35 protein-coding genes, 1 tRNA gene and 5 pseudogenes are annotated in these 43,921 nt (G+C 68.7%); 19 read left to right on the forward strand and 22 right to left on the reverse strand.

The window, feature by feature from the left end; all coding sequences use genetic code 11:
• Positions 1 to 301: 301 nt before the first annotated feature.
• From uppS to ACWENR_RS11085, 3 genes are all read left to right on the forward strand, one after another.
• Complete coding sequence (gene uppS, locus ACWENR_RS11075; protein ID WP_231925902.1) at positions 302 to 1,084, forward strand: polyprenyl diphosphate synthase; 783 nt, start codon at positions 302 to 304, stop codon at positions 1,082 to 1,084.
• Between the two features lie 344 nt (positions 1,085 to 1,428).
• On the forward strand, positions 1,429 to 2,040 hold the full coding sequence (locus tag ACWENR_RS11080; protein ID WP_452276863.1) for a hypothetical protein: 612 nt from the start codon (positions 1,429 to 1,431) through the stop codon (positions 2,038 to 2,040).
• Positions 2,037 to 3,443 carry a hypothetical protein gene (locus tag ACWENR_RS11085; protein ID WP_157747030.1) on the forward strand — a complete coding sequence of 469 codons (1,407 nt, stop codon included), beginning with the start codon at positions 2,037 to 2,039 and terminating at the stop codon, positions 3,441 to 3,443. The genes ACWENR_RS11080 and ACWENR_RS11085 overlap by 4 nt, the downstream gene beginning before the upstream one ends.
• 466 nt (positions 3,444 to 3,909) lie before the next feature.
• Here the strand turns inward: ACWENR_RS11085 and ACWENR_RS11090 are convergent, their stop codons facing one another.
• Positions 3,910 to 4,377: an NUDIX domain-containing protein gene (locus tag ACWENR_RS11090; protein ID WP_231925903.1), complete on the reverse strand. Its 468-nt coding sequence runs from the start codon at positions 4,375 to 4,377 to the stop codon at positions 3,910 to 3,912.
• A gap of 24 nt (positions 4,378 to 4,401) precedes the next feature.
• Positions 4,402 to 5,625 (reverse strand): helix-turn-helix domain-containing protein, encoded by a 1,224-nt coding sequence (locus ACWENR_RS11095; RefSeq protein ID WP_452276864.1) that lies wholly within the window; start codon positions 5,623 to 5,625, stop codon positions 4,402 to 4,404.
• A gap of 308 nt (positions 5,626 to 5,933) precedes the next feature.
• On the opposite strand from ACWENR_RS11095, the gene ACWENR_RS11100 reads away from it, so the two are divergent.
• The 7 genes and pseudogenes from ACWENR_RS11100 (at position 5,934) to ACWENR_RS11130 (ending at position 10,742) form a co-directional block, all read left to right on the forward strand.
• Complete coding sequence (locus tag ACWENR_RS11100; RefSeq protein WP_452276865.1) at positions 5,934 to 6,266, forward strand: hypothetical protein; 333 nt, start codon at positions 5,934 to 5,936, stop codon at positions 6,264 to 6,266.
• Between the two features lie 583 nt (positions 6,267 to 6,849).
• Positions 6,850 to 7,575, forward strand: coding sequence for a GntR family transcriptional regulator (locus ACWENR_RS11105; protein WP_117668737.1), 726 nt, complete (start codon positions 6,850 to 6,852; stop codon positions 7,573 to 7,575).
• A 556-nt stretch (positions 7,576 to 8,131) separates the two neighbouring features.
• Complete coding sequence (locus ACWENR_RS11110; protein WP_452276866.1) at positions 8,132 to 8,338, forward strand: hypothetical protein; 207 nt, start codon at positions 8,132 to 8,134, stop codon at positions 8,336 to 8,338.
• A gap of 44 nt (positions 8,339 to 8,382) precedes the next feature.
• Positions 8,383 to 8,709: a hypothetical protein gene (locus tag ACWENR_RS11115; RefSeq protein ID WP_452276867.1), complete on the forward strand. Its 327-nt coding sequence runs from the start codon at positions 8,383 to 8,385 to the stop codon at positions 8,707 to 8,709.
• 502 nt (positions 8,710 to 9,211) lie between these two features.
• Positions 9,212 to 9,298 (forward strand): annotated as a pseudogene (locus ACWENR_RS11120) (DUF4259 domain-containing protein); the annotation flags it as partial.
• A gap of 263 nt (positions 9,299 to 9,561) precedes the next feature.
• Complete coding sequence (locus tag ACWENR_RS11125; RefSeq protein WP_452276868.1) at positions 9,562 to 10,071, forward strand: helix-turn-helix domain-containing protein; 510 nt, start codon at positions 9,562 to 9,564, stop codon at positions 10,069 to 10,071.
• A gap of 44 nt (positions 10,072 to 10,115) precedes the next feature.
• Positions 10,116 to 10,742: a PIN domain-containing protein gene (locus ACWENR_RS11130; RefSeq protein WP_452276869.1), complete on the forward strand. Its 627-nt coding sequence runs from the start codon at positions 10,116 to 10,118 to the stop codon at positions 10,740 to 10,742.
• A gap of 244 nt (positions 10,743 to 10,986) precedes the next feature.
• Here ACWENR_RS11130 and ACWENR_RS11135 read toward each other — a convergent pair.
• A tRNA-Arg gene (locus ACWENR_RS11135) sits at positions 10,987 to 11,059 on the reverse strand.
• Between the two features lie 716 nt (positions 11,060 to 11,775).
• On the opposite strand from ACWENR_RS11135, the gene ACWENR_RS11140 reads away from it, so the two are divergent.
• A complete protein-coding gene (locus tag ACWENR_RS11140; RefSeq protein WP_452276870.1) occupies positions 11,776 to 12,660 on the forward strand; it encodes a hypothetical protein in 885 nt (294 codons plus the stop codon).
• A gap of 421 nt (positions 12,661 to 13,081) precedes the next feature.
• Here ACWENR_RS11140 and ACWENR_RS11145 read toward each other — a convergent pair whose 3' ends face one another.
• Positions 13,082 to 16,573: a M28 family peptidase gene (locus ACWENR_RS11145; protein WP_452276871.1), complete on the reverse strand. Its 3,492-nt coding sequence runs from the start codon at positions 16,571 to 16,573 to the stop codon at positions 13,082 to 13,084.
• Positions 16,574 to 16,821: 248 nt separating this feature from the next.
• Between ACWENR_RS11145 and ACWENR_RS11150 the strand changes: the two are divergent.
• Positions 16,822 to 19,476, forward strand: a pseudogene (locus ACWENR_RS11150) (LuxR C-terminal-related transcriptional regulator); the annotation flags it as partial.
• Here the strand turns inward: ACWENR_RS11150 and ACWENR_RS11155 are convergent.
• Together ACWENR_RS11155 and ACWENR_RS11160 are read right to left on the reverse strand one after the other, a co-directional pair.
• Positions 19,462 to 19,614, reverse strand: coding sequence for a transposase (locus tag ACWENR_RS11155; protein WP_452276877.1), 153 nt, complete (start codon positions 19,612 to 19,614; stop codon positions 19,462 to 19,464). The pseudogene ACWENR_RS11150 and the gene ACWENR_RS11155 sit on opposite strands and share 15 nt — an antisense overlap.
• A gap of 319 nt (positions 19,615 to 19,933) precedes the next feature.
• The gene (locus tag ACWENR_RS11160) at positions 19,934 to 21,124 is read right to left on the reverse strand and encodes an IS110 family RNA-guided transposase (protein WP_091113578.1); all 1,191 of its coding nucleotides are present in this window, start codon (positions 21,122 to 21,124) and stop codon (positions 19,934 to 19,936) included.
• A 547-nt stretch (positions 21,125 to 21,671) separates the two neighbouring features.
• Here ACWENR_RS11160 and ACWENR_RS11165 point away from each other — a divergent pair.
• Positions 21,672 to 22,232 (forward strand): hypothetical protein, encoded by a 561-nt coding sequence (locus ACWENR_RS11165; RefSeq protein ID WP_181726474.1) that lies wholly within the window; start codon positions 21,672 to 21,674, stop codon positions 22,230 to 22,232.
• A gap of 81 nt (positions 22,233 to 22,313) precedes the next feature.
• Here ACWENR_RS11165 and ACWENR_RS11170 read toward each other — a convergent pair whose 3' ends face one another.
• From ACWENR_RS11170 to ACWENR_RS11185, 4 genes are all read right to left on the reverse strand, one after another.
• Positions 22,314 to 23,159 (reverse strand): hypothetical protein, encoded by an 846-nt coding sequence (locus ACWENR_RS11170; RefSeq protein ID WP_091113574.1) that lies wholly within the window; start codon positions 23,157 to 23,159, stop codon positions 22,314 to 22,316.
• Positions 23,156 to 23,737 (reverse strand): RNA polymerase sigma factor, encoded by a 582-nt coding sequence (locus ACWENR_RS11175; RefSeq protein ID WP_047891452.1) that lies wholly within the window; start codon positions 23,735 to 23,737, stop codon positions 23,156 to 23,158. Before ACWENR_RS11175 ends, ACWENR_RS11170 begins: the two co-directional genes overlap by 4 nt.
• Before the next feature lie 129 nt (positions 23,738 to 23,866).
• Positions 23,867 to 25,018 (reverse strand): hypothetical protein, encoded by a 1,152-nt coding sequence (locus ACWENR_RS11180; RefSeq protein WP_047891453.1) that lies wholly within the window; start codon positions 25,016 to 25,018, stop codon positions 23,867 to 23,869.
• A gap of 6 nt (positions 25,019 to 25,024) precedes the next feature.
• Positions 25,025 to 25,336 (reverse strand): hypothetical protein, encoded by a 312-nt coding sequence (locus tag ACWENR_RS11185; RefSeq protein ID WP_225319462.1) that lies wholly within the window; start codon positions 25,334 to 25,336, stop codon positions 25,025 to 25,027.
• A gap of 61 nt (positions 25,337 to 25,397) precedes the next feature.
• On the opposite strand from ACWENR_RS11185, the gene ACWENR_RS11190 reads away from it, so the two are divergent.
• The 3 genes from ACWENR_RS11190 (at position 25,398) to ACWENR_RS11200 (ending at position 29,057) form a co-directional block, all read left to right on the forward strand.
• On the forward strand, positions 25,398 to 27,746 hold the full coding sequence (locus tag ACWENR_RS11190; RefSeq protein ID WP_452276872.1) for a TOTE conflict system archaeo-eukaryotic primase domain-containing protein: 2,349 nt from the start codon (positions 25,398 to 25,400) through the stop codon (positions 27,744 to 27,746).
• A gap of 94 nt (positions 27,747 to 27,840) precedes the next feature.
• Positions 27,841 to 28,407 carry a hypothetical protein gene (locus tag ACWENR_RS11195; protein ID WP_425186812.1) on the forward strand — a complete coding sequence of 189 codons (567 nt, stop codon included), beginning with the start codon at positions 27,841 to 27,843 and terminating at the stop codon, positions 28,405 to 28,407.
• 2 nt (positions 28,408 to 28,409) lie between these two features.
• Positions 28,410 to 29,057 carry a nucleotidyl transferase AbiEii/AbiGii toxin family protein gene (locus ACWENR_RS11200; protein ID WP_091113568.1) on the forward strand — a complete coding sequence of 216 codons (648 nt, stop codon included), beginning with the start codon at positions 28,410 to 28,412 and terminating at the stop codon, positions 29,055 to 29,057.
• Positions 29,058 to 29,313: 256 nt separating this feature from the next.
• Here ACWENR_RS11200 and ACWENR_RS11205 read toward each other — a convergent pair whose 3' ends face one another.
• Complete coding sequence (locus ACWENR_RS11205; RefSeq protein ID WP_452276873.1) at positions 29,314 to 30,504, reverse strand: IS110 family transposase; 1,191 nt, start codon at positions 30,502 to 30,504, stop codon at positions 29,314 to 29,316.
• A gap of 546 nt (positions 30,505 to 31,050) precedes the next feature.
• Between ACWENR_RS11205 and ACWENR_RS11210 the strand changes: the two genes are divergently transcribed.
• Complete coding sequence (locus ACWENR_RS11210; protein WP_181726473.1) at positions 31,051 to 31,611, forward strand: hypothetical protein; 561 nt, start codon at positions 31,051 to 31,053, stop codon at positions 31,609 to 31,611.
• Positions 31,612 to 31,910: 299 nt separating this feature from the next.
• On the opposite strand, the gene ACWENR_RS11215 is transcribed toward ACWENR_RS11210, so the two are convergent.
• From ACWENR_RS11215 to ACWENR_RS11240, 6 genes are all read right to left on the reverse strand, one after another.
• Complete coding sequence (locus ACWENR_RS11215; RefSeq protein WP_141721218.1) at positions 31,911 to 32,435, reverse strand: DUF5956 family protein; 525 nt, start codon at positions 32,433 to 32,435, stop codon at positions 31,911 to 31,913.
• Positions 32,436 to 32,590: 155 nt separating this feature from the next.
• Positions 32,591 to 33,223 carry a hypothetical protein gene (locus ACWENR_RS11220; RefSeq protein WP_091113559.1) on the reverse strand — a complete coding sequence of 211 codons (633 nt, stop codon included), beginning with the start codon at positions 33,221 to 33,223 and terminating at the stop codon, positions 32,591 to 32,593.
• The gene (locus ACWENR_RS11225) at positions 33,220 to 34,494 is read right to left on the reverse strand and encodes a hypothetical protein (protein ID WP_128136114.1); all 1,275 of its coding nucleotides are present in this window, start codon (positions 34,492 to 34,494) and stop codon (positions 33,220 to 33,222) included. The genes ACWENR_RS11220 and ACWENR_RS11225 overlap by 4 nt, the downstream gene beginning before the upstream one ends.
• Positions 34,491 to 35,246, reverse strand: a complete 756-nt coding sequence (locus ACWENR_RS11230) for an ATP-binding cassette domain-containing protein (RefSeq protein ID WP_091113556.1) — start codon at positions 35,244 to 35,246, stop codon at positions 34,491 to 34,493. The genes ACWENR_RS11225 and ACWENR_RS11230 overlap by 4 nt, the downstream gene beginning before the upstream one ends.
• Entirely contained in the window at positions 35,243 to 36,028 is a 786-nt protein-coding gene (locus ACWENR_RS11235; protein ID WP_091113552.1) for a zf-HC2 domain-containing protein, read from the reverse strand. Before ACWENR_RS11235 ends, ACWENR_RS11230 begins: the two co-directional genes overlap by 4 nt.
• Positions 36,025 to 36,561, reverse strand: a complete 537-nt coding sequence (locus tag ACWENR_RS11240) for an RNA polymerase sigma factor (RefSeq protein WP_091113549.1) — start codon at positions 36,559 to 36,561, stop codon at positions 36,025 to 36,027. The genes ACWENR_RS11235 and ACWENR_RS11240 overlap by 4 nt, the downstream gene beginning before the upstream one ends.
• Positions 36,562 to 36,846: 285 nt before the next feature.
• On the opposite strand from ACWENR_RS11240, the gene ACWENR_RS11245 reads away from it, so the two are divergent.
• Positions 36,847 to 38,160 carry a reverse transcriptase family protein gene (locus ACWENR_RS11245; RefSeq protein ID WP_128136113.1) on the forward strand — a complete coding sequence of 438 codons (1,314 nt, stop codon included), beginning with the start codon at positions 36,847 to 36,849 and terminating at the stop codon, positions 38,158 to 38,160.
• Between the two features lie 655 nt (positions 38,161 to 38,815).
• Here the strand turns inward: ACWENR_RS11245 and ACWENR_RS11250 are convergent.
• The 5 genes and pseudogenes from ACWENR_RS11250 to ACWENR_RS11270 form a co-directional block, all read right to left on the reverse strand.
• Positions 38,816 to 39,271 (reverse strand): SitI3 family protein, encoded by a 456-nt coding sequence (locus ACWENR_RS11250; RefSeq protein ID WP_452276874.1) that lies wholly within the window; start codon positions 39,269 to 39,271, stop codon positions 38,816 to 38,818.
• 14 nt (positions 39,272 to 39,285) lie between these two features.
• Complete coding sequence (locus ACWENR_RS11255) at positions 39,286 to 39,696, reverse strand: CdiA C-terminal domain-containing protein (protein WP_452276875.1); 411 nt, start codon at positions 39,694 to 39,696, stop codon at positions 39,286 to 39,288.
• A gap of 185 nt (positions 39,697 to 39,881) precedes the next feature.
• Positions 39,882 to 40,410 (reverse strand): annotated as a pseudogene (locus tag ACWENR_RS11260) (DUF6244 family protein).
• A gap of 188 nt (positions 40,411 to 40,598) precedes the next feature.
• Positions 40,599 to 40,871 (reverse strand): annotated as a pseudogene (locus ACWENR_RS11265) (DUF296 domain-containing protein); the annotation flags it as partial.
• Between the two features lie 904 nt (positions 40,872 to 41,775).
• A pseudogene (locus tag ACWENR_RS11270) lies at positions 41,776 to 41,964 on the reverse strand (hypothetical protein); the annotation flags it as partial.
• A 119-nt stretch (positions 41,965 to 42,083) separates the two neighbouring features.
• On the opposite strand from ACWENR_RS11270, the gene ACWENR_RS11275 reads away from it, so the two are divergent.
• On the forward strand, positions 42,084 to 43,592 hold the full coding sequence (locus ACWENR_RS11275) for a carboxylesterase/lipase family protein (protein ID WP_452276876.1): 1,509 nt from the start codon (positions 42,084 to 42,086) through the stop codon (positions 43,590 to 43,592).
• The last annotated feature ends 329 nt before the right edge of the window (positions 43,593 to 43,921 follow it).

The raw sequence follows: 43,921 nt of genomic DNA on the forward strand, positions 1-43,921 counted from the left end.
CGGCCGATGCCGGCCGGAGGCCGCCAGCAGGCCGAGCGCGGGGGGCCCGCGCCGCGCTCGCGCGGCGCCTTGATCCTAATGAGAACGTTTCGGCAGTGGCGTCGCTGGCAGGGTCCATCCGACGTCTCGTCTACAAGAACCGTGCGCTTCGTCTGCCTGCGTCCGCATCCGTCGCCCGCCTCGGCCGACCGTCACGCGACGCCGGGCGTGGGCGTCTTTGTTCCGGCTCGTAGCTGTCACCGTTGCTGTCGACAGTCCGCGCGGGCCAACGCCAGCGCCGATGAGGTGATTTCATTCGATCATGATGCAGCCCATACGCCGTGGCGCCTACCGGTTCTACGCCCATCGCCTCCGCGCCCAGCTGGCTGGGAAGTCGCTGCCACGGCACGTAGCAATGGTGATGGACGGGAACCGCCGGTGGGCCAGGCAGGCGGGCTTCGATGACCCCGGGGTGGGCCACCGGTACGGCGCGGAACACGTCCACGAGGTACTGGGCTGGTGTGCCGACATGGGCATCCATCACGTCACTCTGTTCATCGCCTCCGTCGACAACATGCGTAAACGGGCATCCGAAGAGGTGGAGAACCTGATGCGGATGATCGAGGAGGTCGTCGCGGAGCCGCTCCTCCGCCCGGCCAATCCCTGGCAGCTTCACCTGGCCGGCCGCGCGGACGTCCTACCCGACTCGACACGCCACGCCCTGAAACTCGCGGAAGACGCCACCCGCGAACGCGGTGCCGAGTTCCATCTCACAGTCGCCATCGGCTACGACGGCCGCGAGGAAATCGTCAGTGCAGTTCGTTCCCTGCTGGAACAGGAGGCACGAGCGGGCGCCACACTCGACGACGTCGCACAACGACTAACCGCCGACGCTCTCGCGGCGCACCTGTACACCGGCGGCCAACCCGACCCTGATCTGGTCATCCGCACGAGCGGAGAACGCCGCATGTCCGGGTTTCTGCTCTGGCAGGCCGCCTACTCCGAACTGTACTTCTGCGACGTGTACTGGCCCGGCTTCCGGAAGATCGACTTCCTGCGCGCCCTGCGCTCCTACTCGGCCCGCAGCCGACGATTCGGAGCGTGACAACCACATCCCCCTGCTCCCGGTTCCGTGGCACAACCGCAAAGACCGGCGACCGTCAGACGTTGAAGCGGAACTAAGTCCCCCGGCACGTCTACCTGCGGCAACAGCGGCTGACGCCTGCTCACATGCAGTCTTACGCTGCCATGGTTGGCCACTGTTTGACGACGTTTGACGGTGTCTCGTGCCCCCTGTGTGCCCCACGCCGCCATCACCGGCCCGCGACGCGGTCGAGCCTCGCCAGCCTGCCGTCGAGAGCCAACCAGACCTTCTCGCCAGCCAACCGACGGGCTCCCGGTGGATCTTCGGCCCTATTGCTGTCCGTGTGGATGATATACCCTGCTGTGATGGTGGCGGGCGAGCTACGGCAGCAGACCGGCAGCATTGGCGTAGATAGAGCTAAGCGGTGGCTGAACTACTCGACCCGCGTCGCGTCGATCTACACAAACACTGACAAAGTGTTTAAAGACCTGCTGCATTTCCAGTGGCCCTATGGCGGTCAAGGCTTCAGCTTTGACATAGGGGGCAAGTTGCGCGGCGGCGATCTGCATGACAAGTCATTCATGGCGGAAGTCAAGGCATATCGCTACGAGATGGACTCAGCAACAGAGTATCGGAAATTCATCGCCGAATGCTACGTAGCATTTCAAGAAAAGCCCGACCGATGCGATAATCTGATATGGCTATCCTGGGCTCCCTTTCAAGCGCAGAGTTGGCACAAGCATCGGAGTGTAGAGTCCATCAAAAAACACCTTCTTCACGCCGACAACACCTTTCGGGTATTTGGAACAGAGTCAGCCGAGGAAGCGCATGGAAAATTAGACACGCAAGTAATATACGAATTAACCAATCGCTTGTGGCTGCTGACGCTCTGCGATGAGCAGGAGGGCCTAGTAATCACGAGCGACCACTACCAGCGGGTTATGGCGTTCATGGGCATCGGGGAGGAGTCCCAATGAGCGGCGAATTCAGCGCGGCTCTGCGTCATGCGCTAGATTTCGACACACCGGATCGGCGCATCGACTCCTTGAAAACCAGCGTCAGCAACTTCCTGCGATCCGGCGACCCGTCTGCCCGGGTCAGGAAGACTGAGTACTTCAACCACACTTTCGCGCCAGACCTAGTACTGACCTGGCCGGAGGAGAATCGGGAGAGGCTCGTCTTTCTGCGCACCGATCCAAACCCAGAATGGCTAGCAGCTGACCTTAAAATCATCGCACCCAGTCACCCAATCATGCTCACTCTGGACGACTCCGGATCCGGACAGGATTCAGCCGCTCACGAACGCTTGGTGATGGCTGCGAAAGAGGCTCGGGCCCTTATTACGAATCCGGATGCGATCGAGGAATTTGTGTCCCCTCGCGTCCCGATTACTTCGGTGCTTACGAACGCCGTCATCCGTGGTGGCCTGGGCCTAGTAGATGAGCAGGCCGCGAGGGGTGCGGCCGAATCAGCCATCGCGGGGTTCTCTGCTGCGGAGCATTTGGAGGCGGAGCCGATCAGGTCGGCGCTCGTAGCAGCCGAAGGCATGTTGGACGACGAGCAGGCCAACCGGTTCAGTCGTCTTTACCGGGCAGTCTGGGAGGGACAGGGCGGGACTCCTGAAAATTTCCCGTCCCATCGCAACCTGGCCGGCCCACTAACAGGCAGAGACCTTTCCCTTCTTCTTGCAACCCTCACAACTGATGATGTGCAATTCTGGCGCAGGATCGGGCGTAGCGTCCGACTCGAACAAGTAGTAGCCCTGGGGCCAGAATCAGGACCGAATCTAGGCCACCTAGTCGAAGCGAATTTGGATCGGTTGCTAGCACGTGGAGCGCGTGTCTTCGGCCAGAGCGGCGCGTCGAGCTCCGAGGGCCAGCGTGCGAACTGGGGAGTAGAAAAGGACTGTCTAGCACTGCGCGGTGACGGCTGGATTGCCTACTTCGCCGCCAGGTCTAACGACTTGCCTCCGCATGAGACACGACGCGGCGTGTCGGTTACTACCCTGATTGATGGCATCCGCCAGCTAGGAGTTCGCATGACGGATGTCAAAGTGCAGCAGGCCAACTTCGCCATCTCGATCCAAGCTGTAGGCAATGCCGACGTCGTCGACAGTCCAGACTTCGGCCAACTAGTGGCTCGTGGCGACTCCGTGGCGCAGACGGCCGCAATAGCGATGTCTAGCGGACGTAATCTAATAGCGGATTTCGTTACTGGAACGGCCATGGGCCACACCAACGCCTCTTTTCCACTTCACGAACTAGCGCAAGCCGCAGTTCGACTTCTACTTGAGTTGAGCCATCGGAATGTGCCCGATGCTGACGTGAGGCTAGTCTCTGGCCGTGATCCAGTAGTAATTCAGGACCCGCTCTGGGAATGACGTCCCCCTAAGCCACCCTGCCATCCCGTCTGCCCTCGACCCGCCCTCCTGGGGAGCAGGCCGCGGCCCTCCGGGTCGAGGGCAGGCGGGATGGACTACCGCAACCACCCACGGACCGTGACCCGCCGACGGAGCCCCGGCCATCCTGGAGCCCGAGCGCCCCCGCCGGAGGCGCTCTAACCGCAACCCTGCGACCACCGCCAGCTCGCCGACGCGGCCGGCGTGCGCTCCCCTACGCCGCGCGGGCTCGTGGCCGCGCGGCCCGGCCGGCTGCCGGCCCACCCCTCACCGGTCAACGCTGCTGTCGTCATGCGGCGGCCCCTCCGGGCTTCCCGCCCTCCGCGCCAGCCGCCGGGCGTGTTGCGGGGGCCGGAGTCGGAGCGCCAGCGGAGCGACGGACGCGCGCCTAGGCGGCGGCGCGTGCGGCCCGTCAAGGGCCGCCTTGATCGTGTATCGAAACTGTGCTCTAGATTGCGCTGCCGTATTCGGCGTACGCAGAGCTGCCAGTACTACGCGCTGCAATCGCCGAACGGATCCTGCGGGCGAGCCGGGCCGGGCCGTACTGGTCCAAGGACTCTGCGCCCACGTAGCGCCATTCGGTGAGTTCACCATCGGCGAAGCGGATGTCACGCTCTTGCTTGGCGCCGAGTGAACCGCCGTCGAAGATGAACAAGAGCTTGTCGCCCTCGTGTTCGGCGGGCGCCCAGTCAACGACCAGCATCGGTCCGAGCGCGGGCGTGAGGCCGAGTTCCTCTTGGACCTCGCGTACGCATGCGCCTCGTGGTGACTCGCCGGGTTCGACGTAGCCGCCGGGGATGTCCCAGTGCTCCTTGTAGCTCGGGCGTACGAGGAGCACGCGGCCTTCGTTATCGAAGAAGAGGGCGCCTGCGGCGACGCGTGGGGTTGCCATGGGTGGCATCTCGTTGGCCGTCACCAGGGCAGCCTAGATGGGCTGGGTTCAGTCGAGCACCTTGAGCCGCCGGGCCAGTCCGACTAGTTCGGCTGAGGGCTTGCCGCGCTGCCGGCGTACCCAGGTCAGGGCGAGTTGTCGGCTGAGGAAGTGGTGTCGGACCTGTTCGGGTGCCATCTGCTCGGCGTCGAGCAGGACGGCCTGGGCGTCGTTAACGCGGTTCCAGGAGCTGTAGGCGCGGGCGACTTCGAGGGCGTGCCGTACGCGGCGTTCCATCGGTAGGCCGGCGGTGTCGACGCGCGGGCCGAGGTCGATGGCGACTTGCAGGTTGCCCAGCTCGGCGGCGGTGGCGACGCGGTGGATGGCGACGTTGGTCGGGCCGAAGGCGGTCCAGAGGTGGTTGGCGTCGGCTCCGAGTTGGCCGGCGGCGTGGTCGGCGGCGGTGAGAAAGGTGCGGGTGGTGGCGGCGTCGTTGGATCGGGCGGCGGCCATAGAGCCGGACAGGAACAGGGTTCCGTAGACGGAGAGCAGCGCTGGTGTGGCGTGCTTGAGGTGGGGATCAAGGTAGCCGGCGGCGTCTTCGGTGAGGCGTACGGCTTCGGCGTAGCGGCCGGTGGCGTGTAGGGCGTGGCCGACGGAGCGGAACAGGGAGCCGGTGATGAGCGGGTCGCCGGTGGGGCGGACGGCGGTCAAGCCGCGGTCGGCGGCGATCCAGGCGAGGTCGCTCTCCCCGAGTTTGGTGAGCTGGGTCGCGGCGAGCTGGTACGCGAGGCCGAGTAGGCGGCGGGCCTGGTCCTGGTCGTCGCCGTCGTGGTGGTCGGCGGCGGCCTGGGCGCGGTGGAGCAGGTCGGGCAGGCGGCCGGTGACGTATCCGAATCGGGAGTCCTGGTAGGCGTCCCAGAGGGCGCCCACCTCCTTCTTGAGCACGGCGACGCTCGGCGGCTCCGCGTGCGTGCCGCCGCCGAACGGGGCGATAGCGCGGTAGTTCATCAGGGCGGCGCGGAGGGCGGGCACGGTTTCGGTGCCGCTGTCGCCGGTCCAGTCGAGCAGCGAGGGTTCGCCGAGCAGGTCGCCGAGGGAGATGTCCAGGACTTCGGCGAGGGATTTGATGACGGAGAGCCGGTCCAGCTCGATCCTGTTGTTCTCGATCTTGCCGAGCCAGTCGGCGGTACGGCCGATGAGCCCGGCTAGGACCTCTTGGGACAGGCCGCGTCGCCGGCGGTACCAGGCGACGCGCTCGCCGATGGTCAGGGTGTTGGTTGTCCCGCGCACCGGTTCACTGTCTCCCCTCGGTCGACTGCGACCCCGGAAGGATTTTCCGGGTCGCCGGGCGGTATATGCCACAACCTGTCTGCATGACGGGGCTGAACGTATCGAGCAACTGCCAATCCTGCTCGGGCGCGGGCTGGAAGTACACCCTCGCCCGCACCGCCATCCGGGGGATAGGGCGCGGGTCGGAGCGGACCCGTTCCCTGGCCCGGCGGTCCTGCCTGGACTGCGCGGGTTCCGGTCGCGCAGCGACCTGCTGAGGCTGGCCCGGGGTGGGTGCTGGCGTGGGACCGCGACCCGAACGACGGCCCGTGAATGGCCCGCCCGCCTCGGCGCTTCGCACACCAGCGCCGCGCCGGCCGGGTGTCCCGGCACCGGGCGACCTGGTGCTCATCGGCGGCCGGGCCTCGGTGCAGTTCGGCGGCGACCGCGCGCTGTGGCTGCGGGTTACCTCGGTCTGCGACAAGCCGACGTACCACGGCTGGGTGTGGCTCACCGGCTACTCCATCAACCCAGCCACCGGTAAGGCGCTGGCGCGGCGTGAGGTCTTCGCGCAGATCGCCGGCCTTCAGATCCAGCCACGCACTACCAACAACGCGCCGCCTCGCAACGTGGCGCCGGTGATGAGGAGACGCGGTGTTTGACGTTCGGGTACGACTCGGCGCGGTGCTGACGATCGATGCAACAGATCGTCTCCTGCCATCGGACGGGCCGGTGACGTTGTGGGTGACCGGGGTTCGGCTGGTGGCCAACCGTCCGCCGCAGGATGAGTGGATCTGGGTCGAGGGATTTAGGCTCGGTCCGTCCGGCCGGCATGGTCGGCAGGCGCAGATCCTGGTACGCGCGAGCAAGCTCCCGCCAGATGGGGCGGCCCGGTGAGTACCTACCTGTCCAGTGCGGTGCGCGACCAGCTCCGGGCGGCACAGGCGCAGCTTGACCAGCACACCCCGTCGAGCGCGGACGGGCGCTGCGCCACCTGTGGAGAGGAGGGGCCGTGCCCGCAGCGTCAGGCAGCGTTGCGGGTATTCGGCCGGTACAGGTGCCTGCCGCGTCGGTGGCCGGGTGCGACTCGTCCGGAGTCGGTGGGAGCGCCGTCGTCGTGGTCGGGGTGGCTTGCCGCAGCGGTCGGGCGTGTGATGCCGAACGGCTGAGTTGACTTGTTCTGTCATGCAAACAACTCATAAGCTGCTGAGATTCATGCAGCGTTCCTAGGTGGGGTGGCCCGCGATGGCGTACGAGATTCCGACGCCGAAGTACCTGCGCGTGTTGAACACGCTGCGGAAGCGCATCGAGGACGGCGACTACGCCCCCGGTGCGGCACTGCCATCGGAAAACCAGCTCTGTACGGAGTTCGGGGTGTCCCGCCCGACGGTCCTCAAGGCGCTTGGCATCCTCAAGCAGGACGGATGGATCGAGTCGCAGCAGGGCAAGGGCAGCTTCGTACGCGGCCGGCCCGCCTCAGGGCGTACCTCTCCCGACTACGCCCGCGACGCGGTCGAGCTGGACGAGACCGGGGAGACGGAGATCCTACATGTCGGCCCGGTGCTCGCGTCACCGCGGATCGCGGCGGAGTTGAAGATCCCGGAGGGTACGCCGGTCTACGAACGGCGCCGCCGGACCGTCTCGGAGGCAGGGCCGGTGGACCTGGTCGCCACGTTCGTGCCAGTGGACATCGCGGTGGGTACCGACATCACCAGGCCGGACCCGATCGCTGGCGGCCTGCTCGACCTCATCGCCCGCCATAAGGGCCTACGGCCCGACTACGCCACCGAGCGGATGACCGCCCGCCGGGTGAGCGACGTCGAGGCTGAGGCCTTGGAGGTGCCGGCCGACGAGTCGGTGATGAGCGTCGTCATCACCGTCCATCAGGCATCCGGCGACCCGATCATGACGTCGGTGCTGGTGATGCCTGGCAGCCGCCACGAAATCGAGGACACCTACGCCCTGTCCTGAGATCGCAGGGGGCGCACCAGGGGAGGTGCGTCCTTCGCTGCTTTCCGGTAAGCATCGTCGTGCCGCGAGTGCGCGGCCCACGCCTCGGCGCATCCGTCTCGACGCGCCAGGAAGGCGCTGCAAGCGAAGCACCTCATGAGGCGTCAGCTCGCGGCGGCTGGCTAGCGCAATCGCTGCGGCGTAGGGCCTCGAAGTCAGCCGGTCGAGATGGACGGCGATCTCCTCCAGGACCTTGAGCAGGACATCTCGATCTGCCTGCGGATGCTGAGCGACGAGCCGTAGCAGGCAGTTGCGGTCCCACTCGGAGAACTCGCCACCAAGCAACTCGCACAGGGCTGCTGCGTCCGTGCGGGCGTCTTGGGCGACGGCCAGCCGCACGAAAGAGTAGGGACTGCGGGCGAGCATGCGCATTCCGGCTGAGTCGACGCTCGGGTCTGCCACCAGGTCCAGATAGTCCCGTGGTGTTCGTGACCGTGGAAGCAACGCTTCGATCTCCAACCACCGCTCCTAACTGGGTCTCAAGGCAGCGCGGGAGCCGGCGCTGACTCCGATACATGTGGCGTCCCCGCTGACCGGACGGCCGTACGACCTGCGCCACGCGGCGGTGTCGCTGTGGCTGAACCCCGGTGTTCCGGCAACCGACGTCGCCGCCCGCGCCAGCCACTCCGTGGACGTGCTGCTGAAGGTGTACGCCAGGTGCATCGACGGCCAGGAGGCGACGGTAAACCAGCGCATTGAGGACGCGTTGAGCGGTCCCGGGTGAGTAGCGCCTGCGCTCCCGCATCGCGTTCTGGCTACTCCCGCTCGGTGGCCGAGGACTTCACGATCAGGCTGACCCACGACCAGGCCCTGGTGCTCTCCGATTGGCTTGACAAGGTGATCGGTACTGAGAGGTTCGATGTCATCGTTGACGAGGACATCGCCGTCTGGTCGGCGTTGCACCGCATCGGCGGCACTCTGGATAAGTCGCTCGTGGAGATCTTCATGCCGGACTACACGGCACGCCTTGACGCCGCCCGCATGCGTCTCCTCGCGGACCTCGGGGACTACTTCGTGCACGAACGGCAGGTACAACGGGACGCCGGGCATCACGACCGCGGCTACGAGAGTGACCCTGACGAATCCAGATCTTGACCGGAACAGCGGGCGCGACCCGGAACCCTCCCAAGATCAATCCGTGAATAGTCCGCGGACAGCGACAAACGGCGGCTCTGACCGACACACCGCTGCACGGGCCGGCCCGACGACACGGGAGCGTATCCACAGGTCAGATGACGTTTTGCTGATCTTCGAGGTGCCCCCGGCAGGATTCGAACCTGCGACACACGGTTCAGGAAGGCGGCTGAGGCAGGCTGGCGAGTGTGTCCTTGACTTGGACGGTCTTCAGCCGTCCTCGGGCGTCGGCAGCGCGCTTCGTGCAGAGTACGTGCAATGATCTTGACTCGTCCGGCCCGTGAGCGACGCGGACACCCGCAGGGCGGTCCACAAGCGTGGCGACCACTCTACCTTCGCAAAAGGCCGCCAATCATCATGCACACCTGTCGGCCGGCCTGGCTGCACAGCCAAGCACTCTCGCGCCCTTGCGTCCGTCCCCGTTGGGCTGCATGATCCGCCTACCGCGAATGCAGAGGAGCACATGGGCACCTGGGATGACGGTCCGTTTGACAACGACACTGCCGCAGACTGGTGCGATGACCTCCACGATGCCGATCCGTCTGCGCGGTCAGATCGTAAGTCAGGGCCCTGCTTGTGAGAGTACTGAGGGCCGCGCAACTCCAACGCCTACAGACGGCTGACTTACCGCCGAACGAGTCTAAGGCGTGAGCGCAGCTCAGAAGGTTGCTCAGATCTGCCGTCGATGCATGAAGAGCGAAGATCCCGAGTTGCAGCCTGTGAAGAATCGTCCGTTTTGTCAGTAATCCAACATGACGAGCAGCAACCCTAGATCACGTTGCGTTTCTTGCGAATTAGACGCATGCTAACGCCATGACAGCCGCAGCCCGCGTCATGGACGAGCAGACGATCCTGCCCGATGCCGCCAACAGCGCGGAAGTCGTAGACCTCCTTCAGGTCCTACGCGACCGTGGCCACGATGTGCCCGAGGCAAGAGCACGCCTGGTAAGCGCAGACGGCTCCAGCTCCAAACCCCTGCCCGACGGCCTGCACGACATCTTGGTCAAGACACTTGAAGCCCTGGCCAACGGCTACGCCGTCACGATCGCGCCGCAACACACAACACTTACCACGCAGCAAGCCGCAGACATGCTGGGGGTGTCGCGGCCGACCCTCACCAAGCTGCTCGACGAGGGGAAGATTCCGCATGAGCGACCCAACAGCCACCGCCGGATCAAGCTTGCCGATGTACTCAAGTACCAAGAGCAGCGACGGCAGGAACGGCGGCAGCTACTTCAACGCATGACGGTAGAGAGCCTTGACATGGGGCTCTATGACCTACCAGCTAACGACCTTGAGGAAGGCAACGACAACAGAACGTGAAGCCGAAGCTTCCAAGAGGCACCCCTAGCACTTAGGCTCACTTGGTGCCGTTCTCTGTCCTGCTCGATGCGAACGTCCTGGTTCCAAACGCGCTCCGCGACACTCTCCTACGGGTCGCAGAGGCGGACTTCTACCGTCCGCTTTGGAGCCAGGACATCCTCGCAGAGACGCGGCGAACGATCCTGCGGCTACGCCCGAGCATTGACTCCGAGCGACTTGACGCGATGTTCGCGTGCATGAACGAAGCGTTCAGTGACGCCCTTGTCACGGGCTACGAGTCCCTCATTGAGGGCATGACGAACGACATGGGTGACCGGCACGTTCTAGCTGCCGCCGTCGCAGGCCGAGCGGACGTCATCGTGACGAACAACCTGAGACACTTCCCGCAGGCCGCCGTAGGTCCCCTGCATATCGAAGTACTGGCACCCGACCGATTTCTATGCTTGCAGTACGACCTGGCTCCGTCGGCGGTTGTGGACATCATCAAACGGCAGAGCGCCGAGACCGGCCGCTCGACTGGGAAGCCCCAACTGAGCGTTGAGGAGTTACTCGGGTGTCTCAGCAACGGTGGCGCCCCTAGCTTCGTCGAACACATCCAAGGCCACCTAGCAGCAGCGAAGCTCCGTCCGCGCTCCCCGAAGGCACCCACGGCGCGTCTCGTCGAGTCGTAGCGCCGACTGGACAGGCCCCAATCCCCCGCCAGCACGTGACGCAACGCCCGCAGAACGGGTGTAGCGGTGCCGTATACAGACTGTGAGCTGCACGAACACCTCGCATCACGGGCCAAGATCAATCCGTGAATAGTCCGTGGACATCGACAAGCGGCGGCTTCGGGCGGCATACCACTGCGCAAGGCAGGCCATCGACGCGAGAGCGTACCCGCAGGTCAGATGGCGTTATCGCTGATCTTCGAGGTGCCCCCGGCAGGATTCGAACCTGCGACACACGGTTTAGGAAACCGTTGCTCTATCCCCTGAGCTACGAGGGCGCGAAGGCACAGTCTAACGACCTGCGCGTTGGCCCGCGTTGGCAGGGAGTGACCCGCGTTGACCTGGGTTAGTCCGGCGGGTCGGGCTGGGCAACGACCACACGTCGACCACACGGCCGGGCCGCCATCCATGATTCGTTGACTGAAATGACCCTGGTAGGCATGCGTTGACGCAGGATGGCACCGGCTGGAGAGCACACACCGCGCACATCATCGAAGATCACGACCGATCTCGGCTGTTGTCCTATCGCCGCCGAGCGTGAGCGGCTGGCGGCTGGCGGCTGGCACTCTCTCCGACGGGGCCCTTGCGCGGGCTCGGGTGCCCTCTCAGGGTCACGACGAGGACACCAGGCAGCGTTCGGCGGGGCAGCGTCGGGCGAGTCGTTGCCGGAAGATCTCCGGGCTGCCGCTGGACGGGTTGCACCGCACCTCGTCGTACAGGTCGTTGAGGCCGTGCGCGCTGGATCCTCGAAGCCCATGGAACTTGAGAGAGGGATGGGTTGAGGTGCGTGTAGCGGCCATTTCCGAGGCAAGCCTGAAGCACCTAGACGACCTGCCCATCGACTGGGTTAAGCAAGAGCGGCGGGGGGAGCGGGGTTGGCACCTCGAACGTCAGCCACGATCACGGCGGAACACACTTCAGCCATCCCCACTCCCGGCCCAACGGGCACGGCAACCTCAGCCTGCCGCCGTCACCGACAGACACCCCGGACACGATGTGCGAGTTCGGTGGGCATCGGCCCTCTTCGACGAGCGCGGAAGAGCGTGCGGTGATGCCCATAAAGGGCGCGCGGCGCCAGCCCTGCCGCAAGGGCTTTCGGCGGTTCAGTAGCCCCACCGGTGCCGGACGCGGGTTTCGCGTACCGGGATTTCGGGGTGGGGACTTCGGGTTCGTCGCCTACGCCGACACCGACACCGCCCAGGACGTCCTGGTCCGCGTTGTCGGTGGCGACACCGACCCGGGAGCCCAGACCGCCCCCCTCGCACGCGCCGGCGAGTTGTGGTGGCTTTCCCGCGCCGTACGGGCCAAGTACGCCGCCATCTCCCGCGCCGTGCCGCTGCTGCTCGCCGGGTATGCCGGTGCCGCCGCCACCGCAGCCTGGCATCTGGGCCCGGTGACCGCGATGACCGTGACCACCACCCTCGTCGTGCAGGACCCCGTCGACGCCTACGAACTGTTCGCCCACGCCCGCACCACGCTCGGGCTGCCCCTGGACGGCCGATGGCACCTGGTCGACCACGGCCATGTCCACATGCTGCAGACTCTGCCCGGACAGGGCGCACCGGCCCTGGCTAGCGTGCACTTCTCCGTCGACGGCAGCCGGCACCCCGGCGAGCCCGACGCCGGGATCCCCGGCGGCTACGCCCTGCTCGCCTTCACCACCGACAGCGCTGACACCAACAGGACCCAGCGCCGGCACCGCGACCTCGCCGGCCAGACCGGCGCGTGGCTGACCCACCGACGGCTTCGCTGGACCTGGTCACACGCCGACGGGCCCTTCACGACCAACCACGCCGGCCCCATCCGCAGGGGCTTTAGTAACGATCTTGCAACCAGGGGCCAAATAGTTGATCTTTTTGGGGGTCTGCGCGGTCCCTGATCGCTGCCACGATGGTTGACCGCTGTGAGTCGATCTCCTCTGAGCATCGGCGAGCTGGTCGAGCACTGGACCCTTGTCCCTGCTGAGCTGGACCTGGTTGCGTCCAAGCATGGCGAGATACGGCCGGGTTCGCGCTGTTGCGGAGGTTCTACGACCGGTACGGCCGCTTCCCGCGAGGTTGGGCAGATCTGCGCCCGGAGGCGATGGACTTCGCCTCTCGCCAGGTCAAGGCGGAGCCGGGTTACTTGGCGTTCTACGGAGACCAGGGCCAGCGGATCCATCACACCCCCAATCGGCTAGATCAACCCGACAACGCACCCAGAATCCAATCCACGGATTCAGGCTAAGGTCCGGTCCGGCAGCGGAACAGGGCACAGGACCTGCGGCAGGGTGGGGCGAGCGCCCCACCCTGCCGTTGAACTCAGCCGATCTGCAGGGTCACGTCGTCCAGCACGAAGCTGGTCTGCAGGTAGGCGTCCTCGGTGCCGGTGAAGGTCAGCGTGACCGTCTGGCCGGCGTACGCGCCGAGGTTGACGGTGCGCTGCGTGTAGCCCGTGGCAGCGTTCATGTTGGACAGCGACGCCACGGTGGTGCCGTTGGCCTTGATCGTGAACACGTCGTAGGCGAGCGCCCCGTACTCGCTCGTGTCGATGTGCAGCCAGTAGGTCAGTACCGCACTGGTGCAGCCCGACGGGATGGTGACGGTCTGGCTGATGGCCTCGGTCGCGGTGTAGCCGTTTCCGCCGAGCCACGCGTACCGGGTGCCGCTGCGCGGCACCTGCCCGATAGAGGTGCCGATCACGCCGGTGGAGCCGGTCCACGGCGAGGTGCCGCTTTCGAACCCGCCGTTGAGGATCAGCTGGGCGGCGGTGCAGCCGCCCGGCCCGCCGGTCACGGTCAGCGTGTACGTGGTGCTGTGCGACACCGAACCCGCGCCGGTGATGGTGATGGTGTAGGTGCCGCCGGCCACCGACGAGCCGACCGCGATGGTGGCGGTCGACGAGCTGCCGGAGGTGACCGACGACGGGCTGAACGAGACCGTTACGCCCGTGGGGGCGCCGCTGGCGGTCAGGGTAACCGTCTGGGCGCTGCCCGAGGTGGTGGCGGTGCCGACGGTGGTCGTGGTGCTGGACCCCGCGTTCACGGTGCCCGACGCGGGGCTGGCCGAGATCGAGAAGTCGTCGGTCGGGGTGGACGTGCCGACGGCCCGGTTCCACAGCGTGTAGGCGATGCCGTCGGCGGCCCGGTCCAGGCCGGTGGCGTTGATGTTGCTGGTGGTGTCGCACGACGAGTGGTAGCAGGAGTCGTACGCCTGACCGGCGGTGCCGCCCCACTTCGACGCCTGGGCCGAGGTCTTGGTGGCGCTGGCGCCCATGGCGTAGCCGGAGGTCGGGATGCCCGCGTTCTGGAACGAGTAGTCGTCGGAGCGACCCTGGCCCTCGACGTTCTCCTCCGGCTGCAGGCTGAGGCTGTCCCAGTACGCCTTCATCGGCTGCGACGCGGTCGAGCTGATGTTGTTGATGAAGTAGCCGCCGTTCTTCGACCCGATCATGTCGAAGTTGTAGTAGGCCTTGATCGCGGTCCGCTGGGTGCTGGTGAGGGAGTTGACGTAGAACTTCGAGCCGTTGAGGCCCTGCTCCTCGTCGGTCCACCAGCCGAAGCGGACCTTGTTCAGCATGGTCGGGTTCTGCGCGGCGAGCGCGAGGGCGACCTCGAGCAGCGCCGCCGAGCCGGAGCCGTTGTCGTTGATGCCGGGACCGGCCGAGACGCTGTCCAGGTGGGCGCCGAACATGTAGACGTTGCTGGCGTTGCCGCCGGGCCACTCGGCGATCAGGTTCGGGCCGGCGCCGCTGGTGCAGCCCGAGGTGCAGGGCTGCTCGGTGACGGTGAAGCCGGCGGTCTGCAGCTTGCCCTTGACGTACGCCACCGACTGCAGATAGCCCTGGCCGGTCGAGCGGCGGTTGCCGCCGTTGTTGGTGGCGATGGTGTTGAGCTGGGTCAGGTGCGCCTGCACGTTGGACACGCTGATGTCCGGGGCGGTGCCGCCGGGGGTGCCGCCGTTGACCGTCAGCGTGTACTGCGCGGTGTGGGTGACCGAACCGGTGCCGGTCACGGTGATCGTGTACGTGCCGGCGGCGGCGCCGGATGTGGTCGCCACCGTCATGGTGGAGCTGCTGCCCGAGGTCACCGACGACGGGCTGAACGACACGGTGACCCCCGACGGGGCGCCCGAGGAGGTCAGCGACACGGTCTGCGCGCTGCCGGAGACGGTCGCGGTGTTGACCGTCGCGGTGACCGAGGAGCCCGCGTTGACGCTGCCCGAGGTGGGGCTGACCGAGACGGAGAAGTCGGTGCTGGAACCGGTGCAGGTCGGGTCGCCGGTCTGGGCCGGGACCGCGACCGCGTTCCACGCGTCCTTGGTCCGGTTGAACAGGACGCACGAGGAGTCCAGGTTCTTCGCGGCGGTCAGGGTCGCGGTGCGGTACTTCTTGTGGGTCATGCCGGAGGTCTTCAGCAGCATGCCGCCGTAGAAGATCTTTCCGGCGGACTGGATGCCCACGCCGGTGACCGACGACGGGCCGCCCGAGCAGATGGGGCTGTTCGGCTTGCCGCCGCCCGGCGCGCTGCCCTCGGCGAGCAGGTAGAACCAGTGGTTGAGCGGACCTGCGGCCGCGTGTACCTCCGTGTTCGGGATCGACGAGGAGTAGCAGTTCGGGTGGCCGCCGACCAGCGAGGGGTTGTACATGTTGCGGATCGGGCCGTCGCCGACGAGGTCGATCTCCTCACCGACCAGGTAGTCGGGTTCGTCGTAGGCGCTGGACTGGTTGGCGTATGCCTCGGTCAGGGCGCCGAAGATGTCGCCGGTGGCTTCGCCGAGGCCGGCTTCGGAGCTGGTGCCGCCGGGGGTGTTCTGGTCGAGGCCGTGGCCGAACTCGTGGCCTACCACGTCCATCGAGGAGATCCAGTTGCCCGCCTGGTTCTTGCCGATGGTGATCGTCGAGCCGTCCCAGTAGGCGTTCTGCTCGTTCAGGCCCACCTTGATCGGCCAGCTGCCGCCGTTGCCGTTGTGGCCGTTGCGGCCCAGCCAGCCCGACAGCATGTCCCATTCCTTCTGCGCCGAGTACAGGGCGTCGACGCAGCCGGTCTCCTTGCTGGTGCCCACTCCGTTGCCCCAGCTGTCGTCCGGGCCGGAGAAGACGGTGTTGGTGCTGTAGTCCTGGCAGTTCAGGCCGGAGCGGGTGGTGTCGCGCAGGTAGTAGGTGCTGCCCGACTGCGACGTGGTGATCGACAGCGGACTGGGCCCGTTCCACTTGCCGGTGCCGGAGCCCGCCGCGGCGTCCTCCTGCTTGGCCAGCACCTGGCCGGTGCGCGCGTCCACGAAGACGTGCAGGTGGCTGGGCGCCGAGGCGGTGCGTCCGGCGACGACGACCTCCCATGCGAGGCGGGCGGTGCTGTCCTTGACGTGCACCACCAGGGTGCGCGACTCGACCCGGTCGACCTTCGCGAGCAGGCTCTTGGCGGTCTGCTCGGCACGGTCGACGGCGACGGTCGGCACCACGGAGACGTTGATCTTCGTCTTGGTGGCGGCGGAGATCGCCCGGATCGCACCCTTGCCGTCGGCGAGCACGGCGGCGTCGCCGCCGACCACCGGCAGGCCCCGGTAGGTGCGCTCGTAGGCGATGGAGAACAGCCCGTCGACCCACGGGATCACCATGCGCCGGTCGTACTGCTCGAAGGGGCCTTTGGCCAGCGCGTCGTGACCGCCGTCGGCAGCGCGGTCGGCTGCAGAGATCGCCAGCGACAGCGGGCTCTGCGCAACCGTGGGTGTAGGGGGCGGGGTGGCTGCGGTCGACTGGGTGGCCACCCCGGTCACGGTGCCCAGGGTAAGCGCAACCGCGACAGCGGCCGCCATGGCAGTTCTTCGATACATCGCAATCCTCCCGCCGAGATGGGTTGAGGGGTGTGGCAGCAGGGCCCGTGTTGATGGGATCTCCGGCAACCGGTGACAGCTCGGCTTTGGCGATGACACTAGGAACGGCGGAGGCTGGCCGAAATCAGGGCAACCCCTTGCTCTGGTGCGCGAAGGACCGTCGGGCGCACTATGATCCGGTGCCAGATTCTGCGACGGCAGTGAATGCGCATCAGGGGGCCACCGGCACCATGCTGCCGGTGGTACCGGGCGTCGTGCGCGGCGCCCGTCGGGTGGTGCTGTTCGGTCCGCCCGGGATCGGCAAGACCGCTGCGGCCGGTGTACTCGGGCAGCAGCTGGGCATGCCTGTCCTAAGGCTGGCTCCGAGCCCACAGGACGCCCAGGTCCCCTACACCGGACTGCTCGAACTCGCACTGGCCCTCCAACCGCTGCCGGCCGCGCGGGAACTCGCGACCGGAATCGACAAGGCCGTCGGAGTGCCGGGCTCTGCCGATCCCGCCGGGACCGCTCTACGGCTGCGCCGGTTGACCGCCACCCTGCTGCTGGACACCCCGCCTCTGACACTGGTGGTGGACAACGCCCAGTGGCTGGATACGGCCAGCGCGGCCGTCTTGCGTTGGGCACTGCGCCTGGCTCCCGACCTTCCCGTCATAGCCGCAGAGCGAATCTGGCGCCCGGGGAGCGAAGGCCACTGGTGCGGCGAGGACCCCTGTGCGGTACGCATCCCGGCGCTGACACCCGATCAGGTCGCAACCCTGCTGTCGCCGTACCGGCTAACCCCCTACGAGGTCACGCAGACCCACATCCGCAGCGGAGGGAACCCGGCCCTAGCCCTCGCATTCGCCGGGGCCCGCAGCCGCGCCACCGACCTGCCGGCCGCTCAGGGTCTCGTAGACGACCTGGTCCTGCCGCCGGCCGCCCGCCGACTGGTGAACGAATGGCTGGGCACTGTGTCGGCCGAAGTTCAGGAACTGTTGACGGTCGCCGCACTCGACGACCGGCCCGACCGCGAACTGCTGAGCCGCCTCGCCGGCCCGCCCGCCGAAAACCTTCTCGCAGAGGCCGAGGCAGCCGGACTGATCAACATCGGGCAGGTCGACGGGAAGATCCGGTTCGCCGCCGCCGCGATCGGTGCCGAACTCGCGGCCCGACCGCCGGTCGCCACACGCAGGCTCCTGCACGCCCGCCTGGCCGAAGCCAGCCGCGACAGCATCCGCCGCGACCGTCACACCACGCTGGCGGCCGACACCAACGACCCGCAGTCGGCCGACTGCGCCGACCGCGCCGCCGCCCGCGCCCGGCTGCGCGGAGAACCCGCACTAGCGGCCGAGCTCTCCCTGCTCGCCGCCGAACGTACCCCGGAGACCGACGCCGACCTGCTCACCGAACGGGCGCTGACCGCCGTACGCGACGCCGCCCACAACGGCGACCTGCCCCGCGGCCAGGCTGCCGTCCGCCTCGTCCTGAACCACGACAGCAGCCCCGCCAACCGCGTCAACGCCCTCATCGCCCTGATCGACTCAGGCGGACAGCACCTGTACAACGGCGACAAGCTGTTCGCCGACGCACTTCACGAAGCGGCCGGACATCCGGACCTGACCGCGCAGATCCTCGTCCGCCAGGCGATCTGGGCCAACGTCAACGGCGATCCCGACCGGGCGTGCGCCCAGGCTGCCCGGGCCGCCAGCCTCGCCCGGAGCGCTGGCGACACCGCCACCACCGCCATGGCCCTCACGATGCAGGCCCGCATCCAACGCATCCTCGGCCGCCCCCAAGCCGAGACCACGCTCGGCCACGCCCTGTCCCTGCCACGCAGCACTCACATCCCCGTCAACGCCAGGCCCGAACAGCTCTCCGCCCGGCACGCCATCTTCGACGACCGTCTGGACGAAGCCCGCAGCGCACTGCTGCCTCTGCTCGTCGAAGCCGAGCGGACCGGAGACGCCGAAGCCACCGTGGATGTCCTGCGCAGCCTCGCCGAAGTCGAGATCCGCGCCGGACGGTGCGGACTGGCCCTCGACTACGCCGGCCGCGCCCTGTCGCTTACCGACAGAGCCGCCTTGGACCCCGCACCAACGTGCTACACCTCCGCCCTGGTCGAGGGCACCGCCTCGTGCACCGACTCCGCCCTCGCTCACGCACGCCGCGGGGCGGACACCTCCCGCCGGGAGGACAACAAAGTCTTCCTCTCCCGAAACCTCTTCGTCCTCGGACATCTTCTCCTGGTCACCGGGCGTCCGAAAGAAGCCCTGGAGGCGCTGGAAGAGGTCCGTACGCTTGAGAAGCGCCAGCAGGTCCGCGACCCGTCCGTCCTGCGCTGGCACGCCGACCTCGCCCAAGCCCTCATCTCCCTCGGCTACCTCGACCAAGCCCGCAAACTGCTGACCGATACCCGTCGCACCGCGACTGATCTAGATAGAAGCTGCGTCCTCCCCGTGCTCGACCGCTCCCAGGCACTCCTGGAAGCCACCCTGGGCAACTACGATGCGGCCGCCGACCTCCTCACCGCAGCAGCCGACCACCTCCGCCACCTGCCCATCGAACACGGTCGAACCCTTCTGGCCCTCAGCCACACCGAACGACGCGGACGCCGACGCGCCAGCGCCCGCACCGCGGCGCAGAGCGCCGCCGACCTCTTCAGCACGCACCAGGCACACCCCTGGATCGAAGCCGCCACCCGCACCCTCCACCAACTGGAGCCCGTCCCCGCGCACAGCAGTACGCTCCCCCGCCTCACCTCCGCCGAACAGCGCTGCGTCGAGCTCGCCGCCAGCGGAGCGACCAACCGCGACATCGCCACCGCCCTCACCATCAGTGTCAAGACAGTCGAAGCAAACCTCACCCGCGTCTACCGGAAGCTCGGCATCCACTCACGCGTCCAACTCGCGCACCTTGCAGCCCTGACGGCAGCGCCGGCAGAAGCCCTGCAGCCCGGCCTGGCGCATCAGCCTGGCAACGCGTTTGCGCCCACTTCCGACTCCGGTGCCCAGGCGTAACTCGGCGTGCGGCGTAAAGGAGCGGATTGGGCGAGGATCGCACGTGCTTCCCCGGACAGCATCCTCGCTACGTCAAGTCGCAAAATGCCATGACGAGGATTTCGAATCGAGAAAGGTGACACAAAAAGCAACAGAGACGGCCGGTTTGCCAGCCGCCAGCAACGGAGCGCAGCAGCTATCCGACGCGACCAGCAAACAGAGGAAATGAACGGCGGAATCGCAGGCAGTCGGCCTACCGACACGCATAGATGACGGTCTTAGGAGTCTCCATGTGACTCCGGTTGATCTTGGCGGGCAGGGTGGATCGGCCGGCGCGTGGGCTCGCGCCGGCGGGGAGCCGATTGGTTCAGGCTGCCGCGCGGATCACCGGTGCCGGTCGAGTGAATGTCTTGCGGTCGCGGATGAGTGCCCAGAGGACGTCGACGCGTCGCCGGGCGAGGGCGAGTATGGCTTGGCGGTGGTTCTTTCCTTCGGCGCGTTTCTTCTCGTAGTAGGCGCGGGAGGTGGGGCATTCTCGGGCGGCGGTGAAAGCGGCCATCCACAGGATGTGTCGCAGTCTTCGGTGGTAGCGGCGGGGCTGACGGTGATTGCCGGAGACCGTTCCGGAGTCGCGGGAGACGGGTGCCAGGCCGGCGTGGGCGGCGAGTTTGGTGGGGCTGTCGTATTCGGTCATGCCGGCGGTGTGGACGAGTAGTTCGGCGGTCAGTAGTGGGCCCATGCCGGGCAGGCTCCCGATGATCGGCGCGAGGGGGTGCTGGTCGAGCTGTTCGGCGATGAGGTCGTCGACGGCGGCGATGCGTTGGTCGATGGCGAGGATCTCGGTGGCCATCTGCCCCACCACCACGGCCGCGGCACGTTGGCCGGGGAGCGTGACGGTCTGCTGGCGGGCGGCGGCCACCATCGCCTCGGCGACCTGGACGGCGTTTTTCACGTGACCGCGTCGGAGTAGGGCGGTGATCCGGTCGACGCCGGCGTGCCGGATTGCGGCCGGGGTCTGCCAACAGGCGAGGACCATCATCGGGGCCTTCCGGTTCAGGTCCACAGCGCGTTCCAGGGCGGGGCTGATGCCGGTGAGGAGTTCCTGCAGCCGGAACAGGGTGGCGACGCGCTGGCCGACGAGGTCGGCGCGGTAGCCGGTGAGCACGCTGAGTTCGGCCAGGAGCCGGTCGGAGGGTTCCAGGATCGGAATGTCGGGGCGCAGGCGGATGGTCTGGGCGATGACGACCGCGTCGCGGGCGTCGGTCTTGTTCTCCCCGGCGAACGCGGCGGCCATGTGGAACGCGACGGTGCCGGAGACGTAACGAACCTGCACCTGCCGCCGCCACAGCAGGGTCAGCAGCAGCGCCGACAGGCCGGTCGTGACGTCGACCGCCCAGCAGACCCCACGGCCGTGCGTTGACACCTCGGCCATCACTGTCAGGAGCGCGGTCTCGTCGTTGGCTACTCGACGGGAGTAGACGAGCCGGCCGTCACCGTCGACAGCGGCGACGTGGTGGTGGGTCTTGCCGATGTCCACGCCGATCCACAGCTTCGCCACCGTCGTGCTCTCCTTCGTCGGTCGGCTTTTTCTCGAATGCGCCTCGTCTGGGGTTCGGGTTTGCCGGCATCTTCTAACGATGCGAACGCAGGTCGCGGATCTCCATCAGCGGTCTACCGAATCTCACAGACGACGAAGCGGCGGGTGGCATCTCCTACCGTGAGCCAAGCGATCTCGACGAAACACACGCAGCCATACCCACCGCTCTCGGGCATCTCCGGGTCTACGGCCGCCAGGGCCGCGCCCGTTCAACCCGGCCCGCCCGCGGAGCGAGAAGTGGGTGGCACCTCGAGGCTCAGCCACGATCACGGCGGAACACACTTCAGCCCTCCCCACCCTCGGACCCCGCGGGCGCGGCAACCCTGAGCCTGCCGCCGTCTCCGGCCGGCACCCCGGACACGATGTGCGGGACCTGCGAGCATCAGCGCTCCACCGAGCGCGGGGCAGGCGTTGGGCATCGTGGCCCACGACGGCTGGTCGCCGGCCGCCGCTCCGCGACCGGCCCGATTGCCACGCCAACCGTCGCCGCAGCGGCTTGAATGGTGGTGTGCAGGTCAGCAAGGACGGGCGGGGCTGGTGCGTCGGCACTGCCGCCGACGTGGGCTGGATCGCCGGGCACACCACTGCCGGCGTCTCGATCACCACCGCCATCCCGCCGATCTTCGACGCCTACGCCACCACGTACCAGACCGACGACGTCACCGCCACCGCCTACGAGCACGCCCTGATCGAGGACCTCACCACGCATACCCCCGACCAGCCGTGGTGGCTCGCCTACCTCGACACCGGCGCCCACGACGTCGTCTTCCCCCACGCCCCGAGGGTGTGCCTCTACTGGAACTGGCCGTACGTGCTGGTCCAGGCCGGCCCCGAACAGGCCCTCACCTGGCGGACCGGTGGTCATATCCGCCGCCCGCACGGCGCGCTGCCGGACATGTTCTTCCCCGCCGACCTGTCATGGCTGGTCTCCGCTCTCTGGGACGACACCTGGACCTGCGTCGGCGGCCCGGCACCACTGATCCACACCCTGGAACATGACCCGGTGGCCAGTGCCCGCCAGGTCCGACCTGGCGAGGACGCGCTGCCACCGGGGCTGACCCGCGAGTGACGACCCACGCCCCACGCCCCGGGCAGCGGGCAGCGGGCAGCGGGCAGCGGGCAGCGGGCAGCGGGCAGCCTCCGATCATGGCTAACGCCCCCACGTCTCGGCGGGACGGCAGTCGCTGGTCGGTTTGCCGTAGATCCGCTTCCCGTCCGGGTCCGCGTAGCAGTGCTCGAGTTGGTCTTCGGCCTGGAACAGCGGACGCCTGTCGATCTCCGTCCCGCGGGCGTCGTAGCTGACCAGTTCAGGGTCGTTGCCGGCCTTGAGTCGGGCGTCGTTGGTCATCAGGCCGAACGCGCCTTCGGACAGTCGTGCTGTGGTGGTGTGGCCGTCGCCGTGGTCGAGTACGAGCCGGTGGACGCGGCTGCTGGCCCGGCCGCTGACGCTGACGTCCCCGCCGTCGTGCTCGGTGGAGGTCAGCAGCAGCCGCTGCACCGGCCCGGGCAGCAGGTCACCGTGCGGCCACGGCTCAGTGGCGCCCCCGCCGGACTCCCGGGCTGTTCCCGCCCCGTCCACGTCGCAGGTGGCGTAGCCGACGTCGTTCATGAACAACACCAGCGCACGGTCACCTCGCTCCGTGGCCACCGCCAGGTCAGCCAGGGCCACCGGAACGGGTCGCTCCCCTGGTGCCTGGCGGGTCTGTCGTTGCGGGGAGTTCCACTGCAGGCACCGCTCCGCCGCGTCCCGCAGCGTCGGCGACAGCTCACCGGCCCCCATGGCCAGCACCTGCATGGTCGAGCGCTCCGGCCGGTCCCACACCACCGCCGCGGCACCGGAAGCCACGGCCAGCAGCACCGCCGCAGCAATGGCGATCCGCAGTCGTGGAATACGCGGCGGAGGCGGGCTCACGAAGCCGAGGATCCGGGCCCGCATCGCGTGTGCCGCATCCGGCGGCAGGTCCCGCTCCGCCGGCAGGTCGAGAATGTCGTTCACTGTTCCCCCTCCTGGATCTCCTGCGGCATCAGACGGGCCAGGCGGCTGCGCGCACGACTCACCCTCGACCGCACCGCCACCTCGCTGATGCCCAACACGGCTGCCGCGTCCGGGTACGACACGCCGGACCACAGGCACAACGCCACCGCCTCCCGCTCGGCAGGCGGCAATCCGCGGACCACCGAGAGGACCTCGGTCATCCGCCTTTCGTCGTCGAGCCGAGCGGAAACCTCGTCTGCGAGGTCACCATCGGCGTACCGCTCACCCGGTAGACGCCGTAGCAGCGCCAGCCACCGGCGCGCGGACCGCCACTCCGAGCGGACCGTGTTGGTGGCGACGACCAGCAGCCACGGCAGCGCCGAACCGTCCACCAGGCGGGCGTCGTGCCGGCGGCGCCACGCGACGAGGAACGTCGCCTGAGTGACGTCCTCAGCCGTCGACCACGACCCGGTCAGCCGGAACGCGTGGTTGTAGACCGGGCGGGAGTATCGGTCGAAGAGCCGACCGAACGCCGCCTCGTCGCCGGCGGTGATCGAGGACCACAGTTCCTCGTCCGGCGGCCATACTTGATGCCTCACACCACACTATGGCCGCCCACGCCGACCTTGTTGCAGGCCGACGGTCGACGTCTGAGGTCGTGGCGCCGGCGCGAGAGCCGCAGCGCGTGAAGGCGATGGTGGCCAGCTCACCGGGCGGCGGACCAGGCGTCAGGTGTCGAGGCCTGCGAGGTTGAGGCGTTCGAGCAGGCTGGGCTTGCGGGCGTGCGCCGCCCGCAGCTCGGCCAGCCGGTGTTGGAACGATGCGCTGTCTCCGTCGCGTTCGCCGAGGTCGCGCAGGTCGACGAGGAGTTGTACGGCGGTGTCGTACTCGCGGGGCTTCTTTGTGGCGATGAGTTCGTTGACCCGTTGCCAGGCGGTGGGTTGGTCGACTGCGAGGGTGTCGAGGTGCCGTTGCCGGGCTGCTGCGGCGGAGCGTTCCCGGCGGACCCGGTCGTGTTCGCGCAACTCGGCATCCCGTCGTTCCCGCACGGCACGCAGGTCCGCAGCGGCTGCGAGCAGTTGACCGGCAGTACGGACGGCCGTCGGCGTGGACGCGTCGACGGGATGCGCGTCGCGGTAGCGGCGCAGCAGTCGGTTGCGCAGGTGGCTTTCGCCGCTGGTGATTAGGTCGGTCAGGATGGCGTCCTTGTCCCGGGCGTGTAGCCCGACGACCCACTTCCGTAGTTGTGCGGCGGTCGGTTCGCCGGAGGCGGCCGGCGACGACCCAGCCGCCGCGGCCGCGATCAGGTCGGGGTCGATGCGCAGGAACTCGGCGACGGCGGTGAGCGGCGCGTCGAGGGTGTCCAGCTTGGCGGGGACGGGCGGTTCGGGCTCGTCGTCGGCGATCTCGGCGGACTGTACGCAGCGCAGCCAGGCGAGGTAGAGCAGGCGCAGGTCGCCGGCAGAGAGGTCGGCCCGGACCGGGATGATGGAGGTGAGCAGGCCGTGGCCGTCGAGGTCCCACTCGTCGGCGCCGTCCTCGTCCTCGTCGTGCAGGTCGATGATGACGTGCGTGCCGGCCGTCCAGGCGGATGCGCTGTCACCTTGGCAGTACTGGGCGACCGTGGCGGGGTCGAGCACTTGTTTCGGTAGCCGGAGCATGAGCTGGCGGGTGCCCCAGTTCGCCAGGTACAGGTGCGCGTCGAAGTACCGTTCCATCAGCTTGCGAGGGTCGCCCTTGAAGTCGCCCCACTCGTAGGTGTTGACGAAGCTGGTGGCGGTGATGTCGGCCCGGGTGGACAGCGACCGCAGCTCGGCCCGCTCCCGGCCGGTGAGGGGACGGTCGACGGCGGTGAATTCGTAGTACTGGTACTCGCTCACCGTGGCCTACCTCCCGGCCCAGTGCCGGTAGGCGTCGATCCACGCGGCACCGTCCGGCATAGGGGTGGGTAGCGGAAGGTCGAGAAGACCGACACGTTGCCGGTGGCGGCCTCGGGCGCAGACCGCGACGATGCTGTCCGCGGCCAGCTCGATCTTGCCTATGGTGACCTCGACGCCGAGGACGGTGGTGGTGAACGGCACCGCCAGATGCTCCTCGATCATGGCGAACAGGCCGGCACGCTCGTCCTCGTGACCGTCCGTGTCGACGGTGGCTTCCTCGATCATCGCCTCCAACGCGGCGGTCCCCTTCGATGCCATCGGCGGAGGATAGCGGACCGGTGTCGAGGTGTTCGGAGCCTGATACGCGAGGATGGTCGGCATGGGTTCGGTAGCCGAGTTCGTCGATCTTCGGCGGGAGGTGGAGCGGGTACGGGCGGAGAACGCCCGGCTGGCGCGTCTGCTGGAGTTGCGCGGCCAGGACACGTCTGCGGCGCCGGAGCAGTTGTCCGCGCCGATGGAGCCGCCAGGGCTGGTCACCATGGCTTCGCCGACCCGGGACAAGCTGACGTTGTTCGCCGACCGGTTCCGGGCCCGGGCCGACGTGTACGCCGTGCGGTGGGACAACGCCCGTACCGGCGCTGCCGGCTGGATGCCCGCGGTCGCGGGCGGTTGGCGTAAGGGTATGGACCGGCGGGGTGCCACCTACCTGCCCCGCACGACGGAGGTCGTCGCGGCGCATCTGGTCGGCGACGTGTTCATGGGCCTGTATCCGCTGATGCCCGGCAACACCTGCCACTTCGTCGTGGCCGACTTCGACGGGCCGACGGCGGTGCTCGACGCCCTCGCGTACGTGAAGGCGGCACGGGCCAGCGCGGTGCCCGCCGCGTTGGAGATCTCCCAGTCGGGCCGCGGAGCCCACGTGTGGGTCTTCTTCACCGGCGCTGTTCCCGCGGCCACCGCGCGGGCCGTCGGCACGGTCCTGTTGCGTGAGGCGATGGTGCTGCGCGGGTCGATGGACCTGCGGTCGTACGACCGTCTCTTCCCCAACCAGGACGTGCTGCCCGAGGGTGGCTTCGGCAACCTCATCGCCGCGCCGCTACAGGGTCGCCGCCGCAAGGACGGACTGACCACCTTCCTCGACCTCGGCACCCTTGAGCCGCACGCCGACCAGTGGGCGTTCCTGTCAACGCTGGATCGGCTCAGCCCCGGCGAAGCCGAACACGTCGCCCGGCAGGCCAAACACGCCCTCACCGGCGCGGACGTCGCTACGATGAGCCGGTCCACCGCGACCCAGGTCCACCCTCCGCTCCCTGCGGTGGTCCACGCGGAGGCCGGTGCCGGGCTGAGCATCGACGCCAGGCAGCTCACGCCCGCCGCGCTGGCAACGTTCAAGCACGCCGCCGCCATGACCAACCCGAAATTCTACGAGCTGCAGCGGCTACGTAAGTCCACCTGGGACACCCCACGCTTCATCCAGGGCTACGACCTCACCCTCGATGATCGCCTGATCCTTCCGCGGGGCCTGCGGCACACCATCGCCACGATCGTCGAGCGCGCCGGGTCGCGGCTGGCCGTCACGGACGCACGAAACTCCGGGACCGAGATCGACACCGCGTTCACCGCCGAACTCACCAGCAGGCAAGCCAACGCGGTCGGCGCTCTGCTCGCCCACGACGACGGGATCCTGGTCGCTCCACCCGGCTCCGGCAAGACCGTCATGGCCTGCGCCGTGATCGCCGAACGCAGCACCTCCACCCTGGTTCTCGTCGACCGCAAAGCCCTAGCCGACCAGTGGCGCACCCGCGTCGAGCAGTTCCTCAGCATCAAGCCCGGTCAACTCGGTGGCGGCCGACGCAAGCTCACCGGCACCGTGGACATCGCGCTGCTGCCCTCCCTCGCCCGGCGCGACGACGTCGCCACCCTGACCCAGGGGTACGGGCACGTCATCGTCGACGAATGCCACCACCTCGGCGCCGCCGCGTACGAGCACTCGGTCAAACGGATCGCTGCGCAGTTCTGGCTCGGCCTCACCGCCACCCCCACCCGACGCGACGGCCTCGGCCAACTCGTCACCTGGCAACTCGGACCCGTCCGCCACACCCTGACCGACGAGGAACAAGGCACCCTCGCGGCCGCGATGCACACCGACGCCGGACCCCGTCGAGCGCTGTTCATCCACGAGACCACATTCCAACCCGGCGACGTCGACCTGGACGCGCCCGGCGCGCTCGCCGAGGTGCACCGAAGGCTGGCCCTCGACGAGCCCCGCAACACCCAGATCGCCGACGACGTCGCCGCGGCCCTGACCCGCGGTCGCAACTGTCTCGTGCTGACCCGCCGGGTCGCCCAGGTCGAGGCACTCACTGCCCTACTCGCCGCACGCGGACATCAGGCGCTTGTGCTCCAAGGCGCGATGAGCACCCGCGAACGGCGGGCCATCGTTGACCGGCTCGACGGCGCCAAGGCCGGCGACGGCCTCCTTGTCGTCGGCACCACACCGTTCATCGGTGAAGGCTTCGACGCCCCTGCCCTCGACACCCTCTTCCTCGCCGGCCCGATCTCCTACGACGGCCTACTCGTCCAATGCGCCGGCCGCGTTATCCGCGCCGCGCCCGGCAAGGACCTCGCCGAGGTCCACGACTACCACGACCCGGCCACACCAATCCTCGCCGCCTCACTCCCACGCCGCATGCCCGGATACCGGGCCCTCGGCTTCACCAGAACATGAGCGCATCAATCGCGATCATCATGACTGGTCCGCCAGCTACAGAGCTACGACGTAAGCCAAGCGCGCTGGGCCTAGCCTGGTAGGCTAACGGGCCATGGGCCGGTTCTCCGAGGATGAGCTGCAGGCGGTTGTCTCCCGGTATGAGGCGACGCGGGCCGCCGCGCTGACCGAGCGGGACGAGCAGCTGCGGGCGTTCCACGCGGCCGGATGGCGGCCGGTGGACCTGCAGCGGGTCACCGGATACAGCCGGGAGACGATCCGCCAGGCGCTACGACCGGAAGTCCGGCGGGCGACCAACATCAACCGGCGCAGGACATCACCCCAGCCGCCAGCGGACTACCGGCCCTACGGCGACCGGAAGCCCTACGTGGTGGCCGCGACTCTCGCCGATCTGCATGGCCCGACCGCGGGCACGGTGACGCTTCCGCGTCATCTCGACTGGTCCGGGCACGCCGAGTACGACCTCAACCGGCCCGCACGCCTGGCCAGCATGTACAAGGTGGTCCTCACCGAAGCCAGTACCGTCGAGGATCTGAACACCTGGCTCGACGCCGACCTCCTCCGGCAGCTCTGGCCCACCCTCTGGCTGCCGCCCCAGCTTCGCCAGCGCTGGGAGGACGCCTTCCCCGAACTCGCCGCGACCCGCAGCAACGCGGCATAGCGGTGGACCCGTTCCACGAACGCCTCGCCCGTACCGGGCTCGCGGCGGCCGACCGATACGGCTTCGCCTTGGCCGGCGGCTACGCGGTCCAGGCCGCCGGGCTCGTCGAGCGGCCCAGCGAGGATGTCGACCTGTTCACCGCCTGGGACCGCCGCGACGAGTTCACCGCCGCGGTTACCGCTGTCGTGCGCGCCTACCGAGACGACGGCCTCACCGTCGAGACCGAACGGCAGTACGACACGTTCGCCCGGCTGGCCGTCACCGACGGCGTACGGACCTCCAAGGTCGAACTCGGCGTGGACTGGCGCGCCAACGAACCGATCCTCATGGCGATCGGACCGGTCCTCCACCCTGACGACGCGGTAGCGAACAAGATGAGCGCCCTCTACGGACGAGCGTTCGCCCGAGACTTCATCGACATCGACGCCACCCTCCGATCCGGCCGCTACACCCGCGACGCCCTCCTCGCTCTCGCGCAGCGCGCCGACCGTGGCTTCGACCCGCGCATCTTCGCCGACGCCCTCGGACAAGCCACCCAGCTCGACCCTGATGACTTTGCCCAGTACGGCGTCACCGGCCCAGCGCTGGACAAGCTCCGAAGCCGATTCGCGGAGTGGCGCCGCGAACTGCTCGACGACGAGGAACGATGACTCGGCCCCGACTCGCGGCTACGTCAAGCCGGCACCCGCAGGACCCACAACGTTCCAGATGATCTTCGGCAAGCGATCGCAGCGAGCCCGCGAAGCGACCGGCACGCAACGAGGAAGGCAGGAGAAACGCAGGTCGTCGGCCTGTGGACACCGGCAGACCGTCGGGTTAGGAGTCTCCATGTGACTTCGGTTGATCTTGATAGGCAGGGTGGATCGGCCGACGCGAGGGGCTCGAGCCGACGGAGAGCGGGCCGCTTCAGGCTGCGGTGCGGACGGTTACTGCCGGTCGACTGAAGGTCTTACGGTCGCGGAAGAGTGCCCAGAGAACGTCGACGCGTCGTCGGGCGAGGGCGAGTATGGCTTGCCGGTGGTTCTTTCCTTCGGCACGTTTCTTCTCATAGTAGGCGCGGGAGATAGGGCATTCTCTGGCGGCGGTGAACGCGGCCATCCACAGAATGTGCCGCAGTCTCTGGTGGTAGCGGCGGGGCTGCCGATGGTTCCCGGAAACCGTGCCGGAGTCGCGGGAAACAGGCGCCAGGCCGGCATGTGCCGCGAGTTTGGTGGGGCTGTCGTACTCGGTCATGCCAGCGGTGTGGACGAGTAGTTCGGCAGTCAGCAGGGGACCCATGCCGGGCAGGCTCCCGATGATCGGTGCGAGGGGGTGCTGGTCGAGTTGTTCGGCGATGAGGTCGTCGAGGGCGGCGATGCGTTGTTCGAGGGCGAGGATCTCGGTGGCCATCTGCCCGACGACCACGGCGGCGGCGCGTTGGCCGGGCAGGTTCACGGTCTGCTGCCGGGCGGCGGCCACCATCGCCTCGGCGACCTGCACGGCGTTCTTCACGTGCCCACGACGGAGCAGGGCGGTGATCCGATCGACGCCGGCGTGCCGGATCGCCGCCGGTGTCTGCCAGCACGCCAGGACCATCATCGGCGCCTTCCGGTTCAGGTTCACGGCCCGTTCGAGGGCGGGGCTGATGCCGGTGAGGAGTTCCTGCAACCGGAACAGGGTCGCGACGCGCTGCCCGACGAGGTCCGCGCGGTAGCCCGTCAGCACGGTCAGCTCGGCCAGGAGCCGGTCGGAGGGTTCCAGGATCGGGATGTCGGGGCGCATGCGGATGGTCTGGGCGATGACGACCGCGTCGCGGGCGTCGGTCTTGTTCTCGCCGGCGAACGCAGCGGCCATGTGGAACGCAACGGTGCCGGAGACATAGCGAACCTGAACCTGCCGCCGCCACAGCAGGGTCAGCAGCAGCGCGGACAGGCCGGTGGTGACGTCGACCGCCCAGCAGACCGGTCGGCCGTGTGTCGACACCTCGGCCATGACCGTCAGCAGGGCGGTCTCGTCGTTGGCGACCCGGCGGGAGTAGACCAGCCGGCCGTCACTGTCGACGGCGGCGACGTGGTGGTGGGTCTTGCCGATGTCCACGCCGATCCACAACTTCGCCACCCTCGTGCTCCCCTTCATCGGTCAGTCTTGGCGAATGGTCCTGGTCTGCGGGTTCGGACTTGCCGGCACCTTCTCACGAGGCGAACCCAGGTCGCGGATCTCCATCAGCGGTCTACCGAATCTCGCAGACGACGAAGCGGCGGGTGGCATCTCCTACCGTGAGCCAAGCGATCTCGACGAAACACACGCAGCCATACCCACCGCCTCCTGGCATCAGGGCCTACGGCCCGCGGGGCCGGGCCCGTTCAACCAACCGGCCCGCGGAGCGAGAAGTGGGTGGCACCTCGAGGCTCAGCCACGATCACGGCGGAACACACTTCAGCCATCCCCACCCCCTGGCTCCGCGGGCGCGGCAACCCTGAGCCTGCTGCCGTCGCCGGTCGGCATCCCGGACACGATGTGCGGGACCCTGCGCAGCATCAGCGCTCCACCGCGCGCAGGGCACGCGTACGGCATGGTGGCCCACGACGGCGGGTTCGCCGGCCGCCGTTCCGCGACCGGCCTGATTCCCACGCCAACCGTCGCGGCAGCGGCTTGAATAGCGATGTGCAGGTCAACAAGGACGGACGGGACTGGCGCGTCGGCGCCGCCGCCGACGTGAGCTGGATCGCCGGGCACACCACTGCCGGCGTCTCGATCACCACCGCCATCCCGCCGGTCTTCGACGCCTACGCCACCACGTACCAAACCGACCAGGTCACCGCCGCCGCCTACGAGCACGCCCTGATCGAGGATCTCACCACGCACACTCCTGACCTGCCGTGGTGGTTGGCCTACCTCGACACCGGCGCCCACGACGTCGTCTTTTCCCACGCCCCGAGGGTGTTCCTCTACTGGAACTGGCCGTACGTGCTGGTCGAGGCCGGCCCCGAGCAAGCCCTCACCTGGCGCACCGGTGGACACATCCGCCACCCTCACGGAGCGCTACCCGACCTGTTCTTCCCCGCCGACCGGTCATGGCTGGTCCCCGCGCTCTGGGACGACACCTGGACCTGCATCGGCGGCCCCGCACCACTGATCCACACCATCGCAAGCGACTCCCTGACCAACGCCCGCCAGGTCCGACCCGACGAAGACGCGCTGCCACCCGGGCTGACCCGCGAGTGACCGAACGCCCCACCTCATCGACATGAGCTACGCCTACCGCCCTCCCTATTCCGGCCCGGCCAGGATCGGACGGGCGACGAGTCGGGTGAGCCTGGCGCGCAGCCCTTCGGTTTCCTCGACGAATTGCCGACGCCGACGCAGATGTATTTGACGGGCGTCCGGTGAACGACGACGAGGAATCGCCGGTGAGCGGGCTGGCGGCGACCTTGGTTACGCTCGCTGTCATGAGTCTGACCAGGACCGCGGTGGAAGTGTCGGTCGGCGGGCAGAATCGCAGGTACCGCCGTGCCCACGGATCCTCAGGCAGTCATTTCTCGCAGCACGTTCCGGGTGAGCCGTACGTATTCCGGGCTGCACGCCCCGTCGATGCCGGCGGTATCAGCGCGCCGGCCGAGTTCGGCGAGGAAGTCGTCGACCGAGGTGAACCCGGGCGGCGGCTTCAGCAGCCATAGCCGACCCCGAGGCCGGCCGGTGATGCCCGCGTCGGCCAGCAGGGCATCGTTGTCGTTCTCGACCTCGTTGCGGGACTCCCAGCTCGACCGCACGGTCCGCTCCCGCAGCACCTCGTACGTCTTCGGGTCCAGCTCAGTCCAGGTCTCGTAGCGGCTTGCCCGGTCCGGCACCCAGGTGCGCAGCTGCGGGGGCCACACCGCGGGAAGGAAGACCAGCATCGGAGCATCGGGGGCCAACTGCCAGCCCCGCGCGGTCAGTTCGCGTACCTCCGGCAGCTGCTCCGGTGTCAAGCCATCCGCGTCCGTGTCGGCGGCCCTGGCCACAGCGGGATCAGGCGGCTGGTCGATGCCCCAGGCGTATCCGGTGTCCATTTTCGCAGCGTACGGCCGTGCCTGCGCCACCACGGCCGACGTCCGATGAGGCCAGTTCCGTAACGGCGGCGGGCAGCCTTCGTACGGCGGCGAGAACCTCGGTGGTCATGTCCTGGCGGCTCAGACTCCGTGCTGACGCAAGGCGGGGCCCCCGATCAGCGACTTGGACGGTGGCGGCGGCCAGCCGAGGCACGGGACCCTCGGTGCAGGTATGCGGCGACACCGATGACGAAGATCGTGGCAGCGGCGAGCCAGGACGTTGTGGAGGTTGAGGGTTGAATCGGCCAGGCCCACGCAGCAACGGCGGTGCCGGTCTGACGCGGAGCGGCGGCGTAGACGGCGCACACGTAGACGAAGGCGGGCAGCCACGCCAGCCGCGCGCCGAGCAGCACCGCCCCGCCGGCGACCAGTCCGACGCAACCGAGAGCATTACGTACCAGCGCATGTGCACCGTACGTGTCGGGTGCCCGCAGTCCGGCAAGGCTGAGCACCGTGGCGGTGACGAAGGCGGCGACGAGTAGGTGACCGGCTCGCCAGGCCCGCCACGGCAGGGGTGTGCTGCGTTCGAGGTCCTCGTCGGCGCCGGCGAGGGTGGGGCCGAGCAGGAGTGCGGCCAGCAGCGGTGCGAGTGCGACCACGGGGACGCGGGCGGCGGGCCCGTCGAAGTAGGGCCGGCTGGCGAGCCATGTTCCGGCGGCCCAGGCGAGCAGCGCGATGACGCCGACATCGACCACGAACGTGGTCGCGCCGCGGGAGCGCAGATGAAGCGTGAGCAGGCGGCTGGTCACGGCTGCTCGCCGAGGCGAATCAGCGCCGGGATGTCGCATCGGTGGGCGGCGTCGAGGTAGGCGGCGAACCAGGAACGCTGCGCCGGCTCCGGCAGTGCGCGGAGCACGGTGAGGGGCACGTCGTCCGGGGTGGCTGCCTCGTCGAGCATCCAGTCGGTGGCCAGGGTGTCGGTCCGGTACACCCGCATGTCGATGTTGCGTGTCCCGGAGGGGTCCTCGCATCTGGTCCGGGTCACCTGCCGGAAGTCCGCCCGCAGGTTCTTGCGGCTGGCCAGGCCGCCCAGGGCGGTGGACTGGTAGTCGAGGTTGAGCCAGACCGTGCCGTCGTCCCGTTCGATGGACTGACCGGCCGGCTGCGCGGCCTGGTCGGCTGCCCGCCGGGGTGCTCCGGGTATCCCGTCGAGACGTCCCAGGATCGGCTGCACGACTGTGGCGACGTCGTCGATCAGGAACGCGTTGATCCGGGAGAGGCACATCTGCGGGCCGCTGCTCGTGCACACTAGCTCGACCGCGGCCGGGTCGGCCGGGAGGCGGTGGGTGCCCGGGCCGGTGGTGATCGGCACGGCGACGGCGACGGCGAGTCCGCCGGCCAGCAGGGCTGCTCGCTGCTGCCGTGCGGCGGCGGCGAGCAGCAGGACCGTCAGGGCCACCAGCCAGGCTGCCTGCAACGCGGTGATCCGGCCGGGGACGCGCGAGTACACCGCCCAGCCGCCGTAGACGGGCGAGAGCCACGCGCCGGGCGTGCCGTCCCAGTAGGTGATGATGGCCAGGCCCAGGTAGGTGGCGAGGCCGGCGATCGGGGCCGCCACCCGAAGCGGTACGAGCCGCCCGACGAGGACGCCAATCGCGGCGGCGGCGGCCAGGGCGAGGACACCGACGGTCAACGTCCACCACCAGCCTCCGCCGGCGTAGGTCGCGACCCGGGCGACCAGCACCGCCGCCCCGGCGAACGCGACCAGCAGCCCGGCGACACCGGCCACGGTGACGGCGAACCAGGCCATCACCAGTGGTTGCCAGCCCGGGCGGGGGGTGGAGGCGATCAGCTCGTCGATGTCGCGCCGTCGTTCCCTGCCGGACTGCCACGCCCCGGCAGCGATCATGAGAGCGCACAGGATCAGCAGCGACACCCGCAGGTAGTTGGCAAGGCCCGCCCACCGGCCGGCCCAGTCGTCCGGGTGCACGGCCAGCATCCACACTCCGGCACCGAACATCGCCACCGCAGCAAGTGGTGCAGTACCCCGGCGTAGCTCCACCCTCAGCGCGCGCCTCACCGCGGTGCCGTCCGCGCGCCACGCAGCACCGCCGTGTAGCCCCGTTCAATCGGGGAGTCGCCGCTGTCGCCGTCCCCACCGGCGGCGATGAGCTCATCGGGGAGGCCGGTGAAGACCAGCCGTCCCCTGTCGACCAGGTTGACCCGGGTGCACGCCGCCACGACGTCCTCGACCAGGTGCGTGCTGACCAGGACCACGGCATCCAGGCCCAGCTCCCGCAGCAGCGCCCGGAACTGCACCCGCTGCTCCGGGTCCAGACCGGCGGTCGGCTCGTCCAACAGCAGCAGCCGAGGGTCGTTCACGATGGCCTGGGCGATGCCAGCGCGGCGCAGCATCCCGCCGGAGAGGTGCTTCATCCGGTCGTCGGCGCGCTCCAGCAGACCGACCCGCTCGATCACCCGGTCCACCGCCAGTGGAATCCGCGCCGGCGGCATCTCCTTGAGCCAGGCGAAGTACTCAACGAACTCCCGCACGGTGAAGCGCGGGTAGAACCCGAATGCCTGCGGCAGGTAACCCAACTGGCGGCGCGCCTGCCGCAACGCCGATGGGTCGCCGAGGTGGTGGCCCAGCAGCCGCACCTCGCCTCGATCGGGGCGCAGGACCGTGGCCAGGACCCGCATCAGGGTGGTCTTCCCGGCGCCGTTCGGGCCGAGCAACCCGTGCACCCCCACACCGAGATCGAGGTCCAGGTCGTCGAGGACGATCCGCTTGCCGTAGCTGACCCGCAGGCCGTCGACGCTCACCGTCGTCATGCCGGTTGCCTTCCCACGCGTTCCCGACGCACGTACACCACCGCCGCGGCCGCCGCGGTGACGCCCAGCCAGCCCGGGCCGGCCGACACCAGGACCGCCAGACCGCCGACCGGCGGCGCCAGCACCACCACCGCCCACGCCCCCGCCACCACCAGCGCGGCGTACGCGGGCTCGACCAACGAGCCGAGCGCCAACGTCAGTGCGGTCAACGCGACACAGGGAAGCAGCCACCACCCCGGCGTACCGATACCCGTCACCGCGCCGGCCAGGACCGCGACGGGCGCGGCGACCGCGAGGACCGCCAGCGTGCGCCACAGCACGATCCGCAGGCCGCCCTGCGGTGTCCCCGCGATCAGCTCATGCAGCGGATCCGTTCGCGGCCCGTACGACAGGGCCGTACCGACAGCGGGCAGTGCCGGCGCGATCAGCAGGAGCAACCACGGCGGAACCACCGTCGGGCTGACCGCCAACCCCGCGGTGAGCACCCCGGTGACCGCCACCGACAGCAACCACGCCGCCCGCGCTGCGGGCCCCGCACCCACCAACACCCTGATCCGCCGCCACCCGGTCGCCCGTCGCACCCGCCCCTGCCGCGGCAACCGGCCGCCCAGCGACACCGCGACCGCCTCCACCACAGAAGCCGTCGACGCGTCCGAGGCGATGCTCGTCCGGCAGGCCGCACAGCGGTCGAGGTGCGCCTCCACCGACCACGCGTCCACGTCAGCGAGACGTCCCTCGACGTACGCCGCCAGCACCCCGGCGTCAACGTGAAACCCGGTCATGACAGGGCCGCCCTCAACTCGCGGCGCGCCCGCATCGCCCGGGTCTTCACCGTGCCCTCCGGCACACCCAGCAACACCGCGGCCTCCCGCACCGTCAGACCGTCCAGCACCGTCGCCTGCAACACCGCCCGCAACTCCGGAGCCAGCCGATGCAGCGCACGCTCCAACTCGGCGTCGTACGCGCCCGCCAAGACCTCGTCCTCCGCCGACGGAGACCACGCCAACACGTCGTCGCCCGGCACCCCCACACTCTGCGGACGGGCCAACGCGCGACGCCGCGCGTCGATCAACCGACCGGCGGCCACCGACCACAGCCAGCCCACCGCCGCACCGTCCCCGCGGTAGCCGGCCGCGGCCCGCCACACCGTCAGGAACGTCTCCTGCACCACCTCCCGGACCAACTCCGGATCCCGGCACCGGCGGCGCAGACGCAGCACCAACCACGGCGCGTTACGCGCATACAGCACGTCGAACGCCCCACGGTCACCCTTCCCGACGAGACGCAACAGCTCCTCGTCGTCCACGTCCATCACGCAAGGTTAGGACGCATCACCCGGCGAAACGGTTCTCTCCACCGCGCCACACCCATCGCGGACACCCATGACGGTCTGCGTTCTCTACGCTGCTCCCATGGCAGCGTGTCCCGAGCTGACCAGGCCGCTCCCCCACGCGGGGTCCGGTCACGGTCTCTCCGGGGCAACCCCGGGGACGCGACACTCACCTCGGCAGCACACCACAGGTGCGTCGGCACGCTCCGCGAGCCTGTGCACCCGCACGACCGGGCATCGTCGGGACACGCTGCCACCATCGGCCCGATCGTGACCACCAATCACGCCCTGGCCACCGCGCTCGCCGACGCGTTCCTCGCCGGCAAGGGCTGGCGCCGTGCCGATCTCGTCGACCAGGGTGGGCTCGTCCTCGGCGTGCGACGCCGCTGGCTGTGGCCGGTCGCCGACGCGGTGCTGGCCGCCTACCCACGCCCACCCACCGACCGGCCACGCGAGCTCGCCACGTTCCTGAGCACCCTCGACCCGCTGCGCGCGGCAGTCGCCGCCGCCCGCCAGCACCAGCGGCCGATCGTCCTCCACACGCGCCCAGTGACGCCGACCCGCACCGTCCGCCGTCCCTGGCACAATCCGGTCATCGACACGGTCGGCGACCTGGCCGCGACGCTCGACCTGAGCATTGAGTACCTCGACTGGTACGCCGACCGACGCGCCATGAACCGACGCGCCACCGCCCACCGGCTGCACCACTACCACTACCGCTGGACCGCGGGTGGCCGGCTCATCGAGGCACCGAAGTCCCGGCTGCGCGCCCTGCAACGCCGGCTCCTCACCGAGGTCCTCGGCCCCATCCCGGTCCACCCCGCCGCCCACGGCTTCGTACCCGGCCGCTCCGCCCACACCTTCGCCGCCGCCCACACCGCACAGCCGGTCGTCGTCCGGATCGACCTGCTCGCCTTCTTCACCCACATCCCCGCCACCCGCGCCTACGGACTGTTCCGCACCGCCGGCTACCCCGAACCCGTCGCCCACACCCTCACCGGACTCTGCACCACCCGCACCCCGAACCCCGTCCTGCGCCGCGCACCCACCGACCTACCGGAGCGGGCGGCGCGGCTCGCCGCGCTGCGCACCGGTCACCTGCCCCAAGGCGCGCCCACCTCACCCGCGCTGGCGAACCTGTGTGCCTACCGACTCGACCGACGCCTCACCGGCCTCGCCGACGCCTTCGAGATCACCTACACCCGCTACGCCGACGACCTCGCCTTCTCCGGCGACCTCACCACCCGCCGCATCCACGACCTGATCGCCGCCGTCACCCACATCGCCCGCGACGAGGGCTTCGAAGTCCACACAGGTAAGACCCGTGTCCGTGGCCGAGCCGACCGGCAACTCCTCGCCGGACTCGTCGTCAACCACCACCCCGCCACACCACGCGACGACTACGACCGGCTCCGCGCCATCCTCCACAACGCCGCCCGCACCGGCCTCGCCGCGCAGAACAGGACCGGCCACCCCGACTTCGCCCAATACCTCATCGGGCGAGTTGCCTGGGTCGGTCATCACCACCCGGCACGCGCAGCCAAACTCACCGCGCTACTGGCCCAGGCACTCGCGGCACCGTAGACTGACGCGGCGCGGCAACTTCGCGAGATTTGGCAAGGACGCGTCGAACCGACCGAGGCAGGACCTGAGCAGGACTTACGCCTATTCTGCTGATCTTCAGCAAGCGAGCACAGCAAGGACCGCGTGCGACCCATTAATATGCAAGAAGAATAGGAACCGGCAGGTAGTCAGCCTCCGGGTACAGATAGAGCGTCGTCTTAGGAAACCGTTGCTCTATCCCCTGAGCTACGGGGGCGCGAGGGCCTAGTCTAGCGACCTGCAGGTTCACTTGAGGTGGCAGGGAGTGGCCCACGTTCACCCACGTTCCCCGGACCCGTGTCGTCGCAGCCCAGGAGCACACCCCGAGCATACGAACCCCGGGTTGCGACCGGCGGTCGGCCACGGTGACCCGCGTTGGCACCGGTTCACCCGGGTTGGTATCCGCTGAAGAGCACACACCGCGCACATCATCGAAGATCTCGTGGGGCTACCCGCTTTCCCGGCTGGGCGTCACCTCCCACAGGGGGCCGGCCACGTCGCCATCGGCCCTGCTGCGGCCCGGTCTTCGTTGTCGCGAATCAGGTCCACCGGGTCGAGGAAGACGACGTCGATGTCACGCACGGACGGCGGGTCGAAGCCGCGCCGTCCGTCAGCGAGTCGCCCACGCGCGGCTGGCTCATGGGGTGATGAGGTCGTCTATGCCGTAGTGGCTCCACCAGGTAGGCCGGTGTCTGCGGAGTTTGCCCCCGACGCGGGTCAGCAGGAGCCAGTTGCCGTTCTGGACCAGCGCCGCGTCCTCCTGTCGGGCGGCCAACACCCGGGCCACGGCCTTCATCATGTTCGGGATCCCCTTGCCGACCAGGTCGTCTGCCCGCATGGAGAAGTCGATGTCGACGTACGTCTCCGGCTCCCACTCCCAGCGGGCACCGTCGTCGGCCTCGGCATCGAAATAGCCCTGGCTCCCTGAGGAGACGGTCAGCGCGTACCCGCGGGTGTCGTAGAGGCGAGCACTGAACAGCCGCGGGTTGGTGCCGCTCGGCCTAGGCTTCTCGGCGGGTTCGGCTGCCACGAGATCAGCCATCTGGTCCAGGGGCAGGTCACCCGCCAGCGTCAACCTGAACTCGACAGCCATCTCTGCGCCTCTCCTCAGTCTCGACGGATGATCTGCACGATCGCGCCACTCGGCGTTACCGCGACGAGTTCTTTCAGCCTCTCGACGGGCCAGGTGTCGAACTGTGTCCGCAGGGCCGCGAGGTCTCCGTGCCAGTCGTGCAGGTTCAGCACCACGCGTTGGGTCTGCTCCTTGTCGACCTTGGCGCGGACCTCGCTCCAGACGCCCCGCACCGGCTTACCGAGAGTGGGCGAATAGCAGTCGAACACGTGACCTTCGATCAGGTAATCCGGGTCTTTGTTCGGGTTGCCCGAGTCGCCGGTACGGAGCCGGGCGTCGGCGATCTCCTGCCTGGTGGGGTTCTGGTGGACCCGGTAGCTCTTGCTGGCGACTATATCGGCGCATTCGTTCTCGAGCTCCAACGGACGCCGCCCTTCGTCGTCCAACCGGGGTGGAATTCTGGTTTTCGGACCGGTCGGCGTCCCGCCTGGGACACCGGTTGGCTGTCTGGTCCAGGGCGTGCCGTGGCCGTGGTCAGCGGATGTGGCGTCGCCGGCGGCATGAGGTGTCGACGGCGGGTCACCGTGCTCGGAAGGGTTAGGGCTGGCCGGTGGATGACCGCCAGCCCCTGTCAGTTTCCCGACGACCCCAACTGCCGGGCCTGCGCGATCGCCGCTTCGACGGCCTGCCGGGCCCCGCCGGTGCGCTGAACGACCAGCACCAGGACCTGCTTGATGCTGTCCAGGGCCTGCAGCAGCGGCCCGGGCTGCCCGCCCTGCAGGACCATGGCGACGAGTTGCTGCGCCTCACCGACTCCGGTGATGGCCCCGGTCGCCGCGTCACGAGCGGCGTCCACGGCGCTCTGCACGGGCGCCAGCCCGGCGATCGTCTCCTGCGGGGTGGCCTCGTTCGGCACCGCCGCGGTGGCCTTCGTCGCCTCGCCGATCGAACCGGCGAGACTTCCCAGGCCGCCCTGGACGCTCGTGATCGCGTTGCGCACCCGCGCCACACCCTTCCGCCACGGCGACGAAGCCCGCGCCTGCGGCCCGCAACGCCACCTCCTGCGCCCGACTATCGGCGGCGGCTGCCAACCCCTGCGCCCGTTCGACCCCGGCCATCAACGCGCGGAGCTCACCGGTGATCTTCTCGACCTGCGACACCTGGCCGGCATCCCCAATCGACGGTAATGAAAGTGCTTGATGCTGAACCTACCGGGCTACTCGCGAGGCCACCAGACACCGGCGAGGCGGTCGGCACCGCAGACAGCCACCGCGATGCGAACAAGTCGCTTGAGCGGCTTCCGATCCAGATTCCACCTCTCGTGGCAGGCGTGGATACCACTGGCCTCTCAGGTGTCGCCGATCCGCAACAGCGGCACGTCGTAGAGGTTCGCCTCGGGGATACGACGCATGACGGGCGCAACGACCTCGATGATCAGCATCATCTCGGTAAGGAACTGAATCGTCGCGGCGAGCAGGTGACTGGTGTAGCCGGTCGCGCTGTGCTCCTTGAGTCCGACGCTGACGTGGATGTGTGGCGCGATCCGGTCGTGGGCGTCGTCGTAGGCGATAGTGCCGCCACCGAGCGCTTCAACGTTGGTCAGGTGCACTCGGTCCCAGACTGAAGTGACCCCCTGAGACCGGACACCTCCTGACTTGGCATCCTGCCGAGGAGGAGGAAACCGCTGTGGCTCGACAGAGCAAATACCCCGAGGTCGGGGGCGGTCGCGGTCGGTGCGGCCTTGCGGACCCGTTCGCTCTACCCGGTCTTCCAGTAGGCCACCTACCCGTGCAGCAGACCCGGCCGGGGCCGGTGACCGTGCGTGGGCAAGTCGGCTCGAAGGCACGAAGCCAATCAGACCGAGGGTCACACGCACGGCCGCCAGACCACAGCCCAGCACGATCAGGCTGCGACAGCGATCCTCACGGTCAGCCCAGGATCGCTCGGATGACCGCGGCGTTCCCGTCCAGTTCCAGCAGGTGCACGACCCACCCTCCCGGCTTGGGCTCGGCTCCGGGCTGGTCGCATCCGACTCGCCCGCCGCCGTCGGCGTGGATCGCCACACTGCACCCGGGGCCCGCCATGAAGCCGCCACCGCCGCCCCTGCCATTGGCGTCGGTCAGTCGCACCCTGACACCGCCATCCTCCACGGAGGACGACACCGTCCACCTGCCGAGTGGGAATTCGACCGAACCGGAGAAGGACACCTTGCAGTCGCCGTCGGCACACGCCGGGTACTTGGTGCCGCCCCCGCTCGGCGCCGCTTTGGGCTCCTGTGCCGCTTCGGCCTTCCGTGACTCGTCCGCGGTGGGGGAGGAAGACGCGGAAGTTTCGGCGTCACGGGGACTTTCGGGGGAAGCAGCGCGGGAGGCGGTCGCGGTAGCGGTGGTGTCCGGGCTCGACCACGTGGCATCGGAGGACGATTCCGCCTTGGAGTTGCAGCCGGCTACGGCCAGGACGAGCAGTAACGCCCCGATTGCTGTGTGTTTGGCGGAGGAAACTCGGCAATGCTGCATGCGCGGAGCCTAGTGGCCCGACTCTGCCGGAGCCCTGGCTGATGTAGCGCTTGAGGCTGCGCATGATCTCGCGTTTGGTGCGGCCCTCGCTGATGCGGCGGTGACGTAGTCGCGGGTTCGCGATTCGTGGCCCATCCGGACCAGCGCGACGGTGTAGAGCGCTCGGTTCAGGCGCCGGTCGCCGCCATGGTTGAGCCGGTAGCGGGTGGTATTGCCTGAGGAGGCCGTCGCGGCGGCCTGCCGGGTGTAGGTAGCTACACCCCCCTTGGGCGGAGAACCTCATCCCGATCAGGGCTCTCGGATGACAGCGTGGTCGCATGCGAATCCTGACGACCATCGTCATCGCCGTCGCGTTGCTGGCGATGCCTGCGCCTGCGGCCGCCGATCCCGGCAAGGTGCGCACCGACGCCGGCTGGATGTCCGGCACCGTGCGCCGTGACCACCGGCTCTTCCAGGGCATTCCCTACGCCGCCGCACCCGTCGGCGAGCTGCGCTGGCGCTCGCCGCAACCTGTCGAGCCGTGGGCAGGCGTCCGCGACGCGACGCGACCCGGCAACCGGTGCGCTCAGACAGCTGACAGCTGGGGCCTGCCAGCCAGCGACAGCGAGGACTGCCTCTACCTCAACGTGACCGCGCCGCGTGGCGCCTCACCTCGCAATCTCAAGCCGGTGCTTGTCTGGCTGCACGGCGGCAGCCTGACGAAGGGCGCCGGCAGCGACTACGACGCCGCCCGCCTCGCCGCTCGCGGCGACATCGTCGTGGTGACCGTCAACTACCGGCTGGGAATCTTCGGCTTCTTCGGCCACCCCGGTCTGCCCGACAGCGGGGCGTTCGGCGTGCAGGACCAGCAGGCGGCGCTGCGCTGGGTACGACGCAACGCGACCGCGTTCGGCGGTGATCCCGGCAACGTCACGCTCGCTGGTGAGTCAGCGGGCTCGCACTCGGTCTGCGCCCAACTCGCCGCCCCGGCCTCGGCCGGCCTGTTCCACCGCGCGATCACCCAGAGCTCCCCGTGCTGGAGCCAGGGCGACCTGCCGGCAGTCCTCGGCGTGCCGCTCTGGGTTCCCGCCTCGGCTCATGAGGGACACGGGCAGTTCATCGCCGAGCAGGTCTCCTGCCCCGATGTCGCCTGCCTGCGGAGCAAGACAACTCTGGAACTTCTCGCGCAGCCCGCACTGCCTCTTCCCGGCTACGGCAACGCCGTGCTGCCGGAAGACCCGGCAAAGGTGTTCGCCGAGGGACGCTTCCACCGGGTGCCGATCCTGTCGGGCATCACCCGGGACGAGGGCACCATGTTCGCGTCGATGGTGTTTCCCAAGCTCACCGCCGCACAGTACGTCGATGGCCTTACCCAGATCTTCGGGGAGCGGGCGCCGGCTGTCCTGGCCGCCTATCCGCCCGGCGACGTGCCCACCCAGACCGCTGCCGCCGTGCTGAGCGACCTCGACTGGGCGAGGTCGGCGCGGGACACCGACCGGTTGTTGGCCAGGCACGTCCCGGTCTATTCCTACGAGTTCCTCGACCGGACCGCACCGCAGCTGTTCCCGTTCCCCGACGATCAGGTGGAGCCCCTGGCATCGCACGGCTCGGAACTGCCGTTCCTCTTCGACCCGTCGTGGGAGTCCGCCCCGCTCACCCAGAAGCAGCGTCGACTCGGCGACCTGATGATCGGCTACTGGGCGCGGTTCGCGGCCACGGGCAACCCCAACGGCCACGGCCTACCGGCGTGGCGGCAGCACCCGTACGTCCAGGGCCTGGACCTCGACCGGGTGGGCCACTTCGACCGGAGTGCCGCGCACCGGCTGCCCTTCTGGGACGGCATCTGAGTCTCGGGGAGCGACGCGTCGGGCGGTTGTCGACCGAGCTGGCGGTGCGTGACCGGGCGCAACTGGTCACCGTCGCCTACGAGAAGGGCCTGGTCGGGCCGGGCGGCCTGCGCTGAGCGAATCGCTCCGCCGAAACCCGTCCCTCGGGTGCTGTCGGTCAGGGCTGGCCGAAGTACTCGACGTACTGCGGCTCACGGTAGCCCGGCAGCGCCCGGAGCAGGGTCCGGGCCTCGGCCTCCAGGGCCGACGCGGCGGCCAGCCGGCCGGCAGCGGCTGCACGGCGAAGAACGCGACGGCCAGGGCGGCGGTGGTGCCCACCCGCAGCCAGC

It is taken from the genome of Micromonospora sp. NPDC004336, from assembly GCF_053602615.1.

Excerpts from the sequence above, each read along its gene's own strand:
- ACWENR_RS11275 (WP_452276876.1), top strand. The coding sequence starts at position 42,084 with ATGCGAATCCTGACGACCATCGTCATCGCCGTCGCGTTGCTGGCGATG.
- ACWENR_RS11125 (WP_452276868.1), top strand. The coding sequence starts at position 9,562 with ATGACAGCCGCAGCCCGCGTCATGGACGAGCAGACGATCCTGCCCGAT.
- ACWENR_RS11145 (WP_452276871.1), bottom strand. The coding sequence starts at position 16,573 with ATGGCGGCCGCTGTCGCGGTTGCGCTTACCCTGGGCACCGTGACCGGG.
- ACWENR_RS11230 (WP_091113556.1), bottom strand. The coding sequence starts at position 35,246 with ATGACGACGGTGAGCGTCGACGGCCTGCGGGTCAGCTACGGCAAGCGG.
- ACWENR_RS11190 (WP_452276872.1), top strand. The coding sequence starts at position 25,398 with ATGGGTTCGGTAGCCGAGTTCGTCGATCTTCGGCGGGAGGTGGAGCGG.
- ACWENR_RS11085 (WP_157747030.1), top strand. The coding sequence starts at position 2,037 with ATGAGCGGCGAATTCAGCGCGGCTCTGCGTCATGCGCTAGATTTCGAC.
- ACWENR_RS11105 (WP_117668737.1), top strand. The coding sequence starts at position 6,850 with ATGGCGTACGAGATTCCGACGCCGAAGTACCTGCGCGTGTTGAACACG.
- ACWENR_RS11235 (WP_091113552.1), bottom strand. The coding sequence starts at position 36,028 with ATGACCGGGTTTCACGTTGACGCCGGGGTGCTGGCGGCGTACGTCGAG.
- uppS (WP_231925902.1), top strand. The coding sequence starts at position 302 with ATGATGCAGCCCATACGCCGTGGCGCCTACCGGTTCTACGCCCATCGC.
- ACWENR_RS11185 (WP_225319462.1), bottom strand. The coding sequence starts at position 25,336 with ATGGCATCGAAGGGGACCGCCGCGTTGGAGGCGATGATCGAGGAAGCC.
- ACWENR_RS11080 (WP_452276863.1), top strand. The coding sequence starts at position 1,429 with ATGGTGGCGGGCGAGCTACGGCAGCAGACCGGCAGCATTGGCGTAGAT.
- ACWENR_RS11215 (WP_141721218.1), bottom strand. The coding sequence starts at position 32,435 with ATGGACACCGGATACGCCTGGGGCATCGACCAGCCGCCTGATCCCGCT.
- ACWENR_RS11140 (WP_452276870.1), top strand. The coding sequence starts at position 11,776 with ATGTGCGAGTTCGGTGGGCATCGGCCCTCTTCGACGAGCGCGGAAGAG.
- ACWENR_RS11250 (WP_452276874.1), bottom strand. The coding sequence starts at position 39,271 with ATGGCTGTCGAGTTCAGGTTGACGCTGGCGGGTGACCTGCCCCTGGAC.
- ACWENR_RS11195 (WP_425186812.1), top strand. The coding sequence starts at position 27,841 with ATGGGCCGGTTCTCCGAGGATGAGCTGCAGGCGGTTGTCTCCCGGTAT.